This is a genomic window from Microbacterium oryzae, from assembly GCF_009735645.1.
GTDB lineage: Bacteria > Actinomycetota > Actinomycetes > Actinomycetales > Microbacteriaceae > Microbacterium > Microbacterium oryzae.
In genome coordinates, this window is record NZ_CP032550.1 from 2,828,410 (window position 1) to 2,883,776 (window position 55,367).

A 55,367-nucleotide genomic window follows, 5' to 3' on the forward strand; every position below is an offset into this window, starting at 1 on the left:
CATCATGAGCGACTACGCCGTCGTCGACCCCGCCACGGGGGAGACCGTCGCCGAGTACGACACGTTCACCGACGAGCAGATCCAGGACGCGATCGCGCGCGCAGCGGAGGGCCACCGCACGTGGTCGGCGCTGCCGGTCGCGGAGCGGGCCGAGGCGGTCCGCCGCGCCGCGCAGCTGCACCGCGATCGCCGCGACGACCTCGCCGCCATCGCCGTGCGCGAGATGGGCAAGCCCCTGGAGGCCGCGCTCGGAGAGGTCGACTTCGCCGCCGACATCATCGAGTACTACGCCGACAACGCCGAGGCGATCACGGGCGACCAGCCGATCGACATCCTCGGCGAGGGGAGCGCGGTCATCCGCCGCTCGTCGCTCGGCGTGCTGTTCGGGATCATGCCGTGGAACTTCCCGACCTACCAGGTCGCGCGGTTCGCGGGCCCGAACCTGATCGTCGGCAACACGATCATCCTGAAGCACGCGCCGCAGTGCCCCGAGTCCGCGGCCGCCATCGAGCAGATCTTCCGCGACGCGGGTCTGCCCGAGGGTGCGTATGTGAACGTGTACGCCACGAACGAGCAGTCGGCGACGATCATCGCCGACCCGCGCGTGCAGGGCGTCTCGGTCACGGGCTCGGAGCGCGCGGGTTCCGCCGTCGCCGCGCTGGCCGGGCAGCACCTCAAGAAGGTCGCGCTCGAGCTCGGCGGGTCGGACCCGTTCATCGTGCTCTCGGCGGACGACCTCGACCAGGTCGTGCAGGCCGCCGTGGACGCGCGCCTCGACAACAACGGCCAGGCGTGCAACGGCGCCAAGCGCTTCATCGTCGTGGACGGGCTGTACGAGGAGTTCCTCACGAAGTTCGCCGCCGCGATGGACGCCGCCAAGGTGGGCCACCCTCTCGAAGAGGACACCGTGCTCGGGCCGCTGTCGTCGCTCGCCGCCGCGGAGCGCCTGCAGGAGCAGGTCGACCGCGCCGTCGAGCAGGGCGCCCGCCTGGTCGTCGGCGGCACGCGCGACGGCGCGTACTTCCCCGGCACCGTGCTCACCGACGTGACGCCCGAGATGGACGTCTACCGCGAGGAGCTGTTCGGCCCCGCCGGCGTCGTCTACCGCGTCGCCGACGAGGAGGAGGCCGTGCGCCTCGCCAACGACACCCCGTTCGGCCTCGGCTCGTACGTCTTCACGACGGACGCGGAGCAGGCGCAGCGCGTGGCCGATCGCATCGAGGCCGGCATGGTCTACGTCAACGTCGTCCTCGCCGACAGCCCCGAGCTGCCCTTCGGCGGCGTCAAGCGCAGCGGCACCTCCCGCGAGCTCGGCCTGCTGGCCGCCGACGAGTTCGTCAACAAGAAGCTCATCCGCATCGGCTGAGCCCTGCGAGAGGCCCCTCGTCCGCACCGCGGGCGAGGGGCCTCTCGCATGTCCGGATGGCGCTGGCCGGGCGCCCAGGTCGCGTCCCCACTCCGAGACTGCGCGTTCGCTCACGCCGCCCGCGTCGCTGCTCCGAGATTGCGCGTGGTGCGCGCGGTGCCGGAGCGTGCGCGCGCTCGGCGAGCGATGACGCGGTCTCGGCGCGCTCCGGTGTTGGCGCTCCGAGACTGCGCGTTCGCTCATCTACCGCGTGGCCGCTCCGAGACCGCACGTGGTGCACGCGGCCAGGGAGCGATGACCCGGCGCCCGAGCGATCACGCGGTCTCGGAGCGATGATGCAGTCACGGCGTGGCGCTCCGAGACTGCATCATCGCTCGCGTCCACAGCACGGTCGCTCCGAAACCGCACGTGGTGCACGCGGCTTCGGAGCGATGCCCCGGCGCCGGAGCGACGGCGCGACCGGGGAGCGAAGGCTCAGCCGGCGAGGGATGGTCACGCACGCGAGCGAGGACGCTGTCCGAGAGCCGCGGCGCGCGGCCCGACCCGTGCCGCCCGGAGCCGCCCTCCCCGCCTACAGCGCGGGCGTGCGGGGCGGCACCGTGCGACGCACGCCGGTCGCCTCGAACGCCGCGCCGAGGCCGAGCAGGGCGGCGTCGTCGTACGCGCGGCCGGCGAACGTGAGCCCGACCGGCATGCCGATGTCGGACATCGTCCCCATCGGCACGGTCACCGTCGGCACGCCGAGGTGCCGGATCGCCAGGTTGCCGTTCGCGACCCACACGCCGTTCCGCCAGCCGAGGTCTGCGGAGGTGGAGTTGACGTCCATGTCTGCCGGCCCGACGTCGGCCATCGCGGGGAAGATCACGGCGTCGAGGCCGAGCTCGTCCATCCACTGCTCGAGATCGACGCGACGGGTCTCCTCCAGCCCGCGCACGCCATCCGCGAGCTCGGGGATCTCGGCGATGTCCGTCACCGGGTGCTCGCGCACCTGCGCGGGATACGCCGCGATGTCGTCGTCGAAGCCCGTGTACCGGTCGGGAAGCGCGCCCTCGGGCTGCGGGAAGATCCGCGCGCCGTCGACCACGTCGAGCGAGGGGATGGCCGGATCCCCGTTCGCGCGCAGGAAGTCGTCCCACGCCCAGGCCGAGAGGTCGAGGATCTCGCGCTGCAGGTACTCCGGCATGACGAGCCCGCGCGTGAAGATCGTCGGTGCGCCGGGCCGGTCGCCCTCGTAGTTCGACACGAGCGGGAAGTCGACCTCGACGACGGTCGCGCCGGCCGCCTCGAGGTCTGCGCGGGCGGCCTGCCACAGGGCGATGACCGAGTCGCGCGTCTCGACGCGCTGCCCGGTCGGCCCGCCGATGCCGGGAGCCTCGGCCGTGCCGGCCTCGGGGTCGGCGTTGATGTACATGCGCGGCACGCCCAGGCGCTTGCCCTGCAGCGACGCGCCCTCGGCGAGCGCGGGGTACGAGGCGGGGCGGATGGCGGTGGCCGCGGGGATCTCGACCCACGGCTGCACGCGCCAGAAGTCTCCGCGCGGCTCATCGTCGTCTGCCACGACGACATCGAGCACGGCGAGGAGGTCGGCCATGGTGCGGGTGTGCGGGACGACGACGTCCATGGTGGGGACGAGCGGCCAGTTGCCGCGCACGGAGATCACGCCGCGCGAGGGCGTGTACGCGCACAGCGCGTTGCACGACGCCGGCGCACGCCCGCTCGACCACGTCTCCTCGCCGAGCCCGAACGCGGCGAAGCTCGCAGCCGTGGCGGTGCCCGAGCCGTTCGACGAGCCGGACGCGAACGCCGACGTCAGGTACTCGGCGCTGTAGGGGCTCTCCGCCCGACCGTAGAGGCCGCGCTGCATGCCGCCGTTGGCCATGGGCGGCATGTTCGTGAGGCCGAGGCAGATGGCCCCCGCGCCCCGCAGCCGCTCGATCGTGAAGGCGTCGCGCTGGGCGACGAGGTCGGCGAACGCGGGGCTGCCGGACGCGGCTGTCAGCCCGCGCACCAGGTAGCTGTCCTTCGCGGTGTAGGGGATGCCGTCGAGCGGGCCGAGGGCGTTGCCGCCGGCGCGGCGTGCGTCGGATGCCTCAGCCTCCGCGAGGGCGTCGGGGTTCCGCACCACGACCGCGTTGAGCGCGGTCGCGGTGTCCGCGGCGTCGTACGCATCGATGCGCGCGAGGTACGACGTGACCAGCTCGACGGCCGTCGTGCGGCCATCCGCCAGCGCCCGCTGCAGATCGGCGATCGACGCCTCGACCACGTCGAACATCAGCGCACCTCCGGCTGCTGCTGCGTGATGCAGTGGATGCCGCCGCCGCGGGCGAAGATCTCGCGCGCGTCGACGGTCTTCACCGTGCGACCCGGGTACACCTCGGCGAGGATCTCCCGGGCACGGCCATCCGCCTCGGGCTCGCCGAAGCCGCACGCGATCACGCCATCGTTCACGACGAGGTGGTTGACGTAGCTCCAGTCGACGAAGCCCTCCTCGTCGCGCAGCGCGGCGGGCGCGGGCAGGTCGACGATCTCGAAGGGGCGGCCGGCGGCATCGGTCTCCTGTGCGAGATGCGCGCGCAGCTCGCGGGTGACGGCGTGGTCGGGATGGCCGGGGTCGCGCTGCTCGTGGAGCAGGAGGACCCCGGGGGAGGGGATCGTCGCGACGATGTCGACGTGGCCGTTCGTGCCGAACTCGTCGTAGTCGCGCGTGAGGCCGCGCGGCAGCCAGACCACGCGCGTCGCGCCGATCGTGCGGGCGAACTCGGCCTCGATCCGCTCCTTGTCGGCGTACGGGTTGCGGCGGGGGTCGAGCTGCACGGTCTCCGTGGCGAGCACGGTGCCCAGACCGTCGACGTGGATGCCGCCGCCCTCGTTCACGAGCGCGGAGCTCACGATCTCGGCGCCGACGGCGCGGCCGACGATGCGCCCGAGCTCGGCGGAGAGGCGCCACTCCGCCCAGGCGGGCGCACCCCAGCCGTTGAAGGTCCAGTCCACCGCGCCCAGCGCGCCGGGGCGGTCGTCGTCGACGACGAACGTCGGGCCCGCGTCGCGCATCCAGAACTCGTCGAGCGGCGCCTCGAGGATGTCGACGTGCGAGCCGAGCATGCGACGTGCGCGGTCGGTCTCGCTGGGATCGACGACCATCGTGACCGGCTCGAACTCCGCGACCGCGTGCGCGACCTCGGTCCAGGCGGCGTATCCGGCCGCGCGCTCGGCGTCGGTGTCGCCGAGGGTGAAGCCCTCGCGCGGGAACGCCATCCAGGTGCGCTCGTGCCGGTCGGTCTCCGCGGGCATCCGCCAGGTCATCGTCGATCCTCACTTCTATTGATCATTCGATCAATAACACGATTGTCCGGCTAGGGTGAGGACATGTCAAGCGAAGCCGCCGTCCCGCGCCGTCGCGCGGCGCGGCTCGCGCCCGCCGAGCGTCGCGCGGCCATCCGCCGCGCGGCTCGGGCGGCGGCGCTCGCCGACGGGCTCGGAGCCGTGACGCTGCGCGCGGTGGCCGCGAAGGCGGGTGTGGCTCCCGCGCTGGTGGCGCACTACGCGCCGTCGATGGAGGAGCTCGTCGCCGAGACGTTCGCGGCCATCGTGCGCGAGGAGCTCGACGAGGTGACCGCGCTCGTCGCCGACCGCGAGCCCCGGGCGGCGCTGACCGGGCTCATCCAGACCCTGCTCGCCGGCACGCGGGACGACGTGACCGCCGTGTGGGTCGAGGCCTGGGCGCTGGGGCGCCGCAATGAGTCGCTCGCCGCCGCCGTGCGCGACGAGATGGACGCCTGGGCGGGCCTTCTCGCGGCCATCATCGAGGCGGGCGTCCGGACCGGGGCCTTCCGCGTCGACGACCCGGCGGCCGCCGCGTGGCAGCTGCTGGGCATGATCGACGGCCTCAACGCGCAGGCCCTCGTGCGCTGGGGTGAGGCGTCGGAGCGCTCGGCGCTCATGCTGCGCGCCGCCGAGGGGATGCTCGGCGGCGCGCGCTGAGGGTCAGCCCTTGTGCTGCGTGCGTCCCGCCCGGCTCGGCCATCCTGCTCGAGTCGCTGGCGCGCGTCTCGCGACCCGCCCCTGACCCGCTCGGTGCGCGACTCGCCCGGCCCCGGCCGCTCGCGGAGATACGGTGAGGGGATGAGCTGTCTCACCATCTCCGCGGAGTCGCCCTCGTGATCGAGGAGCGCCCGACGGGCTACCGCGCGATCGGGTCGTTCGTCCTCATCGGGGCGCTGTCGGGATTCCTGTCCGGGCTGTTCGGCGTCGGCGGCGGCACCGTCATCGTGCCGCTCCTGGTCCTCCTGGTGTCGTTCTCGCAGCGGCTGAGCGCCGGAACGTCCTCGGCCTCGATCATCCCCACGGCCGCGGTCGGGGTGATCACCTACGCGCTGCACGGTGATGTCGACTGGGTCGCGGCGCTCCTCATCGCCGCGGGAGCGGTCGTCGGAGCGCAGATCGGCGTGCGGCTGTTGCACGCGCTGTCGGAGCCGGTGCTCCGCTGGATCTTCGTGGGCTTCCTCGTCGTCGTGATGATCAGCCTCTTCCTCATCGTCCCCTCGCGGGATGCCGAGCTCCAGCTGCACCTCCTCAGCGGCATCGGGCTCGTCGTCCTCGGGCTCGTCACGGGCATTGCATCGGGGCTCATCGGCGTCGGTGGCGGCATCGTCGTCGTGCCGGTGCTCATGCTGCTGTTCGGCATGAGCGACCTCGTCGCCAAGGGCACGTCGCTGCTCATGATGATCCCCACGTCGCTGTCCGGCACGGTGGCGAACATCCGCAAGCGCAACGTCGACATCCCCGCGGCGATCGGCGTCGGCCTCACGGCGTGCGTCACCGCCCCGCTCGGGGCCTGGGTCGCCAACCTCGTCGACCCGCGGCTGGGGAACATCCTCTTCGCGGTGTTCCTCGTCGTGATCATCGCCCAGATGACCCAGCGGGCCATCCGCGCCTCGCGTCGCGGGCGCTGAGGCGGCGCCGCCGACACCGGGGGCGCGGGGGGCATCCGGCCGGGCCGTGTCTCACCCCTGGTGGGTTCGGACGTGGGCTGGCCGCGCGGAGTGAGACACGGCGGCACGCGACCGACCGCACGCAGCGCAGCCCTCGCCCCGCCGTGTCGGCTCACGCGCCCAGCTCGCGCACGAACGCGCGCACGTGCTCGCCGAGCCGCCGGATGCGCTCGTCGCGCGCGGCCTCGCGGTCGAAACCCTCGTAGGCGAGGGGCGGGAGCTTCCGCACCGCCGCCGAGCAGCCGAAGTTCGCGCACACGAGGGTTCCGATGGTGTCGCCCTTGCGACCGGCGGGCCCGGCCTTGCGCGCGGAGAAGAACTGCACGTCGTTGGCGAGGGTCACGTCGTCGCACCACGAGCACATGGCGCGAGCGCCGACGCGCTGCTCGGCCTGGCGCAGGAGGACCGCCACCGGGCGGTCGTCGATCTCGACCACGACGTACGCGCGACGCGGCAGCTTGGGGTCGGCCCAGCCGAGGTAGTCGAGGCGGTCGAAGTCGCGCTCGGCGAAGTCGACGGGCAGGGTGAGGTCGGCGACCTCCTTGCGGGAGGCGTTGACGAAGGCAGCGCGGATGTCGCGCTCGGTGATCGGGGTCATGATGTCCGTTCGGATGGCCCGGGCTCTGCCGGCAGGGGGAAGCGGCCGCGCGGGCGGTCGCGGAGGAGGCGTCGAGGACGCACGAGAAGACGGCGCGCGGCGCGCCGGGCACGGGGCTCGCGAGAGGCGAGCGCGCTCAGCCTCTGCCGCCGACGCGGATGGCGTCGGCGACCTCCTCACGCCCGCGAGGCGGGCTCACCGGAAGGGACATGCGCGCCAGTCTAACTTCGGCCCGCCGTCGTTCAGGCCGCCCTCGTTAGGATGGCCCGGTGCCTGTGAACCCCGAACTGGTCGGCCGCGAGTTCCCGCCGACGCCCCCGTACCTGGTGGGTCGCGAGAAGGTGCGCGAGTTCGCGCGCGCCGTCTTCGCCGACGCGCCGCAGCACTCCGACCCCGAGGCCGCACGCGCCCTCGGCTACACCGACGTTGTAGCGCCGCCGACCTTCGCGATGGTCGTCCAGGACCACACCCTGCAGCAGCTGCTCGGCGAGCCCGACAGCGGCATCGCGCTCGAGCGCACGATCCACGCCGAGCAGCGGTTCCGCTACACGCGTCCGATCGTCGCGGGCGACGAGCTCACCGCTCGCCTGACCGTCACGGGCATCCGCTCGGTCGGCGCGAACGCCATGATCACGAGCGACGCCGAGATCGTCGACAGCACCGGAGCCCACGTCGTGACCGCCACGTCCGTGCTGCTCGTCGGGGGAGAGGACGCTGCGAATGTCTGACCTGACCGTGGGCGACGTCGTCGCCGAGCGCACTGTGCACCTCACGCGCGAGTCCCTCGTGCGCTACGCCGGTGCATCCGGCGACTTCAACCCGATCCACTACCGCGACGACGTGGCGGTCTCGGTCGGTCTCCCCGGCGTCCTCGCGCACGGGATGCTCACCATGGGGCTTGCCGTCGGCACGATCGCCGAGTGGCTCGGCGACACCGGCCGCATCCTCGAGTACGGCGTCCGCTTCACGCGCCCGGTCGTCGTCGATCCCGAGACCGGCGCCGACGTCTCCGTCGTCGCCAAGGTCGGGCAGCTGACCGACGACGTCGCCCGCATCGACCTCACCGTCTCACACGCCGACACCACGGTGCTCGGCAAGGCGCAGGTGCGCGTGCGGGTCGCATGAGCGAGGTCGCTCCGATCCCGTTCTCGCAGCTCACGACGCTGCGCGTCGGCGCCGCCCCCGAGCGGATGGTCGAGGCCCGCACCCGAGAGGAGCTCGTCTCCGCGCTTCGCGACGTCTGGAGCGACGACGACGAGTGGATGGTGCTGGGCGGCGGATCCAATCTGCTCGTCGGCGACGAGCCCTTCCCCGGGACCGTGATCCGCATCCTCACCAGCGGCTTCCAGCTCGTCGACGGGGCGCGCGAGGGCTTCGTGCGGCTGCGCGTCGAGGCGGGGCAGAACTGGGACGAGCTCGTCGCGTACGCCGTCGCCCACGGGCTCGCCGGCATCGAGGCGATGTCGGGCATCCCCGGCACGACCGGCGCTGCGCCCATCCAGAACGTCGGCGCGTACGGTCAGGAGATCGTGCAGACGCTCGTCGAGGTCGAGCTCATCGACGAGGCGACCGGCGAGATCTCGACCGTCCCCGCCGCCGACCTCGGACTCGGCCCGCGGACATCCGTGCTGAAGCGCCACTACGGCTCGGCGCCCGAGCGCGAGGCGGTCATCCTCTCGCTGACCCTCGAGCTCGAGAGCGTGGGCACCGGCCCGAGGCCGCTTCACGACGCACGGCTCCGTGGCGCCCTCGGTGTCGCGGACGGCGCCGAGGTGTCGCTCTCGTGGATCCGCGAGCATGTGCTGGCCATCCGCGCCGCCAAGGGCATGGTGCTCGACGACCCCGACCCCGACACGCACAGCGCGGGATCGTTCTTCCAGAACCCGATCCTGCCGGAGGCCGTCGCCCGCACGCTGCCGCCCGAGTGCCCGCGGTGGCCGGTCGAGCCCGACCTCGACCCGGTCGTCGTCATCCCGCTCGCCGCGTACGACGGCGCGCTGCCGCCCATCGTGTCGTCGCGCACCGACGTGAAGGTGCCGGCCGCGTGGCTCATCGAGCACGCGGGGATCGAGAAGGGCTTCCGACTGCCGCGCTCGCGCGCCGGCGTCTCCACGAAGCACGCCCTGGCCCTGACCAATCGCGGCGGTGCCACGGGCGGCGAGGTGGGGGAGCTCGCGCGCTTCATCCAGAGTCGCGTCGCCGCCGAATTCGGCATCGTGCTGCAGCCGGAGCCCGTGCTCGTCGGCGTCGAGCTGTAGCGGCTGACGCGGAAGGGGCCGCCGTCCGAGGACGGCGGCCGCTTTCTGCACCCGGGCTCAGGCGAAGAGCTCCTGCATGCGCTGGATGCCCTCGAGCAGCTGGTCATCGCCGAGCGCGTATGAGAGCCGAAGGTAGCCGCTCGGGCCGAAGGCCTCGCCCGGAACGACCGCGACCTCGACCTCGTCGAGGATGAGGTCGGCGAGCTCCAGCGACGTCTCGACGCGGCGGCCGCGCCATTCGCGGCCGAGGAGACCCCGGACATCCGGGTAGGCGTAGAACGCGCCGAGCGGGTTCGGCACCGTCACGCCCTCGATCTTCGACAGCTCGGCCACGATGAGGCGCCGGCGCCGGTCGAACGCCGTGCGGAACTCCTCGACCTCGGTCTGCGGGCCGCTCAGGGCGGCGATCGCCGCGCGCTGCGCGATGTTGTTGACGTTGCTCGTCAGGTGCGACTGCAGATTCGCGGCGAGCTTGATCGCATCGGCGGGCCCGACCATCCAGCCCACGCGCCAGCCGGTCATGGCGTACGTCTTGGCGACGCCGTTGAGGAGCAGCGCCTGGTTCGCGAGCTCCGGGACGGCCTCCACGATCGACACCGCGCGGGCGCCCTCGTAGACGAGGTTCTGGTAGATCTCGTCGGTGATCACCCAGATGCCGTGCTCGAGGGCCCACCGGCCGATGGCCTCGGTCTCCTCGAACGTGTACACGGCGCCGGTCGGGTTCGACGGCGACACGAAGACGAGCACGGTGGTGCGCTCGGTGCGGGCGGCCTCGAGCTGCTCGACGGTGACCTTGTACTCCTGGTCGGCGCCGGCGAAGACCTCCACCGGCACGCCGTCGGCCAGGCGGATGGCCTCGGGATACGTCGTCCAGTACGGCGCGGGCAGGAGCACCTCGTCGCCGGGGTTCACCACGGCCTGGAACGCCTGGTACACGGCCTGCTTGCCGCCGTTGGTGACGACGATCTGGGCGGGGGAGACCTCGAGGCCGGAGTCGCGCAGCGTCTTCGCGGCGATCGCCTCGCGCAGCGGGAGGAGGCCGGCTGCCGGGGTGTAGCGGAAGTTCGCCGGGTCGGTCAACGCGGCGGCGGCGGCGTCGACGACGAACTGCGGGGTCGAGAAGTCCGGCTCGCCGGCGGCGTAGGAGATGACGGGCTTCCCCTCCGCCTTGAGGGACTTCGCCTTGGCGTCGACCTTGAGGGTCGCCGATTCGGCGATGGCGGAGAGCTTGCGAGAGAGCGGGGCGCGGTCGGTCACGCTCTCAGCGTAGTGGGAGCGCCACCGCGCGACCACGGCGACGTCATGGACCGTGACGCGGCCGGCCACCCAGGGTCAGCCGTGCACGTGCGCGGGCGACTCGCCGCCCTCCGTGAAGCTCGGGCGGCGCCCGATCATCCGTCCGACGAGGAGGACCACGCCGACGATCACGAGGCCGACCGCGAGCCCGGCGATCGCCGACGCGAGGGTGTCGCCGAACCAGACGACGACCGCGCCGAGCGGCTCCAGCACGTGCTCGATCCCGTGCAGCACGTCCATGGGCGCGTGCAGGCCGACCTCGCCGAGGTTCGCCAGCACGAGGTGCCCGCCGACCCACAGCATCGCGACGGTGCCGATGACGCTGATGACGCGGAACACCGCGGGCATGGCGCGGACGATCCCGGTGCCCGTGCCGCGCACGCGCGCGTTGCCGCTCGTGGCCATCCGCAGGCCGACGTCGTCGATCTTCACGAGGAGGGCGACCACCCCGTAGACGACGCCGGTCATGATGAGCGCGATCACCGCGAGCGTGCCCAGCGTCATCCAGATGCCGATGTCGGGGTCGAGGTTCGACAGCGAGATGAGCATGATCTCCGCCGACAGGATGAGGTCGGTGCGGATGGCTCCGAGTACGAGGCGCTTCTCGTCGCGGGCGCCCTCGTCGGCCTGGCCGTGCTCGATGCCGAACCACTCCAGCACCTTCTCCGCGCCCTCGAAGCAGAGGAAGGCCCCGCCCGCGATGAGGAGGTACGGCAGCGCCCACGGCGCGAACGCCGTCAGCAGCAGCGCGACCGGGATGATCACGATGAACTTGTTCGCGATCGACCCGAGGGCGATCTTCCCGACGACCGGCAGCTCGCGGGCGGGCGTGATGCCCTGCACGTACTGCGGCGTCACGGCGGCGTCGTCGATGACGACGCCGGCCGCCTTCGAGGAGGCCTTCAGAGCCGCGCTGAGGATGTCGTCGACGACGGCGAGCAATCCGACGGACATGAGGTGCCTCCTGGAGGGTACGGGGTGGCAACACTACCGGGCCGAGGCGGCCATCCGCCGTCGTCGTCGACACGCCTCGGTTCGCGGTGCCGAGCGGCATGCCCTATGCTGGAGAGCGCAGTGCTCGTCTGCATTCTTCCGCTGTGCCTCGTGCGGGGCGGATGGTCGGAAGGGCATTCCTGAGGTCGCGAGACCTCTAGGGCGGTAGCTCAATTGGCAGAGCAGCGGTCTCCAAAACCGCAGGTTGCAGGTTCGATTCCTGTCCGCCCTGCGCGTCAGCGACAGCTGGCTCACGAAAGGTAACCCATGGCCCACGACGCTTCCGGCGGCGAGATCGTCGCGGCGAATGGCGCGGCTGACGGCAAGAAGGCAGGGTTCTTCGCCCGGATCGCCCTCTTCGTCCGTCAGGTGATCGCCGAGCTCCGCAAGGTCGTCACGCCCACGCGCAAGGAGCTGCTGAAGTTCACCTCCGTCGTGCTGGGGTTCGTGGTGGTCATGATGGCCCTGGTCTACGGGCTGGACTACCTGTTCTCGTGGGTCACGACGGTGGTGTTCGGCGTTCCGAGCTGATCCAGCCGGTCGGATGACGGCCGTGCCCTCTCCGCGTCACAATGGGGAGAGCAAGTCTGCGCGACGCCTCCCGGCGTCCGGAACGGAAGAGAAACCACGTGTCTGAGAAGTACGCCGACGACGTCGACCTCGCGACGGCTGCTGAGCAGTCGAGCGAAGAGGACGAGGCCCAGGAGGGCAGCGTGCTCACCGCCGAGGAGCGCGCGAGCGCTTCCGCCGAGCACGCCGCCATGCACATCGATGGCGAGGATGAGGGCTCGAACGAGGACATCGCCCTCGACATCGACGACCCGGAGGCCGACGCGGTCGTCAACGACGCCCTGAACCTCGACGAGACCGCAGAGGTCGAGGCCGCGGCGGAGGTCCTCACGGACGCCGCCGAGGAGGAGGCCGACGAGGCCGAGGCCGCAGCCGCCGACGAGATCGCTCCCTACGACGGCCCCGAGCTGGGCGACGGCACCGAGGGCGACGAGGAAGAGGGCGACGACGACGACCCGTACGAGGCCTTCCGTCGCGAGCTCCGCTCGCTCGAGGGCAAGTGGTACGTCATCCACTCCTACGCCGGATTCGAGCGCAAGGTGAAGGCCAACATCGAGCAGCGCAAGTCGACGCTCGAGGTCGAGGACGACATCTACCAGGTCGAGGTCCCCATGGAGGACGTCGTCGAGATCAAGAACGGCCAGCGCAAGATGGTCACGCGCGTGCGCATCCCGGGCTACGTGCTCGTGCGCATGGAGCTCAACGAGGACACCTGGTCGGTCGTGCGCCACACTCCGGGCGTCACCGGCTTCGTGGGCAATGCCCACAACCCGACGCCGCTGCGCTTCGAAGAGGCCTTCAACATGCTGAAGCCCCTCGCGGAGCTCAAGGAGGCGCAGGCGCAGGCATCCGGCAAGGGCACCGCGAAGAAGGGCCAGCAGGCCCCCGCGCGCGTCATCGCCGCCGAAGTCGACTTCGAGATCGGCGAGACGATCACCATCAAGGAGGGCTCGTTCGCCGGTCTTCCCGGGTCGATCAGCGAGATCAAGCCGGAGAGCGGCAAGCTCACCGTGCTCGTGTCGCTCTTCGAGCGCGAGACGCCGGTCGAGCTCTCGTTCGACCAGGTCACCAAGCTCTGACGCGACGCGACTCCTCGCAGCGCTTCTGAACGACGAGCGGCCGTCCCATCGGGGGCGGCCGCTTCGTCGTGCTCGGTCAGGAGACATGCGGTAGACTCTTGTGGTTTGCGTCTTGCGACGTGGATCCCACCGCACCCGGGCCATCCGAGGTGCGGGAGAGCGGATGCAACCGGCATCCGTTCGATGAAAGGAAGAGGAAATGGCACCGAAGAAGAAGGTGACCGGCCTGATCAAGCTTCAGATCAACGCCGGTGCAGCCAACCCGGCGCCGCCGATCGGACCCGCTCTGGGTCAGCACGGCGTCAACATCATGGAGTTCTGCAAGGCGTACAACGCGGCGACCGAGTCGCAGCGCGGCAACGTCATCCCCGTGGAGATCACCGTCTACGAGGACCGCAGCTTCACGTTCATCCTGAAGACCCCGCCGGCCGCTGAGCTGATCAAGAAGGCCGCGGGCGTCGCGAAGGGCTCGTCCACGCCGCACACGGTCAAGGTCGCGAAGCTCACCAAGGACCAGGTCGTCGAGATCGCCAAGACGAAGCAGCCCGACCTGAACGCGAACGACCTCGAGGCCGCCTCGAAGATCATCGCCGGCACCGCCCGCTCCATGGGCATCACGGTCGAGGACTGAGGGGGATAACGGATATGACTACCAAGTCCAAGGCATACGCCGCCGCGGTCGAGAAGATCGAGGCCGGCAAGTTCTACACTCCCGCCGAGGCCGTCGCCCTCGCGAAGGAGACCGGCTCGAAGAAGTTCGACTCGACCGTCGAGGTCGCGCTGAAGCTCTCGGTCGACCCCCGCAAGGCGGACCAGATGGTGCGCGGCACCGTCATCCTGCCCCACGGCACCGGCAAGACCGCCCGCGTCATCGTGTTCGCCAACGGCGCTGCGGCTGAGGCCGCCATCGCCGCGGGCGCCGACGAGGTCGGCGGCGCCGAGCTCATCGAGAAGGTCGCCGCCGGCTGGACCGACTTCGACGCGGCCGTGGCCGTGCCGGAGCTCATGGGCCAGGTCGGTCGTCTGGGCAAGGTCCTCGGTCCCCGCGGCCTGATGCCGAACCCCAAGACGGGCACCGTCACCCCCAACACGGCGAAGGCCGTCGAGGAGATCAAGGGCGGCAAGATCGAGTTCCGCGTCGACAAGCACGCCAACGTGCACTTCGTCGTCGGCAAGGCCTCGTTCTCGACCGAGCAGCTCAACGAGAACATCGACGCCGCGCTCGAGGAGATCGTGCGCCTCAAGCCGTCGAGCTCGAAGGGCCGCTACATCCAGAAGGGCGCCGTCTCGACCACCTTCGGTCCCGGCATCCCGCTGGACGTCAACGCGATCGTCTGACACGCGCTGCAGCAGGAAGGCCCCGTCCATCGGACGGGGCCTTCCTCGTACCCGGGGGATGACGCGGCGTGGGTGCCGGCCCCGGTGCGGTCAGCGCGGGTCGGGCGCGGTCCCGTTCGTGAGCGCGCGCAGCAGGGTGGCGAGGTCGCGAACGCGATCGACGTCCCATGCGAGGAGACTGTTGTGCAGCAGCGTCTGATTGCCCGAGCGGGCGGCCGTCAGGCGCTCGACGCCGAAGGGCGTCGCCTCGAGCAGACTCGCCCGCCGGTCGCCGGGATCCGGCGTGCGGGCGATGAGCCCCAGATCCTGCAGCTCTCGCAACGTGCGGCTCAGCTGCCCCTTGTCCAGGGCCATCCGCTCGGTCATGTCGGACGCCTTGATCGGGCCATCGCGGACGATGGTGGTGAACACCTTGTAGGCACCGGGGTTGAGCCCGGGGGAGACGCGCTCGGCCATCTCGTTCGTGATGCGGCGCACCTTCGTCATCAGCTCGCCGAACTCCGCTTCGACGGCCAGGATGGCCTCGGCCTGCTCGGAGGAGGTGGCGCGCGCCTCCCCGGAGGCCGCCGGCCCGGAGTGCTCGAAGGCGCTCGGTGCGAGATCCGCAGTCATGAGCCCATTCTCCCGGATTGGGCTCGGCGCTTCTTGGCAGGCGGCTGCGCGCAGCTCAGTCGGAGAGGGCGAGTGCGCGGTAGGCCGAGCGCTGGAGGGCCCGCTCGCGCGGCGTGAGCGCGGGAGCGGCCTCGATCGGGCGCTGCGGCAGCTCCTTGCCGGTGGTGCGGCGGTAGAGCTCGTCGATGAGCGCCGTCGCCAGCTTCACGAGCTTGCCGATCTCCACGTCGTCGCGATCGATCCACATGGACTTGGGCTCGTCGTGCAGGGGCTGGAAGTCGCGGTGCTCCTCCCAGGCGAACAGCGTGCGCTCGGCGCCGAGCACATGCTGCTGCCACCACACCTGGCGCAGGTAGGTGCGGGGGATCGACCGCCACGTCTTGTTCGTGGTCTTGATCTCCGCGAGGAGGACGCGGCCGCTCGTGTCGACGGTGATGCCATCCGGTGTGGCGAGGTGGCGGCGCTCGACGGTCGCGTGGAAGAGGGCGCTCGAGGGATGGATGCCGTGCGTCGCCGCGACCCAGGCGGCGATCTCAGGCTCCCGGCGCCGACCGTGGTCGGTGTAGGCGTTGCCGCCGAAGGACGACCCGCGCAGCTTCTGCTCCGCCGCGCGGGGGATGACGCGCTCGCTGGTGATCGTCGCGATGTCGGTGGCGGTGATCCCCTGCGAGCGTGCTCGCAGCCAGGCGACCCGATCGCGGGAGTCCGCGACGATCCGGGCGGCGATTTCGGGGGTCACGAATAGACCCTAACGCCGACCCCTGACGGCATCCCGGACACCGCCCGCGCGTCGCGCTCACGCCGGCACGTGGGGCCTCCCGCGCGTCGCGCTCACGCCGGCGGGTGGGCCGCGCGCGGGTCGCGCTCACGCCAGCGGGTGGAGCCGCCAGACGATGTCGTCTCACCGCCGCGACACCGAATGCCCGCAATTCTCGTGTGCGCTCGATGAGACGACATCGTCTGGTCGCCCTGCGCCCGCCGTCGCGCCCGCAGTATGCGCCACAGAGGGCCATCGCCGTGTGCACAGCCCGCCTGCTGGCGGCGCGTCGCAGGTCGGTTTTCCTCGAGCGGGATCGGCCAGCGTCTGGACGGGAGCATCGGGGGATGGCTGACCTGCGAGTGAACGACGTGCTCCGCCATCTGTGGTCGCGGGAGCGGCTGCGGATCGAGGGTTGGCGCCCCTCGCGCATCCAGCAGGCGCTGCGGCGGGGCGACCTCAGGCGGGTTCGCCACGGCTGGTACGTGGTGACGGACTTCTGGGATGGTCTCCACCCGCGCCAGCAGCACCTCGTCGAGATCGTCGCGGCCGCGTGCGAGATGCGCGGCGGCGGCGTGGTCGTCTCGCACCTCTCGGCGGCCGTCTTGCACGGGTTCCCGCTCGTCGGCGCGCGCCCGGAGCGCGTGCACGTCACGCTCCCCGGCGAGGTCGGCGCGTCCGGCACCGGCGACGTCGCTCGCCACCGACTGGCTCTCGACGAGGAGGACATCACTGTGGTCGACGGCATCCGCTGCACGGGAGTGGAGCGGACTCTCTTCGACGTCGCCCGCAGCGAGCCCGCGGAACGGGCCATCGCCATCCTCGACGCGGGTCTCGCCGCTGCGGCGCTCGATCATCGCGCGATCGATGAGGAGAAGGAGACCGCCTGGCGCTCGGCGCTCCTTCGGCGGGTGGTCGATGCACGCGGCGCGCGCGGGCTGCGCCGGGGAGCGTGGCTCATCGGCTTCGCGGACGGCCGGGCGCAGCTTCCCGGGGAGTCACTGAGCCGACTGCAGCTGCACCGCCTGGGCTACGCGCCGCGTCTGCAGGTTCCGGTGGCGAATCCCGCGGGCGGGTGGTGGTGGATGGACTTCGCGCTCGACGAGGCGAAGGTCTTCGGCGAGTTCGACGGACGGGGGAAGTACCTCGACTCGGAGATGCGGGCCGGGCGCACAGCCGAGGAGGTGGTGCTCGACGAGAAGAGGCGCGAGGACGGCGTGCGCGGCGTGACCGGCTGGCGCATCGTCCGGTGGGGGATGGCCGAGGTGCGCAGCCCGGACGCGCTCGCCAAGCATCTGGCCGCGTTCCACGTGCCCCTCCCGCCGTCAAACGATGTCGTCTCGTCGCGCGCACACGGTATTCAGCGGAAACCCGTGTCCTTTCGGTGAGACGACATCGTCTGGTCGCCGGGCCCTGGCCGCTGGGCCCCGGCTCCCGCGAAGCCCGGGCGATTTGGCACCCCGCCTCGCGTGGGGTACTCTGGTTCAAGCCGAAGACCGCCGGTCATCGTCGTGTGCGCAAGTGCATGGTGATCGAAGCTCTGCGAAGCAGGGGCCCGCGCAGGTGTCACGAACGAATCCCGTGAGAACGGGAATCCAGCTCCGTGCGCTTGCGCCGGAGCTTTTTTCTTTGTCGGGGCGGGCGGTGCGGCCGGGGCCCCACTTCCGTGGAGCTCCTCAGGACAATCAAGGAGTGGCCATGGCGCAGAAGGAAGCATCGGTCGCCGAGCTCACGAAGCAGTTCGAGAGCTCGACCGCCGTTCTGCTCACCGAGTACCGCGGTCTGACGGTTGCCGAGCTCAAGGAGCTCCGCAGCGCGATCCGTCAGGACGCGGAGTACGCCGTGGTGAAGAACACGCTGACCAAGATCGCCGCGAACAACGCGGGGATCACGGCGCTGGACGACGACCTCAAGGGTCCGTCGGCCGTCGCCTTCGTGCACGGCGACCCCGTCGCCGTCGCCAAGGGTCTGCGCGCCTTCGCCAAGGCACACCCTCTTCTCGTGGTGAAGGGCGGCTACTTCGATGGCGCCGCTCTCAGCCCTGAGGAGGTCAGCAAGCTCGCTGACCTCGAGAGCCGTGAAGTCCTGCTCGCCAAGGTCGCGGGCATGATGAAGGCATCGATGTCGAAGGCTGCCGCCCTCTTCCAGGCGCCGCTGTCGAAGACCGTTCGCACGGTCGAGGCGCTGCGCGAGAAGCAGGAGAACGCGGCCTGATCAGGCTGCGTATCAGCAACCCCACAAACCCCGAACAGTAGGAGATACATCATGGCGAAGCTCAGCACCGAAGAGCTGCTCGACCAGTTCAAGGAGCTCACGCTCATCGAGCTCAGCGAGTTCGTGAAGGCGTTCGAGGAGACCTTCGACGTCACCGCTGCTGCCCCGGTCGCCGTCGCGGCTGCTGGTGGCCCCGCCGCCCCGGCCGAAGAGGCCGAGGAGAAGGACTCGTTCGACGTGGTCCTCGAGGCCGCTGGCGACAAGAAGATCCAGGTCATCAAGGTCGTCCGCGAGCTCACCTCGCTCGGCCTCGGCGAGGCCAAGGCTGTCGTCGACGGCGCTCCCAAGGCCGTCCTCGAGGGCGCCAACAAGGAGACGGCCGAGAAGGCCAAGGAGGCCCTCGAGGGCGCCGGCGCCACCGTCACCCTCAAGTAAGTCTCTTCCTCGCGAAGAACTCGCTTCTCGAAGGCCCCGGGCTTCTGCCCGGGGCCTTCGTGCGTCCGCCATCGGACGGAAGTTACCCGTCCGTGACTGTCGAGACATTGTGGAAGCGCTCCTATCGCTCATAGCTTGGGATCCATAGCATTCCTACACATGCCCTGGAGATAGGAGCAGACGATGAAGACTGCAGGACGCAAGCGCATCCTCCTCGCCGCAAGCGGGCTGGGGATCGCCAGCCTCGCTCTGGCGGGATGTACCAGCGGACCGGGCGCCTCCTCGGGCGGCGGCGGTGGCGGCGGAGACGAGGGGGGGGACGGCGGCTCCGCGAAGGTGACCGTCTACGGCACGATCGTCGACGCCGAGGCGGAACTCCTCGAGCAGTCCTGGGCGGACTGGGAGGAGGAGAACGGCATCGACATCGTGTACGAGGGCTCGCAGGAGTTCGAGGCGCAGATCGCCGTTCGCGCGCAGGGCGGCAACCCGCCCGACCTCGCGATCTTCCCGCAGCCCGGCCTCCTCTCCGACATGGCGAGCCGCGGCTACATCATGGAGGCGCCCGAGGGTGTCGTGTCCAACCTCCGCGAGTACTGGGCCGAGGACTGGGAGACGTACGCGTCGCACGACGGCACGGTCTACGGCGCGCCCCTCATGGCCAACGCCAAGGGCTGGATCTGGTACCCGCCCCAGACGTTCGAGGAGAACGGCTGGGAGATCCCGAGCGACTGGCAGGGGCTCCTCGACCTCACTCAGCAGATCCGAGACGACACCGGCAAGGCGCCCTGGTGCGCGGGCTTCGGCTCCGACGCGGCGACCGGATGGCCGGGCACCGACTGGATCGAGGACCTCGTCCTCCGTCAGGCCGGCCCCGACGTGTACGACCAGTGGGTCGCCAACGAGGTCCCGTTCACCGACCCGCAGATCAAGTCGGCCTTCGACGCGACCGGCGAGATCCTGCTGAACCCGGACTACGTCAACGCCGGGTTCGGCGATGTCGCGTCGATCGGCTCCACGCCCTTCGGCGACGTGGCCAACGCGCTCGTGTCCGGCGACTGCCTCCTCACGCACCAGGCGTCGTTCCTCGACGGCTTCATCGTCGAGGCCGGCGGCGAGGTGGGCGAGGATGGCGATGTCTGGGCCTTCATGCTGCCTCCCGTCGAGGCCGGCTCGGGCGACGTCATCACCGGCGGCGGCGAGATCGTCGGCGCGTTCAGCGACGACGAGAATGTCGTGAAGGTGCAGGAGTACCTCTCCAGCCCGGAGTGGGCGAACTCCCGCGTCTCGCTCGGCGGCGTGATCAGCGCGAACAACGGGCTCGACCCGGAGAACGCGCAGAGCCCCATCCTGAAGGCGGCCATCGAGATCCTGCAGGACGAGAACACGACGTTCCGCTTCGACGGCTCCGACCTGATGCCCTCCGCCGTCGGCGCTGGCACGTTCTGGACGGGCATGCGCGACTGGGTGAACGGCGCCTCGACCGACGACGTGCTGGAGCAGATCGAATCGGGCTGGCCGGAAGAGTAACGACCAGCCATGAAAGCGTTCCTCGACTGGCTGAGCACGCTCTCACCCTGGCTGGAGATCCCGATCATCATCGGGGTGTTCCTGGTCGCGGTGGGCATCCTGCTCTTCTTCATCGAGATCGCGCCGCGAGCGGGCCGGGTGTACACGTACATCCGGCTCGCCGCGTGCGTGCTCTTGCCCCTGGGGATCATGTGGATCCTCCAGTCGTACTGGTGGGCGATCATCGCCGCCGGTGCGCTCGGACTGCTGTTCTTCTGGCTCGACTACCGCGGGAAGGAGGGCGCGGGATACCTGTTCCAGCTGGTCGGGTTCCTCGCACCGGCGCTGCTGCTGCTCGTCGTCGGCCTGATCTTCCCGGTGATCCAGACGTTCGGACAGTCGCTGTTCAACGCCAGCGGGACGCGCTTCATCGGGCTCGACAACTTCATCTGGATCTTCACGCAGCCGCAGGGCATCCGCACGGTCGTGAACACGATCGTCTGGGTGCTCGTCGCGCCCGTGCTCTCCACGGTGATCGGGCTCGTGTACGCGTACTTCATCGACAAGACGCGCGGGGAGAAGGTCTACAAGATCCTCGTGTTCCTGCCGATGGCGATCTCGTTCGTGGGCGCGTCCATCATCTGGCGGTTCATGTACACCGCGCGCCCGGCCGACGCGGATCAGATCGGCTTCGTCAACCAGATCATCGTCTGGCTCGGCGGCAGCCCGGTGTCGTTCCTCCAGGTCGAGCCGTGGAACACGCTGTTCCTCATCGTGGTGTTCGTCTGGATCTACACCGGATTCGCGATGGTGGTGCTCTCCGCCGCCATCAAGGGCGTCCCGGCGGAGCAGCTGGAAGCGGCTGAGCTCGACGGGGCGAACGCCTACGAGCGGTTCATGAACGTCGTGGTGCCGGGCATCCGGCCATCCATCGTGGTGGTGCTCACGACGATCGCCATCGCGTCGATGAAGATCTTCGACATCGTCCGCACCATGACCGCCGGCGCCAACAACACCTCGGTGCTCGCGAACGAGATGTACTCGCAGTTCCGCAGCTTCGAGGGGGGACGAGCCGCGGCGTACGCCGTGGTCCTGTTCGTGCTCGTGCTGCCGCTGGTCATCTACAACGCGCGTCAGCTCAAGGCGCAGAGGGAGGTGCGGTGATGACCACGACCGCAGCAGTGACCACGGGCAAGCCGTCGCGCGCCCGGGCGCTGAACGACACCAAGCGCCGTCTGACGTCGCCGTGGGCGACCATCGCGGCTCTCGTGATCGCGGTGCTCTGGACGATCCCCACCTTCGGCATCTTCATCTCCTCGTTCCGTCCGCGGGTGGAGATCCAGACGACCGGATGGTGGACGGTCTTCCAGAACTGGGGCTGGACGATCGACAACTACGTCGAGGCGCTCAACACCTCGACGGGTGGTCTGACGCTGCTGGGCTCGTTCGTGAACTCGTTCGCGATCACGCTCCCGGCCGCGATCATCCCGCTCATCCTCGCGACGCTCGCTGCGTACGGGTTCGCCTGGATGGACTTCAAGGGCAAGAACGTGCTGTTCGTGCTCGTCTTCGCGCTGCAGATCGTGCCGATCCAGATGGCGTTCATCCCGCTTCTGCAGCTGTTCTCGCAGGGCACGCTGTTCGGCGTCCCGGTGATCCAGGCGGTGGGGTCGTCGGGCTACGCGCAGGTGTGGCTCGCGCACACGATCTTCGGCCTGCCGCTGGCGATCTTCCTGCTGCACAACTTCATCGCGCAGATCCCCGGTGACGTCATCGAGGCCGCGCGCGTGGATGGTGCAGGGCACGGGCAGATCTTCTTCCGCATCGTGCTGCCGCTCAGCATGCCCGCCATCGCGTCGTTCGCGATCTTCCAGTTCCTGTGGGTCTGGAACGACCTGCTGGTGGCGCTGATCTTCGCCGACGGCAACGTGGCGCCGATCACGAAGCTGCTCGCGCAGATGACGGGCTCGCGCGGTCAGGACTGGCACCTGCTCACCGCGGGCGCGTTCATCGCGATCATCGTGCCGCTGCTGGTGTTCCTGTTCCTCCAGCGGTACTTCGTGCGCGGCCTGCTGGCCGGCTCCGCCAAGGGCTGACGACACCCGCCTCCACCCCGCACCGGCATGTCCCGGTCATGCACCTCACAGCACTCGCTTGGCGCGCATGACCGGGACATGCCGCGTCAGGGGGCGGATGGTCCGGGGCGTGGCAGGGGGGATGGTCCGGCAGCGCGGGTGGGACGCCGCGCACCCGGGCGCAGTGCGTCAGGAGCAGCCGAGACGCCGTTGCGCGGACTCCATCGCCGCGATCTCCGCGGTCTGCGCCTGGCCCATGTTCCGCGCCGTCTCGAGCACGCGCGGCACGCTGCCGAGCCGGACGACGGCATCCGTCATGTCGATCGCGCCGGTGTGATGGCGGATCATGAGGTCGAGGAAGAGGCAGTCCTGCCCGGCGCCGTCGAGCTGCGCGAGCCGCGTGAGCTCCGCGTCCGTCGCCATGCCCATCTGCGCCTCGAGCTCCGCCGTCGTCGCCGCGCCCGAGCCGTGCGCATGGCCCGCGTCGGCCATCCACGACATCAGCGGGTCGCCCGCCTGCGGCAGATCCCACTCCACGAGCCATCCGAACATCTCGCCGCGCTGCGCGGACTGCGCGGTGGCGATGTCGTACGCGAGCGAGCGCAGCTCGTCGTCGTCGGTGCCGCGATACTCGATCATCGCCATCTCCACCGCCTGAGCATGATGGACCTGCATGTCGCGAGCGAAGCCGGCGTCGGCGGCGTTCGGCCCGCCGTCCGCCCCGCTCGCGTCGGCGAGCGCCCCGAACGTCGTGAACCGCCCGCCCGCGAAGGCGAGCCCCGCCACGAGCACGACGCCGACGGCGACCGCGATCCAGGTGCCGCGCCGCCGGGACTGCGCCATGCCGCTCAGCCGACCTTCCCGGGGCCGTCGATCGCGCCCGTGCACATCGCGCCCGGCTCGGGCACGCTGTCGTTCCGCCAGTACTCCTCGAAGAAGTCGGCGATCCGCTCGTCGTCGGCGGAGTCGACCTTGAGCTGCGCGTTCCATGCGCTCACCGCGATGGGCGTGCCCATGTCGGGGTAGGGGGAGAGGAGCGCATAGCTCGACGGGAGGTACCCCTCGAGCGTCTCGACGTCGTCGTCGCTCACGAGCTCCGGGTCGTAGGTCACCCACACCGAACCGTGCTCGAGGGAGTGCACGGCGTTCTCGTTCTGCTGCGGCTCCGTGTAGACGCCGCAGTTCAGCCAGTAGGCGTTGTGCGGTCCGCCCGCCGGCGGCGTCTGCTCGTAGTCGACCGTGCCCTCGACGTGGGTGTTCGTGTTCGAGAACGTCTCGACGCCCTCGATCTCGGCGCCGGTTCCGCCGATGTCGTACGACGCCTGCTTCGAGGCCGGCGCGAAGACGAACGAGGCCACCACGGCCGCGACGACGGCGACCGCGGCGACGGATCCGACCGTCCACCAGAGGACCCTGCCCCGCTGACGGCGCTTCAGCTGGCGCTGGTACTCGGCGAGCTTCTCCTGCCGCTGCGCCTCGCGCTGCTGCTTGAGGGACTGCGCGATCTGAGCCTGCTTCGCGGGGTTGCCACTGGACTGCTGAGGGCGCTTCTGCGTCGACACGCTCCGATCCTATGCGCGCGAATGGGGCGGCCGGCTGAGAGTGCGCGGCGAGACCAGCCGATGATCAGGCAAACCCATAGGATGGCCGTCGTCCCCTTCGCGCGGATTCCTCCGCCGTCGTCAGGGACATTCTTCATTTCCCCGCACCTCTCGTCAGCGAAAGCAGCGCCCACGCCCACGATGACTCACGAATCCCGCTCCTCCCGCGACCCGCGCACCGGCATCATCCCGACCGCCACCGGCATCCTCCCGGTGCCCACGGGGACGATCGCGCTGCCCGACTACGCGCGGGCGGCGGCGGGCGAGATGCCCACCACGCACCGCGGCGACGCCCTCTCGAGCCGACGCCGGCTGGCGTACGTGCTGCTGCTGGGTGCGCTCACCGCGCTCGGCCCGTTCACGATCGACCTGTACCTGCCGGCGTTCCCGCTGCTGGAGCGGGATTTCGCGACGACGAGCGCGGCCATCCAGCTCACCCTCACGGGCACGATGATCGGGTTCGCGCTGGGGCAGCTCGTGGTGGGGCCGCTGAGCGACAAGGTCGGGCGACGGCGTCCCCTGCTCATCGTCACGGGGCTGCACGTGCTGGCCAGCGTCGCGGCGGCTCTCGCCCCGTCGCTCGAGCTGCTGGGCGCCGCGCGCGTGCTCATGGGAATGGGCGCGGCGGCCGGCGGCGTGGTCGCCATGGCGATGGTGCGCGATCTCTTCGGCGGGCGACGGCTGGTCGTCATGCTCTCGCGGCTGGCGCTCGTCACGGGCGTCGCCCCGGTCATCGCGCCGCTCATCGGCTCGGCGCTGCTGTCGGTGTTCCCGTGGCGCGGGCTGTTCATCGTGCTCGCGTCCTACGGCGTGATCATGCTGCTGTGCGCGATCTTCGCCCTGCCGGAGACCCGCCCCGCCGCCGACCGCGTCGCGCATCAGACCGTGTCGGTGTGGCACCGCTACCGCGTCGTCCTGACCGACCGCGTGTTCCTCGGCGTGCTGCTCATCGCGGCGATGACGTTCTCGGGACTGTTCTCGTACCTCTCGTCATCGTCGTTCCTGTTCCAGCAGACGTACGGCTTCTCCCAGCTGCAGTACGGGGCGCTGTTCGCGACGAACTCGATCGGCCTCGTCATCGGCAATCAGATCGCCGCGCGCCTCGCGGCCCGCTTCGGGCCGCAGTGGGTGCTCGCCTTCTCGACGGCGGTCCTGCTTCTCGCCGGCGCCGCGATCGTCGTGTGCGACCAGCTCGAGCTCGGCGTGTGGGGCATCATGGTGCCGCTGTTCGTCTTCATGTCGATGTGCGGCTTCACCTTCCCGTGCGGTCAGGTGCTCGCGCTCGACCGTCACCCCGAGGCGGCGGGCACCGCGGCGTCGATCCTCGGCGCGACGAACAACGGCGTCGCCGGTCTCGTCTCGCCGCTCGTGGGCGTCATCTCCGCCGGATCGGGCATCACCGGCACGACGATGGCCAGCGTCATGGTCGGCTGCTCGGCGATCGCCGTCGTGTCGCTCTGGCTCATAGTCCGTCCGCGCACGCTTGGCAAGCTCGCCGACTGATCCCGCACGCTCGGGCACAATGGCCCGATGACGACGTGGCGGCGGAGCATGGTGTGGTGGGGGATCGCCCTCATCGCGGTGGCGGCGGTGCTGGGATGGGCCACCGTGCTGCACCGCGACCCGTTCGACATCGACACCTGGTGGTCCGATGTGCTCTCGCAGCCGCCATCCGGTGGGCAGCTGTGGTTCTCGCTCCTGCTCGACGACGTCGGCGGCGGGTGGTGGGCCATCCTCATCCTGCCGCTCGCGATCGCGGCCATCCTGTTCGCGACGCGTCGCCGATGGGGTGCGCTGTACTTCCTCGTCGCGACGGCGGTCAGTGCGGGATTCGTGCAGCTGCTCAAGCAGCTCTTCAGCCGTCAGCGCCCCGAGGACATCCTCGTCGTCGTGGACGCCGGCTCATTCCCCTCGGGGCATGTGGCGAACGCGGCGACGGTCGTGTTCGCGCTGTGGGTGCTCTTCCCGAGCTGGTGGATGGCCGTGGTCGCGGTGGTCTGGACGGTCGCCATGGCGTTCGCCCGCACCTACCTCTCCGCGCACTGGGCGAGTGACACGGCGGGCGGCGCGCTGATCGGGGTCGGTGTCGCACTGCTCGTCGCGGGGATCATGAACGCCCGGCTCCTGCGCGAGCAGGACCGACGCGTGAAGCTGCGGGAGGACCGCGGCGGCGGGGCCGTCGGCGCGTAGCGGCGCCAGCCGATCTCGTCGCTAGGGTGAGGCCATGTGCCCCGAAGACCACTCGTCCGCCGAGCTCGAGCGTCTGCGTGCGGAGGCCGCGCTCGCCGAGGCGGAGCTCCGCGCGGCGGAGGCGCGGGCGCGACTCGCGGCGGCGGAGGCGGCGGCCGCGAGAGCCGCCGCTCCCTCGAACGCGGCCGAGTCGGACGCGAGCGAGCCGCCCCCGGACGCGGGGCCGCGCGGCGACGCAGCCGCGGCCATCCCGCCGGTCGTCGCCCCTGACGGGCAGGCGAGTGTCGCCCCGGCCATCCTGTCGCCGGAGGAGGTGCAGCGCATCGCGACGGCATATGCCTTCCCGGGCGCCGCGCTCGACCTCGGTGCGCTCGTGAACGGCGAGCCGCGCGCCGATGTCCAGGTGCGCATCCCGCTGGCGATGCTGAACCGGCATGGTCTGATCGCCGGCGCCACCGGCACCGGGAAGACCCGCACGCTCCAGGTCCTGGCCGAGCAGCTCGCCGCGCACGGCGTTCCGGTCTTCGCCGCCGATATCAAGGGCGACCTCTCGGGGATGGCCGTGCCGGGCGAGGCGAGCGAGAAGCTCACCCGCCGCACGGTCGGGATCGGGCAGGACTGGCAGCCGACGGCCACGCCCGTGGAGCACCTCGCTCTCGGCGGGCAGGGCACCGGCGTTCCCGTCCGCGCGACGGTCACGGGCTTCGGGCCGCTGCTGCTGTCGAAGGTGCTCGGGCTCAATCGCACGCAGGAGTCCAGCCTCGCCCTCGTCTTCCACTACGCGGACGAGGCCGGCCTGCCGCTGGTCGACCTCGCCGACCTTCGAGCGGTGCTCATGCACCTCACGAGCGATGAGGGCAAGGACGAGCTGCGCGCCATCGGCGGCATCTCCTCGGCGACGGCGGGCGTCATCCTCCGCGAGCTCGTCGCGTTCGCCGAGAGCGGCGCGGATGCGTTCTTCGGCGAGCCCGAGTTCGACGTCCTCGACCTCCTGCGCAGGGCGGCGGATGGCCGCGGCATCGTGTCGCTGCTGGAGGTCGCGGGCGTCGCCGAGCGGCCGGCGCTGTTCTCCACCTTCCTCATGTACCTGCTCGCGGAGCTCTTCGAGGCGCTGCCCGAGGTCGGCGACCTCGACAAGCCGAAGCTCGTGTTCTTCCTCGACGAGGCGCACCTGCTCTTCCGCGACGCGTCGAAGCCCTTCCTCGCCGCGATCACCCAGACCGTTCGCCTCATCCGCTCGAAGGGCGTCGGGGTCTTCTTCGTGACGCAGACGCCGAAGGACATCGACGCCGACGTGCTCGCTCAGCTCGGCTCCCGCGTGCAGCACCAGCTGCGCGCGTTCACGCCCGACGATGCGAAGGCGCTCCGCGCCACGGTGCGCACGTACCCCCGATCGCAGTACGCGCTCGAGCGGGTGCTCCAGGAGCTCGGGACGGGGGAGGCGATCGTCACCGTGCTGAGCGAGGACGGTGCGCCCACCCCGGTCGCCTGGACCCGGCTGCGTGCGCCGCAGGGGCTGATGGACGCCGCGCCGGCCGCGGAGGTCGAGCGCGCGGTCGCCGGCTCCCCGCTGCTGCCGCGCTACGGCGAGAGCGTGGATCGGGAGTCGGCGTACGAGATCCTCACCGTCAAGATGAACGCGGCGGCCGAAGCCGCAGCCGCCGAAGACGCGGCGCTCGAGCAGGCGCGGATCGATGCGGAGTACGAGCGGCAGCAGGCCGCGATCGAGAAGCGCGCGCAGCGCGAGTACGACCGCCTGCTGAAGAGCACGGCGGGGCGCACGAGCACCCGGCGGAGAACGCGGTCGAGCACCGACCGCATCGTCGAGCGCGTGGTGGGCTCCGCCGCGACGACGCTCGTCAACGGCGTCATCCGCGGGATGTTCGGCACCGCCCGCCGCCGCTGATCGCGTCGGCGCTACGTCGCGCTCGCCGCGGGGTCGGCTGGCCGCTGCGGGCGCCGCAGGAAGCGGTCGGCGATCTGCAGACCCAGGCCGCCGTCGAGCACGACGCCGTGACGCGCGTCCTTGACGACCGTGAGGCGCGACCGGGGGATGGCCGCTGCCAGGATCCGCGCGTGATCGACCGGGGTCAGCTCGTCGTGTTCCCCGTGCAGCACGAGCGCGGGCGTCGTGGCGCCCGCCAGCGCCGCGAGCGCGTCGTGCTTCCGGCTTGCGCGGTGGTGGCGGGCCAGAGCGGTGCGGTCCCGCCCGACCGCGAGCAGCCGGACCAGGTCCTGGCGGTCCGCATCCCAGAAGACGGAGGCCACCTGCCGGGGGTCGGATGAGCGGATGGCGCGGTCGGCGGCATCGGACCGCCGGGACCCGTGCGCGTCGCCGGCGGAGGTCGAGACGAGGGCGAGTCGCCGCAGCCGGTCGCGGTGATCCACCGCCAGCCACTGCGCGACCCGGCCGCCCATGGAGTGCCCGAGCACATCCGCCCGCTCCACTCCGGCGGCATCGAGGATGCGGACGGCGTCGTCGGCGAACAGCCGCGTCGTGAAGCGCTCGGCCTCTCCGGACTCGCTCTCGCCGATGCCCCGGTGGTCGAAGACGATCACCCGCCGTCCGGGCAGGAGCGCCGGCCCGACGATCTGCCACGACCCGTGGTCGACGGCCTGCCCTGCGATGAGCAGAAGCGGGTCGCCGTCTCCCGCGCTCCAGTACGCGAGCCGCGAGCCGTCCGCCGCGGTCGCGTCGTGCCGCGCCCACTCGGGCCCGTATGCGGGCGTCACGCGCGTGGTCGGGCCGCGGCGGACTCCGGGCGTGCGGGGACGGCGAGAGCCGGCGCGGGTGCGGCGAGGTCCTCGTCCGGGGTCGACTGCTCGGCGTCGTTCTCGGGCGTCTCGGCACCGCCGTCCTCCTCGGAAGCGGCGGCATCGTCGTGCTCGGGGGCGATCGTGTCCTCGGGGGCCGCGTCCGGTGCCGGTGCTGGCGCCGTGGTGTGCTCCGGCTCCGGCGCTGCAGTCGGCAGCGGTGCAGGGGGTGTCGTGGACTCCGGCAGCGGAGCGAGCGTGGGGGCGGGATGCGGATGGGGCGCGAGTGTCGGACTCGGCTGCGGCTGCGGCTGCGGCTGCGGGTCCGGCTCGGGCGCGGGTGTCGCCTCCGGCTCTGGCTCGGGCGCGGGTGTCGCCTCCGGCTCTGGCCCGGGTGTCGCCTCCGGCTCCGGCCCCGGTGTCGCTCCCAGCTCCGGCGCGTCATCCGGCTCCGGCGCGTCATCCGGCTCCGGCGCGTCGTCGGGCTCCGGGGTGGCCTCCGGCAGCGGCTCGGGAGCGACCTCGGGGGCGGGCTCGAGCGTGACCTCCGGCGCGGGCGTCGCCCTCGGCAGCGGCGTCGGGTCCGGCTGCGGCGTCGCCTCGGGCTCTGCGGTGGCCTTCGGACGGGGCGCCGCGGTCGGCGTGGGCTCGGCCTTCGGGGCGGGCTGCACCGCCCGGCGATGGGACGGATCGCGGTCGCCGTCGGCGGGCGGAGGCGTCGGCTCGGCGGGCGGCGTCTCGGGGCCGGGGGTCGGGCCGGGGAGCAGCTCGTCGGACGCTTCGATCGATGCGCTCGCGGCGCCATCCACGAAGGGCGACCGGCCGTCGCCGCTCGGGCTGAACCCGCCGCCGAGCGACACGGCGAGCGCGGCGCCCGCGACGGCCGCCGCCGAGAGGCCCGCTCCCACGAGGCCGCCGATCGTCCGCACACGCGTTCGAGGATGGACGGCGGCGCGGCCCGGGTCGTTCGCAGAGGCGCCGGCGGGTACCGGAGCCTCGGTGTCGCGGGAGCGGTCGTCGTCTGTCGTCATAGGTGCGGTTCGTGCTCGTCGCAGCGGACGCCGGGTGAGGCGACGCGCGATCGGATCGGCCGGTGCGGGTTCTGGGCCTCGTTCATCCTCCACCCGTTCGGCTCATCGCGCCACCCGAGGAGCGAGCTCAGCGCTCCGCGACGCCCGCCGTCCACACGCGCGCCACCTCGAGATCGCGCGTCCAGAGCACCGCGTCGGCGGCGGCCGCGACGCGCAGCGACCCGAGGTCGTCGCGCCCGAGCGCCCGGGCGGGCACGCCGGTCGCGGCCTCGACGGCATCGGGAAGGTCCACTCCCAGCGCGACGATGCGGCGCACGGCGGCATCCTGCGTGAGCGTGGAGCCGGCGATGGTCTCGGTGCCCCGCACGGTCGCGACGCCGTCCGCGACCACGACCTGCAGCGAGCCGAGCGCGTAGTCGCCGTCGGCCATCCCCGTCGCCGCCATGGCGTCGGTGACGAGCGCGATGCGGCCGGGCGCTGCGCGCAGCAGCAGGAGCATGACGGCGTCGTCGACGTGGACGCCGTCGGCGATGAGCTCGAGGACGACGCGCTCGTCCCGCGCGGCGACCGGGATCGGTCCCGGTCGGCGATGGTGGATGGCCGGCATCGCGTTGAACGCGTGCGTCACGAGGGTCGCCCCCGCGTCGATGGCCGCCGCGGTCGCGGTCGCATCGGCGTCGGTGTGCCCGATCGCGGCGATCGCCCCCGATGCGACGATCTGCCGGATCGCCGCCAGCGCTCCGGGGAGCTCGGGCGCGATCGTCACCTGCCGGATGGTCTGGGCTCCGTCGACCACGCCGGCCGCGAGCAGGCGCGTGACGGCGTCCGCGTCGGGCGCGCGGAGGAGGGAGAGCTCGTGCGCACCGTGGTGCCCGGGGTCGAGGAACGGACCCTCGAGGTGGCTGCCGAGGATGTCGTCGTCCTGCTGAGCGAGTTGCGCGATCTCCGCGACGCGGGCCTCGAGATCCGCCAGGCTCGCGGTGACGAGCGAGACCACCGCGCGAGTCGTGCCGTGCTGTCGGTGGTGCGCTCGCGCACGTCGGATCGCATCGGCCCCGTCGTCGTAGGAGGCACCGGCCGCGCCGTGCCCGTGCAGGTCGATGAGCCCGGGGGTCAGCACGGCGCCCTCGCCGGCGATCGCGACGGCGTCCTGCACGTCGTCGCCCGCCTGCGCGGCGGCGCGCCATCCCTCGCCGTCGCCCCGCGCGACGATCCGCCCGCCCTCGATGCGGAGCCATCCGTCGCGCATCGCACGGCCGTCGGAGACGAGCAGCGCGGAATGGATCACCATGCTCATGCCCTGACCCTCCCACATCGCGCATCCCTCCCTCATGACGCGGGCAGGGCCATCCGACGCTCTTCGGCTATGCTGTTCGCGTCGCGACTGGCGTTGAGGTGGTGAACCACCGGGAAGCGACCGAGACGGCATTCGACCGCACGCCTGGGCCGGAGCGAACACCCCTGTTGTCTGTCGTCTGGAGATCGCCATGACCGATCCGCTGTTCAACGCCCCTCTCACCGAGGTCGACCCCGAGATCGCGGAGGTGCTGCAGCGCGAGCTGAACCGCCAGCGCGGCTTCCTCGAGATGATCGCCTCGGAGAACTTCGTGCCCGTCTCGGTGCTGCAGTCGCAGGGCTCGGTGCTCACGAACAAGTACGCCGAGGGCTACCCGGGTCGCCGCTACTACGGCGGCTGCGAGGAGGTCGACGTCGCCGAGGAGCTCGCGATCGCGCGCGCCAAGGAGCTGTTCGGCGCCGAGTTCGCCAACGTGCAGCCCCACTCCGGCGCGACCGCGAACGCGGCCGTGCTGCACGCGATCGCGCGCCCCGGCGACACGATCCTCGGCCTCTCGCTCGACCACGGCGGGCACCTCACGCACGGCATGAAGATCAACTTCTCCGGCCGTCTCTACGACATCGTCGCGTACGGCGTCGACCCCGAGACGTCGCTCGTCGACATGGACGAGGTCCGTCGTCTCGCCCTCGAGCACAAGCCGAAGGTCATCATCGCGGGCTGGTCGGCGTACCCCCGCCAGCTCGACTTCGCGGCCTTCCGCGCCATCGCCGACGAGGTCGGGGCGTACCTGTGGGTCGACATGGCGCACTTCGCCGGGCTTGTCGCCGCGGGCGTCCACCCGAGCCCCGTGCCGCACGCGCACGTCGTCTCCTCGACGGTGCACAAGACGATCGGCGGCCCGCGCTCGGGCTTCATCCTCACGAACGACGCCGACCTCGCGAAGAAGATCAACACGGCGGTGTTCCCCGGGCAGCAGGGCGGCCCTCTCATGCACGTGATCGCCGCGAAGGCGACCGCGTTCAAGCTCGCGGCCACCGACGCCTTCAAGGACCGCCAGGAGCGCACCGTCCGCGGCGCGGCCATCCTCGCCGACCGCCTCATGCAGCAGGACGTCACGGACGCCGGCATCTCGGTCCGCTCCGGCGGCACCGACGTGCACCTCGTGCTCGTCGACCTCCGCGACGCCGCCATCAACGGCAAGGAGGCGGAGGACCTCCTGCACGAGATCCAGATCACGGTGAACCGCAACGCGGTGCCGAACGACCCGCGCCCGCCGATGGTCACCTCGGGCCTGCGCATCGGCACGCCGGCGCTCGCGACGCGCGGGTTCGGCGACGCCGAGTTCACCGAGGTCGCGGACATCATCGCGCTCGCGCTGCTCCCCGGCGCCGACGTCACGGCGCTCCGCGCGCGTGTGGCGAAGCTCGCCGACGCCTTCCCGCTCTACCCCGAGCTGGAGCAGGTCGGCCAGGGCTACGCGGGCTAAGCCCCACCCTCCACCCCGCGACTCTGCAGACAAGGGAAGACGGATGACCGCACAGATTCTGGACGGCAAGGCTGCGTCGGCGGCGATCAAGGCCGAGCTCACCGAGCGGGTGGCGGCGCTCAAGGAGCGCGGCGTCACACCGGGCATCGCGACGGTGCTCGTCGGCGCCGACCCCGCCTCGCAGCTGTACGTCGGCATGAAGCACAAGCAGTCGGTCGCGATCGGCATGAACTCGATCCAGCGCGAGCTGCCGGCGGAGGCCACGCAGGCCGACGTCGAGGCGCTCATCGACGAGCTGAACGCCGACCCGTCGTGCCACGGCTACATCGTGCAGCTGCCGCTGCCGAAGCACATCGACACGGATGCGATCCTCGAGCGCATCGATCCCGCCAAGGACGCGGATGGCCTCCATCCGACGAATCTCGGACGCCTCGTCCTCAACGTGAACAGCCCGATCGACACCCCGCTGCCCTGCACGCCGCGCGGCGTCATCGAGCTGCTGCTGCGCAACGGGTACGACCTGAAGGGCAAGCACGTCGTCGTCGTCGGCCGCGGCGTCACCATCGGCCGCTCGATCGGCCTGCTGCTCACACGCCGCGACCTGAACGCCACGGTGACGCTCACCCACACCGGCACCGTCGACATGGCGCATCACCTGCGCCAGGCCGACGTGATCGTCGCCGCCGCCGGCGTGAAGCACCTCGTGCGCGCGGAGGACGTCAAGCCCGGCGCCGCCGTGCTCGACGTCGGCGTGACGCGCGAGACCGACCCGGAGACCGGCAAGCAGAAGGTGCACGGCGACGTGGCGCCCGACGTCGCCGAGGTCGCCGGCTTCGTGTCGCCGAACCCCGGCGGCGTGGGGCCCATGACGGTCGCCCTGCTCATGACGAACGTGGTGGAGGCCGCCGAGCGCTCGCTCGCCTGACCCCCACGACGACGAAGACCGCGGCCCGGTGGCCGCGGTCTTCGTCGTCTCGGTCAGTGCTCGGTGTGCCGATCGAGGAACTCGTACACCTCGAGGTCGTCCACGCCGGGGAACGCGCCGCGGGGGAGCGGCGAGAAGATGTGCGTGTGCACGCGGGCGCTCGGCCAGGCCTTGCCGCGCCAGGGCGACTCGGTGACGCTCTGCGGCCGCCGGCAGCACGACTCGTCGGGGCACGTCGACACCGCGCGCGCCGGGGTCTCCCGCCCGCGCCACCACTTCGCGTCGTCGAACGGCACGCCCACGGTGATGGAGAACTCGCCGGAGCTGCGCGCGCCGGTCTGCGTGGCGCACCAGAACGTGCCGGCGGGGGTGTCGGTGTACTGGTAGTGCTCGGTGGTGCGGTTCTGCTGCTCGAACGCGTTCCGCGCGGAGAACTTGCGGCAGACGATCTGCCCCTCCACGGCGCCCGTCACGTCCTCGGGAAGGGGGAGCCCGTCGTTCTCGTACACGCGCTCCACCTGCCCCTGGCCGCCCACACGGAGGAAGTGCAGCGGCATCCCGAAGTGCTTGGTGAGCAGGTTCGTCATCCGCATCCCGGCGGCCTCGTGCGTGACGCCGAACGCGTCGCGGAGGTCCTCCACCGCCAGGTTCCGGTCCTTGCGCGCGCGGTCGAGGAACGCGACGGCCGCGGTCTGCGGGACGAGGCAGCAGGCGGCGAAGTAGTTGATCTCGAGGCGCTGCTGCAGGAAGTCGGCGTAGTCGGTGGGGCGCTCGTGGCCGAGCAGCCGGTGCGCCATGGCCTGCAGCGCCATCGACCGCAGGCCGTGGCCGCCGGGGATGGACGCCGGCGGCAGGTAGATGCGGCCGTTCTCGATGTCGGTGATCGATCGCGTCGACGAGGGGAGGTCGTTGACGTAGATGAGCTCGAAGCCCAGCTGCTCGGCCATGACGCTCACGGTGCGGTGCTTGAGCGCGCCGCCGGTGTGCCCGGCCGCCCGCAGCTGGCGCTCCGCGAGCTCCTCGATCTCGGGGAGGTAGTTGTCCGCCGCGCGCTGCCGCAGGCGCAGCTCGGTGTTGGCGCGGCGCGCCTCCTCGGGCGTCGCGCTCGCCTCGTTCTCGCGCCGCTGCAGCTCGCGGTGCAGGCCGATGATCGACTCGATGGTCTCGTCGCTGAGGCCCTTCGTCACCTTGATCGGCGGGATGGCCAGCTGGCGGAACACCTGGCTGGACTGCACGCGCTCCAGCTCGATCTCGAGAGCGGCGCGCCGGTTCGGCGGCTCGCCCGAGATGAGGTCGGTGACGTGGGTGCCGAGCGCATCCGCGAGTGCCTGCAGGAGCGACAGCTTCGGCTCCCGCTTGCCGTTCTCGATGAGGCTGAGCTGGCTGCCGGCGACCCCGACGAGCGCGCCCAGCTCATCGAGGGTGAGCCCGCGCAGCACGCGGTGGTGGCGGATGCGGTGGCCGAGCGTCTTCAACTCGATCCCGGACTTGTGCTCGGTGGTCGGCGGCATTCCTTGAGCATAGCGAAAGATCACAGCTTCTTTCAGCCCGAAGTGGCGTAAAAGAGTCGCAGAACCGCGAGAACCTGGCAGAGCGACACCGCATCACATCGAAGGAGCTCTGATGGCCATCGCCGAATCCCTCGCCCCTCACGCGGCACACGACCTCGCCGCGCTGGGCGCGCGGCCCGCTTTCGACGGACCCGGCATGGCGGCCCTCATCGCGTGGGTCGACGAGATCGCGACGCTCACGCAGCCCGACCGGATCCACTGGGTCTCGGGCAGCGAGGAGGAGCGCACCGCGCTCCTCGACGGAATGGTCGCCGCGGGCACACTGATCCGGCTCGACCCCGAGAAGCGCCCGAACTCGTTCCTCGCCCGCTCCGACGCCGGCGACGTCGCCCGCCTCGAGTCGCGCACGTTCATCTGCTCCGAGCGCGAGGAGGATGCCGGCCCGACGAACAACTGGGCGGAGCCCGCCCACATGCGCGAGACGATCCAGCCGCTCTTCCGCGGCTCGATGCGCGGCCGCACCCTGTTCGTCGTCCCGTTCTCGATGGGCAAGGTCGGCGGCCCGCTGTCGAAGCTGGGCGTGCAGATCACCGACAGCCCCTACGCCGTGGCCTCGATCCAGATCATGACCCGCGTCGACGAGGAGGTCACGCGCCTCATCGCCGAGGGAGCGGAGTGGGTGCGCACGGTGCACTCCGTCGGCGCCCCGCTCCATCCCGACGAGGCCGACGTGCTCTGGCCCTGCAACGACGAGAAGTACATCGTCCACTTCCCCGATTCGCTCGAGGTCTGGTCGTTCGGCTCCGGCTACGGGGGCAACGCCATCCTCGCGAAGAAGTGCTACGCGCTGCGCATCGCCTCGGTTCTCGGGCGCGACCAGGGGTGGATGGCCGAGCACATGCTCCTCATCCGCGTGGTCGACCCGCAGGGCCGGGAGTACCACGTCGCCGCCGCGTTCCCGTCGGCCTGCGGCAAGACGAACCTCGCGATGCTGCGTCCGACCATCCCGGGCTGGAGCGTGCAGACGCTCGGCGACGACATCACCTGGATCCGTCCGGGGGAAGACGGGCGCTTCCACGCGATCAATCCGGAGGCCGGCTTCTTCGGTGTCGCCCCCGGCACGGGCGTGACGACCAACATCACGGCCGTCGAGACCCTGCGCGAGAACGTGCTCTTCACGAACGTCGCGCTGACCGACGACGGCGACGTGTGGTGGGAGGGGCTGACCGAGGAGACGCCCGCGCACCTCATCGACTGGCAGGGGCAGGACTGGACGCCCGACTCCGGGCGCCCGGCCGCGCACCCGAACTCGCGCTTCACGGTGAGCGCCGCGCAGGCGCCGTCGATCTCGGACGACTGGGAGGACGCGGTCCCGCTCGACGCCATCCTGTTCGGCGGCCGCCGCGCGACGAACGTGCCGCTCGTCGTCGAGGCGCTCGACTGGGAGCACGGCGTGTTCCTCGGGTCGACGATCTCCTCGGAGCGCACCGCCGCCGCGGAGGGGACCCTCGGCGAGCTGCGCCGCGATCCGTTCGCCATGATGCCCTTCTGCGGCTACAACATGGCCGACTACTTCGCCCACTGGCTGGAGATGGGCGGCACCGCCGCGCAGCTGCCGCGGATCTTCCAGGTCAACTGGTTCCGTCGCGGTGCGGATGGCCGCTTCCTCTGGCCCGGGTTCGGCGAGAACTCGCGGGTCGTCGACTGGATCATCCGCCGCCTTCAGGGCGAGGCCGAGGCCATCCCCTCGCCGATCGGGCTGCTGCCGGTCGTCGACGAGCTGAACCTCGACGGGCTCGACCTGCCGGCCGCCGACCTCGAGGAGCTCTTCGAGGTCGACCCGGACTCCTGGCTCGCCGAGGCGCAGCTGACCGAGGAGTTCTACGACACGTTCGGCGACCGCCTGCCGGCGGCGCTGCGCTCCCAGCTCGCGGCCCTGCGCGGCCGCCTCCAGAACGCGAAGGCCTGATCCGCACAGACGGCCTTCCGCCGCGTCGCCCGGACCGCACGCCGAGCGCGCACGGCCCGCCCCTTTCCGATCAGGGGCGGGCCGTTCCATGTCTTCCGGCCGTCAGCTGCGCAGGATGGCCAGGGCCCGATCGACCGCGGACGTCGCCTCGTCGTGACCGAGGGGAGCGCCGTCGAAGACCGTGAGGGCGGGCGCGCCGTCTGCCCGCACGGACGGTGCCGGCGGCTTCCAGACGCCGACGATCTCGCCCTCGTGCACGATGATCGGGCGGACCATCCCGTTCCGCCCCGGCCCGACCGCCGCGTGCGCGGCGGGGCTCCCCGTCGCCGAGCGGTCGGCGTAGGAGATGCAGTACTCCTCGAACGTCGGCAGCGCGAGCGTCGCGGGAGCGTTCGCGCGCGCCCGCGGCGGGGCCGGAGCGGCGTAGTGCGGTTCGGGCTCCTCGTCGACGACGCGGAGCCGGTGCGCGGCTGCCCCCGCTGCCGCGCGGCTGGCGCCGAGCGGCAGGCCGGCCCACCACGCGAAGTCGCGCACGGTCGCCGGGCCGTGCCCCGCGATGTACCGCGCGAAGAGCTCGGCGGCCGGGTCCGCGGGCGTCGCCCGGCTCCGGATCCACTCGTCGGCCAGCACCAGGTGCTGCTCCCGCGGCTCGAGGCCTTCGCGCCGCACGACCGGCCCCCATACGAGCAGTCCGCGGATGGCGAGGGTCGCGATCAGGTGATACCCGCGCTGGCCGGCGGTGGAGAGTCCGTCCGCCTCCCACACCGCGAGCAGCTCGGCTCGGGTGAGACGTCCGCCGCCGAGGAGCGCTCGGGTGGCGAGGGTCTCCGCCCGCGCGACGTCGGCTCCGCCGAGGCCGAGGTCGGCGATCCGCTTGGCGTCACCGCGCAGCATGCGCGCGCCGGTGACGGAGAGCATCCACCCGAGGTCCTCCGCCGCGACGGTGTGGAGGGTGCCGCGCTGCGTCCACGCGCGCACCAGCGCGCCGTCGTCGAAGGCCCGGTCGACGGCGGAGACGCCCGCGTCGCGGGTGCGCGCGGCCAGCGCCAGGCGACCGCCCCACAGATCCTGGGACTGCGTGGCGGCGAGGTGCCGGGCGGCCTCGACGACCGTGGCCGCCGGTGCGATGAGGCGGTGGTGGCGCAGGCGCGCTCGCCGCAGCTCCGTGACGTGCATGGGCTCATCCTGCCGCGTGCGCTCCGAGACCGCATGCTCCACGTGCGGTGCACGAGCGGCGAGGCAGGGCGGGAGCGTTCGCGCGGTCTCAGAGCTGCTGCGCGAGCGTCCGTGCGGTCTCGGAGCGGGAGTGCGGTCTCGGAGCGTGCCCGCCGAGCTCAGCGGCGCGGCCGCCGAGCGCCGGCCGGGTCTCGGAGCGCGGGCGCGGTCTCGGAGCGCGGGCGCGGTCTCGGAGCGCGGGCGCGGTCTCGGAGCGGGAGCGCGGAGGCTCAGACGAGCAGCTGGTGCTTGGCGAGGTCGCGGTAGAGCGGCACGGTCTGCACGAGCTCCGAGTGCGTCCCCTGGCCCACCACGCGGCCGTGCTCCAGCACGACGATGAGGTCGCTGTCGACGACGGTGGAGAGGCGGTGCGCGATGACGATCAGGGTCCGTCCTTCGGCGACCGCGTCGATGGCCTCACGCATGCGCTGCTCGTTCACGCCGTCGAGCGACGATGTCGACTCGTCGAGCAGCAGGATGGGCGGCGCGGCGAGCAGCGCCCGCGCGATTGCGAGGCGCTGGCGCTCGCCGCCGGACAGCATGATGCCGTCTTCGCCCACGGAGGTGTCGATCCCGAGCGGGCTGCGATCCACGACGTCGCCGAGGTTCACCGCGCGCAGCACCCGGTCGCAGGCGGCATCGTCGGCGTCGGGCGACGCGAGGCGCAGGTTGTCGGCGAGCGTGCCGGCGAGGGTCGGCGCGTCCTGCTCGACATAGCCGAAGTGCGCTCGGAGCTGCGCGCGCGGCAGATCGCGGATGTCCACGCCGTCGAGGAGGACGGCGCCGCCGGTCGGGTCGTAGAAGCGCTCGATGAGCGAGAGGATGGTCGACTTCCCGGCTCCCGAGGGGCCGACGAGCGCGACGCGCGCACCGCGGGGGACGTCGAAGGACACGCCGCGCAGCACCTCGCGGTCGACGCTCGAGTCGCTCGGCGCGGCCGTCGTCGCCTCGTCGAGGGGCTCGAGCGGCTCGAGCGTCGCGGGCTCGAGGTGCGCGCGCTCGATGGCGCGCTGCGCCTCACGGGCGGCCTCCTCGCGCGCGGCCACCGCGGCCGCGGGGTAGGCGAAGCGGACGTCGCGGAACGCGATGGCGGGCGAGGTCGTCCGCGCGGGCGCGGTCACCGAGGCGGGCTCGCCGGCGCGCACGCGGTCGTCGGCGTCCTCGGTGGGCAGATCCAGCACCTCCTGGATGCGGCCGAGCGCGCCGAGCGCCTGGCCGACGCTCGCGATGGCGCCGAAGGCGGATCCGAGCGGCATCACCAGGAGGAAGAGGAACATCACGAACGTCACGAGGCTCGCGATCGAGAGCGCCCCGGAGGCGACGCGCATGCCGCCGACCCCTAGCACCACGAGCAGCGACACCTGCAGGGCGACCCCGGCGACGGGCACCACGAGCGCCGACGCGCGGGCGACGCGGAGTCCGGCCCGGTAGGCGGCGGCCGCCATCGTGCTCACGGCGTCCGCCTCGCGTTCTGTCGCTCCGGCCGCGCGGATGGTCCGGATGGACCCGATCGCGCGCTCGACGCCGCTGGAGAGCTCGCCCACCCGCTCCTGCTGCTCTGCGGAGGCGGAGCGGATGCGGGACGAGAGCAGGCCCACACCGACTGCGGAGACGCCGATGACCGCGACGATGGTGAGGAGCAGCACGGGGTCGATGAAGACCATGGCGATGAGCGCGCCGACGAACAGCAGCGCATTGCCGATGCTGTCGGCGAGGCCCTGGGTGAGCACGGCATACAGCAGGGTCGTGTCGGTGCCGACGCGCGAGACGAGGTCGCCGGTGCGCCGGGTGTCGAACTCGCGGATGGGCAGGTGCAGGATGCGCGCGATGAGCTGACGCCGGCTCGAGTGGACGACGGCCGTTCCCGTGCGCTGGAGGAGGTAGTGCTGGTACGCGCCCACCGCGCTGGAGACGACGACGAGCAGGACGAGGGCCCACAGCAGCCATTCGAGCGGGGTGCTGGACTGCACGCGCTCGATGACCTGGCCGATGAGGAGGGGCTGGACGAGCGTCGCGACGGCCTCGATCACGCTGAGCACGGCGACGACCACGAGCACGCCGCGGTGCTCGAGCAGGAACGGCAGCAGCTGGCGGAATGAGGCGCGAGGACCGTCGTCGGCGCTCCTGCGCGCGAAGGGCGAGCGGCGGGTGCGCGGAGCGGTCTGACTCACGTCTCCAGCCTAGGCACCGCGGTCGGGGGTTGGCCGGGAGCCGGGGGTGTACCGGGATGGCCGTGCCGCGTAGCGTCGGGACCATGAGTGTGCGCGAGACGGATGTCGTGGTGATCGGAGCAGGCCCCGTGGGCGAGAACGTCGCCGACCGGGTCGTGAGAGGCGGCCTTCGTGCCGTGATCGTGGAGGCGGAGCTCGTCGGCGGCGAGTGCTCGTACTGGGCGTGCATGCCGTCGAAGGCGCTGCTGCGCACCGGCGCCGCACACCGGGCGGCGCAGGCGGCGGGGGTCGAGGACGGGCGCGTGGACCGGGATGTCGTGCTGCGTCGTCGCGATTCCTTCACGAGCGGATGGGACGACTCCGGCCAGGTGCAGTGGCTCCAGTCGGCGGGCATCGACCTCGTGCGCGGGCACGCCCGCCTGGCCGGCGAGAGGCGGGTGGTCGTCTCCGGCGGCGATGAGGAGGTCGAGATCGTCGCCCGCCATGCGGTGGTGGTGACCGTGGGATCCGCGGCGCGCCTGCCGGGCATCCCCGGCCTCGCCGAGGCCGAGCCGTGGACCAGCCGCGAGGCGACCGCGCTGCAGACGGTGCCCGGGAGCATCGCGATCATCGGCGGCGGGGTCGTGGCGACGGAGGCGGCGACCTTCCTCGCCGACCTCGGCAGCAGGGTGACCGTGCTCGCGCGCAGCGGGCTGCTCACCGCGTTCGAGCCGGTCGCGGGAGAGCAGGTCGCCGGCGCGCTGCGCGAGCGCGGCGTCGACATCCGCGAGGGCATCGCGCCCGCTCGCGTGACCCGCGACGAAGCCGGCGTGCAGATCGAGTTCGGCGACGGGGAGCCGCTCCGGGTCGACGAGGTGCTCGTCGCCACCGGGCGGGTGCCGCGCACCGAGGACCTCGGGCTCGAGACGGTGGGCCTCGAGCCGGGGGAGTGGATCGCCGTCGACGACACCCTGCGGGTGGCCGGATCGGACTGGCTCTACGCGGCCGGCGACGTCACGCACCGGGCGCTGCTCACGCACCAGGGAAAGTACCAGGCGCGGGCGGCGGGTGACGTGATTGTCGCGCGCGCGACCGGCGGCGAGGTCCGCGACCGGCCGTGGGGTGCTCACGTCGCGACCGCCGACCACGCCGCCGTGCCCCAGGTGGTCTTCACGGATCCGGAGGTCGCCGCCGTCGGGCTCACCGCCGCACAAGCGCAGGACGCGGGGATGCGCGTCCGCGTGGTCGACTACGACCTCGGCTCGGTCGCGGGGGCGTCGCTCACCGCGGACGGGTACGCGGGCGCCGCGCGCGCCGTCGTGGACGAGGACCGGCGCGTGCTGGTGGGCGTGACCTTCGTCGGCGCGGGAGTGGCGGAGCTGCTGCACGCGGCGACCATCGCGGTCGTCGGCGAGGTTCCGCTCGAGCGCCTGTGGCACGCGGTGCCGGCCTACCCGACCATCAGCGAGGTGTGGCTGCGCCTGCTGGAGACGTACGGCCTCTGACTCCCCCCGATCCACTTCGCCAGTGCGGGCGAGCCGGTTCCGCCCCGGATCGCGTGTCGCCCGCACTGGCGAGCCGGGCCATCCGCGATCGTCATCCGCACAGCGGAAGGCCCGCGTGATCCCGCCGGAGCGGGACCACGCGGGCCGGGAAAACTCGACTCAGCGGCGTGCGGCGGCGGCCACGGCGGCGTCGTCGTCGAGGTCGACGTCCTTGGTCTCCTTGCCGATGATGAGCGCGATGAGGGTCAGCACGCCGGCGAGCGCGAGGTAGACGCCCACCAGCCACGGGTTGCCCTTGCCGACGCTCCACAGCCACAGGGCGATGGAGGGCGCCACGGCCGCGCCGAGGATCGACGCGACGTTGTACGAGATCGCCGACCCGGTGTACCGGACGTTCGTCGGGAACAGCTCGGGCAGCAGCGCCCCCATCGGGCCGAAGGTCATGCCCATGAGCAGGAAGCCGAACACGAGGAACGCCTGCACGAGGGCGCCGGTGAACTTCTCATCGCCCTGCGGCAGGAGGAAGACGACGAACAGCAGACCGAAGACGATGATCGCGGACGTCACGCCGATGAGCAGCTTCCGGCGGCCGATCGCGTCGGCGAGCGGACCCGACAGCAGCGTGCAGAGGCCGAAGAACACCACGCCGATGATCTGCATGAGCACGAAGTCGACGTAGGCGAAGCCGAGACCGGGGACGAAGGATCCGGCGTCCGCGCCCTCGGGCGCCGTCATCGGCCGGGTGCCGTACGCGAGCGTGAAGCTCGTCATCAGGTAGAAGAGCACGTACGTCGCGAGCATGTAGAACGTGCCGAGGATGAGCGGACGCCAGTGGTTGCGCACCGTGGCGCCGAGAGGGAACTTCTTGATCGCTCCGCTCTTCTCGACCTTCGCGAACGCGTCGGACTCCACGAGCTTCAGGCGGACCCAGAGGCCGATGATGACCATCACGGCGGAGAAGAGGAACGGGATGCGCCATCCCCAGGCGAGGAACGCCTCCGAGGCGGTGCCGCCCTCGCCGGGCATCGTGAAGTTGATGATGAGGAACAGCGTGTTGGCGATGATGAAGCCGATGGGCGCGCCCAGCTGCGGGAACGTCCCGTAGAGCGCGCGCTTGCCGGCCGGCGCGTTCTCGGTGGCGACGAGCGCGGCGCCTGACCACTCGCCGCCCAGCGCGAAGCCCTGGGCGAGACGGAGGACGAGCAGGAGGAGCGCGGCCAGCCATCCGATCGACTGGTACGTCGGCAGCACGCCGATGAGGAAGGTCGCGATGCCCATGGTGAGCAGCGACGCCACCAGCGTCGCCTTGCGCCCGAACTTGTCGCCGAAGTGGCCGAACACGACCGCCCCGACGGGGCGAGCGAGCATGGCCGCGCCGAAGGTGGCGAACGAGGCCAGCAGCGCCGTCGTCTCGTTGCCCGTCGGGAAGAACAGCGCGGGGAAGACGAGGACGGCCGCGGTGGCGTACGCGTAGAAGTCGTAGAACTCGATCGTGGTGCCGACGAGGCTCGCGGTGATGACGCGGCCGCGCGAGTTCGCGGGCTTCGCCGCCGAGGAAACAGGGGTGGTGGATGTCATGAGGGCCTGTCAGAGGAAGGGCCGCGCTCCCGAGGAGGCGCGGCGCGGAATCACGCCGTGTCGGAGGGGGAGCAGCGCCGCCGCCCTCCGGACACAGCGAGCCATCCTACTCCTCGTGAGCAGAACGACCGCGACGGGCGCCGCCCGCGCGTGAAGTGCGCAGGGCGGCGCCCGTCGTGGAGTGAGTGCTTGAGCGGAGTGCTCAGCGGTCGAGATTTACCAGATCACTGCGATGGCGGCGTTGGCGAGCGTCATAATGCCCACCGCCCAGAACATCGCGGGTGCGATCTGCGCACCGCGCTTCTGTCGGGCGCCGAGAACGCCGAGGAGGCCGCCGATGACGAGCAGGATCACGAGCTTGATCCCGATCTTCAGGTAGTTGAAGTCGGCGTCGGTACCCCAGGGCGCCGAGAGCGCCAGGCCCGCGATCAGCGAGAGCGCGAGCCCCCATTGCATGAGGCGGGTCACCTGGACGCGGCGGTTCGCCACCTCCACGAGCCATGAGCCGAAGATCGTGGCGAAGCCGACGAGGTGGACGAGAAGGACGATGCTGCGCAGGGTCTCCATGCGCACAGCATACGAGACTTCTACATATCGTAGAAGCCGGTGCTCCTCGGCTCAGTCGCTCGTCTGCTCCGGCGCGCTCAGCTCCGCAGCGCGCGGAGTGCGAGCACGGTGCGCAGGGCGGCGTCGGCCGCCTCGGCGCCCTTGTCCTCCTTCGATCCCGGCAGGCCGGCGCGGTCGATGCCCTGCTGCTCGTCATCGAGGGTGAGCACGCCGAAGCCCACCGGCTTGCCCGTGTCCAGCGCGACGCGCGTGAGGCCATCCGTCGCCGCGCTGGAGACGAAGTCGAAGTGCGGGGTGCCGCCGCGGATGATCACGCCGAGCGCCACCACCGCGTCCGCGCCCGCGTCGAGGGCCGCCTTCGCGACGACCGGGAGCTCGAAGGATCCCGGCACGCGCACGAGCGCCCACTCGGCACCGGCGGCATCGAGGGTGCGCTGCGCCCCGGCGATGAGGCCGTCGGTGATCTGCTCGTGCCAGGTGCCGGCGACGACCGTCACGCGGACGCCCTCCGCCGCGACCTCGCCCTGCTGGGGTGCTCCCTTGCCGCTCACTTGCCTGCTCCTTCGTGCATCTGGGCGACGGCGGCGGCGAGCGCCTCCTCGCCGATGATGTGACCCATCCGGTCGCGCTTGGTCTCGAGGTACTGGTGGTTGTTGGGCCCGACGCCGACGATGAGGGGCACCTGCTCGACGACCTCGATGCCGAGGGCGCGCAGCTGGCTCACCTTGTCGGTGTTGTTGGTCAGCAGGCGCAGCTTCTCCACGCCCAGGTCGGCGAGGATGCCTGCCGCGGCGGCGTAGTCGCGCGCGTCGGCGGGCAGGCCGAGCGCCGTGTTCGCGTCGACGGTGTCGTATCCGCGCTCCTGCAGGGCGTACGCGCGCAGCTTGTTGATGAGGCCGATGCCGCGGCCCTCGTGCCCGCGCATGTAGATGACGACGCCGCCGTCCTGCTCGATGGCGTCGAGCGCCGCGTCGAGCTGCGGGCCGCACTCGCACTTCAGGGAGCCAAAGGCCTCGCCGGTCAGGCACTCCGAGTGCACGCGCACGAGCGGGGCGCCGTCGGAGAGGTCGCCCTTCACGATCGCGAGGTGGTCGGTACCGGTGATGCGGTCCTTGTACGCCAGGAAGCGGAAGACGCCGTGCGAGGTGGGGACGGTGGAGTCCGCGCGGAGGCTGACCTGGCGCCGGAAGGGCGCGGCCGACGCCGCGGACGGCTCGTGCTCCTCGAGGTAGGCGATGAGCTGCTCGATCGTGATGACGGGGACGCCCTCGCGCTCGCCCATCTCGAGGAGGGCGGGCAGGCGCATCATGTCGCCGTCGTCCTCGACGATCTCGCCGATGACGCCGACCGGCGCGACGCCCGCGAGGCGCATGAGGTCGACGGCCGCCTCGGTGTGGCCCGAGCGCTCGCGGACGCCGCCGGGCACCGCGCGCAGCGGGAGGATGTGGCCGGGCCGGATGAGGCTCGTCGGCGTCGAGTCCGGGTTCGCGAGGACGTTGACCGTCCGCGCGCGGTCGTGCGCGCTGATGCCGGTGGTCACGCCATCGGCGGCGTCGACGCTCACGGTGTAGGCGGTCGAGCGCGCGTCCTCGTTCACGGCGACCATCGGGGGGAGGTCGAGCCGGTCGGCCCATTCCTGCGGCATGGGCGCGCAGAGGAAGCCCGACGAGTAGCGCACCGCCCACGCGATGACCTCGGGCGTCGCGAGCTGCGCCGACAGGATGACGTCGCCCTCGTTCTCGCGGTTCTCATCGTCGGCGACGATCACCGGGCGCCCGGCGCGGATCGCGTCGAGGGCCTCGGGGATGGTCGACAGCTTGCTGGCAAGGCTCATCGGGAGCCCCCTTCGGGAGTGGAACGGAGGATGACGAAATCGGCGGCGGGGACGTCGTAGGTGGCGAACGAGGATTCGGCGCCCGTGCCGGCCTCGCGCTGGGCGCGCGCGATCGGATGGTCGCCCGCGAGATCCACAGGACGGCTCGCGCCGAAGGAGAGCAGCCGCTGCACGTGGCGAGCGAGGATGTCGGTCTCGAGATTGACCGCGTCGCCCACGCGGCGCTCGCCGAGGGTCGTGGCCTCGAGCGTCTCGGGGATGAGCGACACCTCGAACCACGGCGTCGGCTCGTGCGCGGGGCTGACCGCGCTGACGGTGAGCGAGACGCCGTCGACCGCGATCGACCCCTTGTCGACGACGAGCGGCGCGAGGGCAGGAGCCAGCGCGATGCGCACGACCCGCCACTGCTCGCCGGGGCGGACGTCGACGACCGTTCCGGTGCCGTCGATGTGACCCTGCACGATGTGCCCGCCCAGCCGCCCGCCCGACGCGGTCGCCCGCTCGAGGTTGACCGGCCATCCGACGCGCGCCGCGTCGAGCGTGGACATGTCGAGCGTCTGCTTCATGACGTCGGCGGTGAAGCCGTCGGCGGTCCAGCCGACGACGGTGAGGCAGACGCCGCTGACGGCGATCGAGTCGCCGTGGTGCACGTCCTCGATCACGCGGGGGGCGTGGAGCGTCAGGCGCACGCCGTCTCCCGAGGGCTCGATCGCCGTGATGCGGCCGATCTCCTCGATGATGCCGGTGAACATGTCAGCTGCCTCCTTCGGGGGCGGATGGGGCGGGGCGGGCCACGACGAGGAGGTCGTCGCCGAGGCGGTCGATCTGCTCGATGGCGAGCCGCCGCTGCTGGGAGATGGTGGCGACGCCGATGTCGGCGAGGGCGGTGCGGCTTCCGCCGAGGAGGGTCGGCGCCAGGTAGACGAGGACGCGGTCGGCGAGACCCGCCGCGAGGAAGGCGCTCGCGAGGGTCGGCCCGCCCTCGACGAACACGCGGTGCAGGCCGCGGTCGTGGAGATCGGCGAGCACAGCTGCGAGATCGCGCGTGGGGTAGTGGAGGACGTCGTGGGGGTGGCGGCGGATGGCTGCGCCCGCAGGGATCTGAGCGCGTCCGATGACGACGGGGACGGGCTGGGTCGGGCGGAGTCCCGCGTCATCGCGCGCCGTGAGGGCGGGGTCGTCGGCGAGGAGCGTGCCCGTGCCGACGACGATCGCGTCGGCCTGTGCCCGGCGTGCGTGGACGTCCGCGCGGGCGAGCGGCCCCGTGATCCACTGGCTCGTGCCGTCGGCAGCCGCAGCTCTGCCATCCAGGCTCTGCGCCCACTTCACCGTCACGTGCGGGCGTCCGAGGGTGCGCGCGGTCAGCCACGGCTCGAGGAGCGCGCGCGCCTCGTCCGCGAGGAGGCCGCTCTCGACGTCGACGCCGGCGGCGTGAAGGCGCTCGCCGCCCCCGCCCTCGACGTCGCCCGGATCGGGCAGCGCGAAGACGACGCGCGCGACGCCGGCCGCGATGAGAGCCTCGGCGCACGGACCGGTGCGTCCGGTGTGATTGCAGGGCTCGAGCGTGACGACGGCGGTCGCGCCGCGCGCGGCGTCGCCCTCGAGGTGCGACAGGGCGTCGACCTCGGCGTGCGGGGTGCCCGCACCGCGATGCCAGCCCTCCGCGAGGACCTCGCCGGAGGGCGAGAGGAGGACCGCCCCGACCTGCGGGTTGCGGCTGCGGGGCCCGCGGCGCGCGAGCTCGAGCGCGCGGGCCATCGCCCGCTGCTCCGCCTCGCTGAACGCCATTCGAACCTCCTGGTCGTGGCACCGGGGATCGCGAACGGCGCCCGCAGCGGGCGTCGTCACGTGCTGCCTCTCATCCGGACTCGCAGGCTGCGCCTGCATCACCGTCGGTCCCGGAATCCCACCGGATCGGCCGCCGTCATCATGACGGCGGTTCGCGGACTGTCACCGCCGGTTCGGATTCTCACCGACCCCGGAGCACGTTCTTCGCACTCAGCATAATCAACCGCGCGCGAGAGGCGTTATTCCCGAGTGCATGCGTCCGTATATTTCACGTCGCTCACTTCAGCAGTCGCGAGAGCCGCCGGTCCGCGAGGATCTTCCCGCCCGTCTGACAGGTGGGGCAGTACTGGAAGTCGGTATCGGCGAAGAACACGCTGCGGATGGTGTCGCCGCAGACGGGACAGGGTTCGCCCGCTCGCGCATGCACGGCCATCCCGCGCCGCTTGGCGTCCTTGAGGTCGGCCGGGGGCTTGCCCGATGCCGCGTCGATCGCCTCGGCGAGCGTCGTGCGCATCGCGTCGTAGAGCCGATCGACCTCGGCCTCGTCGAGCTTCGCCGCCAGCGCATACGGCGACATGCGGGCGGCGTGGAGGATCTCGTCGGAGTAGGCGTTGCCGATCCCGGCGATCACCGACTGATCGCGCAGGAGCCCCTTGATCTGCGTGCGCCGCCCCTCGAGCAGTGCGCCGAACGTCGCTCTGTCGAAGCCCTCCGCCAGGGGGTCGGGGCCGAGGCGAGCGATTCCCGGGACCTCGGCCGGGTCGCGCACGACGGAGACGGCGAGCGACTTCTTCGTGCCGGCCTCGGTGAGGTCGAAGCCCGAGCCGTCGTCGAAGCCGATGCGCAGGGCGATGGGCGAGCGGCCGGGCTTGATCACGGTCGCGGGCAGCGTCTCGTGCCAGCGCAGCCACCCTGCCTTCGCGAGGTGGAAGACCAGGTGCGCACCGCCATCCGTCGCGATGTCGACGAACTTGCCGTGCCGTTCGACCCCGGTCACCCGCGAGCCCTCGAGGGAGTCCAGCGGTGGGTCGTACGTCTTCAGCGCGGCGATGGCGGTGAGCCGCGCCTTCGCGATGACGAGCCCCTCGGCGCGTGCGCGCAGGTAGCGCACGAGCCCCTCCACCTCCGGCATCTCTGGCATGCGGCCATCCTCGCACCGGCCGCGGACATCGGGGCGGGGGTTGCGCAGGGCGGACGCGGCCCTACGGCTCCGCGGCCTCAGCGCGCGGCGGCTCCCGCGCGGAGGGCGCGGCCGCCGCGGGCGCGGCGCCGCATCACCGGCAGAGCGGACGTGAGCGGAGCGAGCACCGGCCAGTCCACGGGGGAGCGGTCGTCGCCCGACACGAGTCCGGCAAGCCACGCGTCTTCACGGCGTCCCGCGGTACGGGTGCCCTGACGGCGGACGCCCTCGAAGCGGAAGCCGAGCGAGCGGGCGAGCCGCGCCGAGGCGACGTTCCCCGCGACCGCGTGCCACTCCAGGCGCTCGAGGCGCATCGGGCCCAGTGCGAAGTCGACGACCGCGCAGCCGGCCTCGGCGCCGTAGCCGCGTCCCCGCGCGGCGGCGGAGACCCAGTACCCGATCTCGGCGGCGCCGTCGGCGATGCGGTGCAGGCCGACCATGCCGACGAGGCCGGTGGCGTCGTGGATGGCCCAGGTCAGCTCCTCGCCGCTCTGCCACCGCTCGGCGGTCAGCTCGACGAACTGCTCGGCGTCCTGTCGCGTGTACGGCGACGGCACGGTGGTCCAGCGCTGCACCTCGGGGTCCTGGCAGGCCAGGTGGATCGCGTCGATGTCGGCCTCGGTCGGCGGCGTGAGGACGAGGCGACCGGTGCGCAGGGTCAGCAGATCATGCACGGCGCAGCAGGCCCATCCGGTCGTAGGCGGCGTTCAGCGTCTCGTCGGCGACGGCCGTGGCCTTCTCGGCGTTGACCGCGAGCACGCGGTCGAGCTCTGCGGGGTCGTCGAGCAGCTCGAGCGCGCGGGCGCGCACCGGCTCGAACTCCGACACCACGACGTCGCGGAGGCCCTTCTTGAAGTCGCCGTAGCCGCGACCGGCGTACTCGTCCTCGATCGCCGGGATCTGCCTGCCCGTGAGCGCGGCGTAGATCGTCAGCAGGTTCGAGACGCCCGGCTTCCCCTCGCGGTCATAGCGCACGACGCCGTCGTTGTCGGTGACCGCGCGCATGATCTTCTTCGCCGTGACGTCGACGTCGTCGAGCAGCCAGATGACGCCCGCGTGCGACTCGGCCGACTTCGACATCTTCGCCGCCGGGTTTTGCAGGTCGTAGATCCGTGCCGTGTCGGCCTGGATGACCGGCTGCGGCACGCGGAACGTGTCGCCGTAGCGGGAGTTGAAGCGCTCGGCCAGGTCGCGCGTGAGCTCCACGTGCTGCTTCTGGTCGTCGCCGACCGGCACGACCTGCGTCTGGTACAGCAGGATGTCCGCGGCCATGAGGATCGGGTAGGTGAACAGACCGACGTTGGTCGCGTCGGCACCGTAGCGCTGCGACTTGTCCTTGAACTGCGTCATGCGCCCGGCCTCGCCGAAGCCGGTGATCGTCGAGAGCACCCACGCCAGCTCGGCGTGCGCGCGCACGTGCGACTGCACATAGAGGGTCGAGCGCGAGGGCTCGATCCCCGCGGCGATGTACTGCGCGGCGGTGCGGCGCGTCTTCTCGCGCAGCTCGGCGGGGTCGTTCGGCTGAGTGAGGGCGTGCAGGTCGACGACGCTGAAGAACGCGTCGTACGTGTCCTGCATGTCGCGCCACTGCAGGAGCGCCCCGATGTAGTTGCCGATCTGAAGAGAGTCGGCCGAGGGCTGCATTCCCGAGTAGAGGCGAGCTTTCTGAGTCACCTGACGATTGTAGGCGGCGTTCCCGCGCACCCCTGCACGAGCCTCACGCCCCGGGCTTGTGCGTCTCGATCGCGACGATCCCGGCTCCCGGGTGCTCGACCGACACGTGCACGACCGCGAACGCGCCGGGGTCGAGGGTCGACGCGCTCTCGAGCTCGGGGCCGCTGACGGTACCGGTGGCCAGGGCCAGCTCCCGGAGGATGGCGGGGATCACCGGACGATGGCTGCAGAGAACGGATGGCCGCCCCGCCCGCACGCGCCGGCCCACGACCTCGCGGACGTCCGCCGTGCCATCCGACCACGCGTCCTGGCTGATGAGCGAGGTCTTCGTGACGCGGCGACGCAGCGCCTTCGACAGGGGTGCGACGGTCTTCACGCAGCGCTCGGCGGGGCTCGAGATGATCTTGCGCACGCCGAACGCGCTCACCGCGCCGACCACGGCCTTCGCCTGCTCCTTGCCGCGCGGATGCAGCGGCCGGTCGGTGTCCTCGCCGTCCCAGTCGTCGCGGGAGACGGCCTTGCCGTGCCGCAGCACCACGATGGGGAAGGTGCGGAGGCTCGCCGAGCGCCGCAGCCGCTCGAAGCGGTCCAGGATGTCCTGGTCGACCGGGTAGCTCAGCCGTTCGCGGGCGGCGGCGACGGTCACCCACTCCAGCCCCGCGATCTCCTTGTTGGGGACGAACGTGCTGGCCTGGATGGCCTCGGTCGTCGCCTCCGCGGCCCAGTAGTGCACGATCTTCTCGCGTCCGGACGGCTGGATGTAGACGGACTGGCCGACGGATGGCCCGAGGGCGACGCGCAGGCCCGTCTCCTCGTGGATCTCCCGCACCGCGGTCTGCGGGAGCATCTCGCCCGGGTCCAGCTTCCCCTTCGGCAGGGAGACGTCGCGGTACTTGCCTCGGTGCACGAGCAGGACGAGGAGCTCGCCGTCCAGCTCGCGCCAGACCACGCACCCCGCCGCGTACACGGGCCGACGGCTCGAGCTCATCGAGCCGCGCGCGGACGGCGGCGACGCTGGATCGCGGCCATGGTCCGGTCCTGCACATCGGCGAGCGGGCGGCCCTTGTCGTCGCGGTGGTGCCGCGTCCACACGCCCTCCGCCCCGAGGTGCCACGTCGCGCTCGCGTCGTCCATCCCGAGGTCGAAGAACGACTGCAGCTCCTTGATGTGCTCGGGGCTCGTCACGCGCACGAGCGCCTCGACGCGGCGGTCGAGGTTGCGGTGCATCATGTCGGCGCTGCCGATGTAGACCTCGGGGTCGCCGTCGTTCGCGAACGCGAAGATGCGCGCGTGCTCGAGGTAGCGCCCCAGCACGCTGCGCACGCGGATGTTGTCGCTCACGCCCGGCAGGTCGACGCGCAGACTGCAGATGCCGCGGACCCACACGTCGACCTGCACGCCGGCCAGCGATGCGCGGTAGAGCGCGTCGATGATCTGCTCGTCGACCATGGAGTTGACCTTGATGCGCACATGTGCGGGCTTGCCCGCGGCGGCGTGACGGCGCTCGCGGTCGATGAGGCGCAGGAGCCCCTTCCGCAGGTGCAGGGGGGCGACGAGCAGGCGCTTGAACTTCTTCTCGATCGCGTACCCGCTCAGCTCGTTGAACAGGCGGGTGACGTCGCGGCCCACCTCGGGGCTGCAGGTGAAGAGCCCGAGATCCTCGTAGATGCGGCTGGTCTTCGGGTTGTAGTTGCCCGTGCCGACGTGCGTGTAGTGCCGCAGCACGCCCTTCTCCTCGCGGATGACGAGCGCGAGCTTGCAGTGCGTCTTCAGCCCGACGAGGCCGTAGACGACGTGCACGCCGGCCTTCTCGAGCTTGCGCGCCCACTCGATGTTGTTGGCCTCGTCGAAGCGCGCCTTCACCTCGACCAGGGCGAGCACCTGCTTGCCCGACTCCGCGGCGTCGATGAGCGCCTGCACGATGGGGCTGTCGCCCGAGGTCCGGTAGAGGGTCTGCTTGATGGCGAGCACGTGCGGGTCGCGCGCGGCCTGCTCGAGGAACGCCTGCACGCTCGTCGCGAACGACTCGTACGGGTGGTGCACGAGCACGTCGCCCTTGCGGATGGCGCGGAAGATGTCGCCGCGCGCGTGCTTGGAGTCGGCATCCGCGGCCTGGAACGCCAGCGGCGTCACCGGCAGGTGCGGGGTGTACTTCAGCTCGGGACGGTCGATGCGGCTGAGCCCGAACAGCGAGCGCAGGTCGAGCGGCGACGGCAGGCGGTAGACCTCCTGCTCGGAGATGTCGAGCTCCCGGATGAGGAGGTCGAGCGTGACGTCGTCCATGTCCTCGGTGATCTCCAGGCGGATGGGCGGGCCGAAGCGCCGCCGCAGCAGCTCGGCCTCCAGCGCCTGGATGAGGTTCTCCGACTCGTCCTCCTCGATCGTCACGTCCTCGTTGCGCGTGAGGCGGAACGCGTGGTGATCGAGGATCTCCATGCCGGGGAAGAGGTCGGCGAGGTTCTCGGCGATGAGGTCCTCGAGCGCGATGAACCGGATGCTGTCGGGGGCGTCGTCCTTCGCCGGCACCGGAACGAGACGCGGCAGCATCGGCGGCACCTTGAGGCGCGCGAACTCCTCGCGGCCCGTGCGCGCGTTGCGAATCCGGATGGCCAGGTTCAGCGAGAGGCCGGAGATGTACGGGAACGGGTGGGCCGGGTCGACCGCGAGCGGCATGAGCACCGGGAAGACCTGGGTCTGGAAGTAGTCGTAGAGGTACTCGCGCTCGCCGTCGTCGAGCTCGTCCCATCGCGCGAAGTCGATGCCCGCCTCCGAGAGGGCGGGCTTCACCTCCTCGTTCCACACCTCGGCGTGACGGGCCTGGAGCTCGTGCGCGAGGTCGGAGATGTTGGAGAGCACCTTGGCGGGGGCCGTGCCGATGTTGCTCGGCACGGCGAGGCCGGTGACGATGCGGCGCTTGAGGCCCGCCACGCGCACCATGAAGAACTCGTCGAGATTGCTGGCGAAGATCGCCAGGAAGTTCGCGCGCTCCAGGAGCGGCAGCGTGGGGTCCTCGGCGAGCTCCAGCACGCGGTTGTTGAACGCGAGCCAGCTGAGCTCGCGGTCCATGAAGCGGTGCTCGGGGAGGTCCGCGTCGGGCGCCTCCACCATCTCGTCGAAGTCGTCGTCCTCCGTGTCGAAGCCGGGGTCGACCAGCGGCGCATCCGTCATGTGCCTATCCTGGCACCCGCCGGAGACGCTCGCGAGAACGGATCGCGGCTCAGCCTCTTCCGCGCGACGTCTCGTCCTCGTCGGCCGTGAACCGGTAGCCGACATTGCGGACGGTGCCGATGAGCTGCTCCAGGTCCCCGAGCTTGGCGCGCAGACGCCGCACATGCACGTCGACGGTGCGCGTGCCGCCGAAGTAGTCGTAGCCCCAGACCTCGCTGAGCAGCTGCTCGCGCGTGAACACGCGGGAGGGGTGCAGCGCGAGGAAGTGCAGGAGCTGGAACTCCTTGTAGGTGAGATCGAGCGGCTTGCCGTTGACCTTCGCCGAGTAGGCGGACTCGTCGATCGTGATCCCCGACGTCTGGATGCGCCCCGAGGTCTCCTCCGGCGTGCGCCTCCCGAGCGCCAGCCGCACCCGTGCGTCCGCCTCGGCGGGGCCGGCCGTGGTGAGGATGACGTCGTCCACACCCCATTCCGGGGAGATGGCGGCCAGCCCGCCTTCCGTGACGATGAGCACCACCGGCGCGGAGACGCCCGCGGTCGCCAGCAGCTTGCACAGCGACTTGGCGCCGACGAGGTCCACGCGCGCATCGAGGAGCACCGCGTCGGCGTCGGCCGCCTCCACCAGATGGGCGGCGTCGGCGGGAGCCGTCCGCACGCGGTGGCTCAGGAGCTCGAGCGCGGGCAGGGGGGCTTCTCCGCCGGGGGCGGAGCTGAGCACGAGGAGCTGAGCCAAGCGAAGTCCTTTCGCGGCGGTGGGGTCCGCCCCGTGTCTCCGATGATAGGGGGCGCCGGCGTCGGCCTCTGACGGGGCGTCATCGCCGCACGCGCAGGGTCATCCGCGACAATGGACGGCATGACCGATCCCGACGTCGCTCCGCGCAGGTTCCCCCTCGGCTTCGTCGTGACGTGGGGATTCGCGTTCCTCGCGGCGATCGCGATCGGGGCCTTCGCGCCGGCCGCCGATCAGGCGGGCTGGTTCGCCGTGGGCGCCGGGGCCACGCTGCTCGTCGCGTTCGCGGCGGAGCTGCGGGTCGGGCAGGCGCGCGGCTTCATCTTCCGCGTCGCGGCGGCGGCGGTCGGCGGCGTGGTGCTGCTCGGCGCGCTGTCGGCCCTGTTCAGCCTCGCCGCGATCGTCCCCGACTGAGTCCGCCCGGCGGTCGCCGCGCCTCGCCGGAGCGGACTAGACTGAGCCCATGGATCTCGTCGCCCTCGAACTGTTCTTCGTCGGCCTGCTGGGCCTCGCGAGTCTCGCGATCGCCTTCTGCTCCGGCGCAGTGATCGTCAACCTCTTCCGCGGCCAGCGCTGAGTCAGGGCGGAGCCTCGTGATCGAGATTCCGACCGACCTCCCCGCCGACCTCGTTCCGCTGTCCTGGCTGATCGGCGTGTGGGAGGGAACCGGCGTCGTCGACTACCGGGTCGGCGACACGCACTTCGAGGGTGAGTTCACCCATCGCGTGAGCTTCAGCCACGATGGCGGCCCGTACCTGAACTACGCCGCGACCGCGTGGCTCGCCGCCGACGGGGAGCGTCCTGCGCAGCAGCTCGTCGCCGAGACGGGCTTCTGGCGCCTCTCGCGACCCGCCACCGCCGCCACCCCCGGGCCCGGCCTGCTGCCCGCCCTCGAGACCGCGCCCATCCGCACCGCCGACGATGTCGAGCAGCTGCGCACGGACGGCGGCGGATTCGAGATCGAGGTCAACCTCGTCCACGCCGACGGCGTCAGCGAGCTGTACCTGGGCGAGGTGAAGGGCCCGCGCATCGACATCGCCACGGACGCCGTCGTGCGCACCGCGGGCGCGAAGCCGTATGCGGCCGCGACCCGCATGTACGGCCTCGTCGACGGGCACCTGCTGTG

52 protein-coding genes, 1 tRNA gene and 2 riboswitches (1 of these 55 running past the window's edge) are annotated in these 55,367 nt (G+C 71.5%); of the genes, 26 read left to right on the forward strand and 27 right to left on the reverse strand.

Annotation, left to right across the window (positions count from 1 at the left end):
- Positions 1-4: 4 nt before the first annotated feature.
- Positions 5-1,366 (forward strand): NAD-dependent succinate-semialdehyde dehydrogenase, encoded by a 1,362-nt coding sequence (locus tag D7D94_RS13170; protein ID WP_156243048.1) that lies wholly within the window; start codon positions 5-7, stop codon positions 1,364-1,366.
- Positions 1,367-1,937: 571 nt separating this feature from the next.
- Here the strand turns inward: D7D94_RS13170 and D7D94_RS13175 are convergent.
- Both D7D94_RS13175 and D7D94_RS13180 read right to left on the reverse strand, forming a co-directional pair.
- Positions 1,938-3,638 (reverse strand): amidase, encoded by a 1,701-nt coding sequence (locus D7D94_RS13175; protein ID WP_156243049.1) that lies wholly within the window; start codon positions 3,636-3,638, stop codon positions 1,938-1,940.
- Positions 3,638-4,669, reverse strand: a complete 1,032-nt coding sequence (locus D7D94_RS13180; protein WP_156243050.1) for an agmatine deiminase family protein — start codon at positions 4,667-4,669, stop codon at positions 3,638-3,640. Before D7D94_RS13180 ends, D7D94_RS13175 begins: the two co-directional genes overlap by 1 nt.
- 63 nt (positions 4,670-4,732) lie before the next feature.
- Between D7D94_RS13180 and D7D94_RS13185 the strand changes: the two genes are divergently transcribed.
- Both D7D94_RS13185 and D7D94_RS13190 read left to right on the forward strand, forming a co-directional pair.
- On the forward strand, positions 4,733-5,347 hold the full coding sequence (locus D7D94_RS13185) for a TetR/AcrR family transcriptional regulator (RefSeq protein WP_156243051.1): 615 nt from the start codon (positions 4,733-4,735) through the stop codon (positions 5,345-5,347).
- A 179-nt stretch (positions 5,348-5,526) separates the two neighbouring features.
- Positions 5,527-6,318: a sulfite exporter TauE/SafE family protein gene (locus D7D94_RS13190; protein WP_246171948.1), complete on the forward strand. Its 792-nt coding sequence runs from the start codon at positions 5,527-5,529 to the stop codon at positions 6,316-6,318.
- Positions 6,319-6,469: 151 nt separating this feature from the next.
- On the opposite strand, the gene D7D94_RS13195 is transcribed toward D7D94_RS13190, so the two are convergent.
- Positions 6,470-6,955: an FBP domain-containing protein gene (locus D7D94_RS13195; protein WP_156243053.1), complete on the reverse strand. Its 486-nt coding sequence runs from the start codon at positions 6,953-6,955 to the stop codon at positions 6,470-6,472.
- 269 nt (positions 6,956-7,224) lie between these two features.
- On the opposite strand from D7D94_RS13195, the gene D7D94_RS13200 reads away from it, so the two are divergent.
- The 3 genes from D7D94_RS13200 to D7D94_RS13210 are packed head-to-tail and all read left to right on the forward strand — an operon-like array spanning position 7,225 to position 9,213.
- Positions 7,225-7,683, forward strand: a complete 459-nt coding sequence (locus D7D94_RS13200; protein ID WP_156243054.1) for an FAS1-like dehydratase domain-containing protein — start codon at positions 7,225-7,227, stop codon at positions 7,681-7,683.
- On the forward strand, positions 7,676-8,080 hold the full coding sequence (locus D7D94_RS13205; protein WP_156243055.1) for a MaoC/PaaZ C-terminal domain-containing protein: 405 nt from the start codon (positions 7,676-7,678) through the stop codon (positions 8,078-8,080). The genes D7D94_RS13200 and D7D94_RS13205 overlap by 8 nt, the downstream gene beginning before the upstream one ends.
- Positions 8,077-9,213, forward strand: coding sequence for a UDP-N-acetylmuramate dehydrogenase (locus tag D7D94_RS13210; RefSeq protein ID WP_156243056.1), 1,137 nt, complete (start codon positions 8,077-8,079; stop codon positions 9,211-9,213). Before D7D94_RS13205 ends, D7D94_RS13210 begins: the two co-directional genes overlap by 4 nt.
- A gap of 57 nt (positions 9,214-9,270) precedes the next feature.
- On the opposite strand, the gene D7D94_RS13215 is transcribed toward D7D94_RS13210, so the two are convergent.
- Together D7D94_RS13215 and D7D94_RS13220 are read right to left on the reverse strand one after the other, a co-directional pair.
- Positions 9,271-10,470 carry a pyridoxal phosphate-dependent aminotransferase gene (locus D7D94_RS13215; protein WP_156243057.1) on the reverse strand — a complete coding sequence of 400 codons (1,200 nt, stop codon included), beginning with the start codon at positions 10,468-10,470 and terminating at the stop codon, positions 9,271-9,273.
- A gap of 75 nt (positions 10,471-10,545) precedes the next feature.
- Complete coding sequence (locus D7D94_RS13220; RefSeq protein WP_156243058.1) at positions 10,546-11,463, reverse strand: DUF808 domain-containing protein; 918 nt, start codon at positions 11,461-11,463, stop codon at positions 10,546-10,548.
- A 198-nt stretch (positions 11,464-11,661) separates the two neighbouring features.
- Here D7D94_RS13220 and D7D94_RS13225 point away from each other — a divergent pair.
- The 5 genes from D7D94_RS13225 to rplA all read left to right on the forward strand — a co-directional run bounded on the left by D7D94_RS13225 (position 11,662) and on the right by rplA (position 14,489).
- A tRNA-Trp gene (locus D7D94_RS13225) sits at positions 11,662-11,734 on the forward strand.
- Between the two features lie 35 nt (positions 11,735-11,769).
- Complete coding sequence (gene secE, locus D7D94_RS13230) at positions 11,770-12,033, forward strand: preprotein translocase subunit SecE (protein ID WP_156243059.1); 264 nt, start codon at positions 11,770-11,772, stop codon at positions 12,031-12,033.
- A gap of 98 nt (positions 12,034-12,131) precedes the next feature.
- Positions 12,132-13,151 (forward strand): transcription termination/antitermination protein NusG, encoded by a 1,020-nt coding sequence (gene nusG / locus D7D94_RS13235; RefSeq protein ID WP_173024342.1) that lies wholly within the window; start codon positions 12,132-12,134, stop codon positions 13,149-13,151.
- Between the two features lie 199 nt (positions 13,152-13,350).
- A complete protein-coding gene (gene rplK / locus D7D94_RS13240; RefSeq protein ID WP_156243061.1) occupies positions 13,351-13,782 on the forward strand; it encodes a 50S ribosomal protein L11 in 432 nt (143 codons plus the stop codon).
- A 14-nt stretch (positions 13,783-13,796) separates the two neighbouring features.
- Positions 13,797-14,489 (forward strand): 50S ribosomal protein L1, encoded by a 693-nt coding sequence (rplA, locus tag D7D94_RS13245; protein ID WP_156243062.1) that lies wholly within the window; start codon positions 13,797-13,799, stop codon positions 14,487-14,489.
- Between the two features lie 90 nt (positions 14,490-14,579).
- Here rplA and D7D94_RS13250 read toward each other — a convergent pair whose 3' ends face one another.
- Both D7D94_RS13250 and D7D94_RS13255 read right to left on the reverse strand, forming a co-directional pair.
- Positions 14,580-15,101, reverse strand: a complete 522-nt coding sequence (locus D7D94_RS13250; protein WP_156243063.1) for a MarR family winged helix-turn-helix transcriptional regulator — start codon at positions 15,099-15,101, stop codon at positions 14,580-14,582.
- 55 nt (positions 15,102-15,156) lie between these two features.
- Positions 15,157-15,840: a YqaJ viral recombinase family protein gene (locus tag D7D94_RS13255; RefSeq protein ID WP_156243064.1), complete on the reverse strand. Its 684-nt coding sequence runs from the start codon at positions 15,838-15,840 to the stop codon at positions 15,157-15,159.
- Positions 15,841-16,205: 365 nt separating this feature from the next.
- Here D7D94_RS13255 and D7D94_RS13260 point away from each other — a divergent pair, with 365 nt between their 5' ends.
- The 6 genes from D7D94_RS13260 to D7D94_RS13285 all read left to right on the forward strand — a co-directional run bounded on the left by D7D94_RS13260 (position 16,206) and on the right by D7D94_RS13285 (position 22,109).
- On the forward strand, positions 16,206-17,246 hold the full coding sequence (locus tag D7D94_RS13260) for a hypothetical protein (protein ID WP_156243065.1): 1,041 nt from the start codon (positions 16,206-16,208) through the stop codon (positions 17,244-17,246).
- A gap of 310 nt (positions 17,247-17,556) precedes the next feature.
- Positions 17,557-18,072, forward strand: a complete 516-nt coding sequence (gene rplJ, locus D7D94_RS13265; protein ID WP_156243066.1) for a 50S ribosomal protein L10 — start codon at positions 17,557-17,559, stop codon at positions 18,070-18,072.
- A gap of 51 nt (positions 18,073-18,123) precedes the next feature.
- On the forward strand, positions 18,124-18,507 hold the full coding sequence (gene rplL, locus D7D94_RS13270; protein WP_156243067.1) for a 50S ribosomal protein L7/L12: 384 nt from the start codon (positions 18,124-18,126) through the stop codon (positions 18,505-18,507).
- Between the two features lie 183 nt (positions 18,508-18,690).
- Positions 18,691-20,034, forward strand: coding sequence for an ABC transporter substrate-binding protein (locus D7D94_RS13275; protein WP_156243068.1), 1,344 nt, complete (start codon positions 18,691-18,693; stop codon positions 20,032-20,034).
- Between the two features lie 9 nt (positions 20,035-20,043).
- On the forward strand, positions 20,044-21,177 hold the full coding sequence (locus D7D94_RS13280) for a carbohydrate ABC transporter permease (RefSeq protein ID WP_156243069.1): 1,134 nt from the start codon (positions 20,044-20,046) through the stop codon (positions 21,175-21,177).
- Complete coding sequence (locus tag D7D94_RS13285; protein WP_156243070.1) at positions 21,177-22,109, forward strand: carbohydrate ABC transporter permease; 933 nt, start codon at positions 21,177-21,179, stop codon at positions 22,107-22,109. Before D7D94_RS13280 ends, D7D94_RS13285 begins: the two co-directional genes overlap by 1 nt.
- Positions 22,110-22,277: 168 nt before the next feature.
- Here D7D94_RS13285 and D7D94_RS13290 read toward each other — a convergent pair whose 3' ends face one another.
- Positions 22,278-22,931 (reverse strand): DUF305 domain-containing protein, encoded by a 654-nt coding sequence (locus D7D94_RS13290; RefSeq protein WP_156243071.1) that lies wholly within the window; start codon positions 22,929-22,931, stop codon positions 22,278-22,280.
- Positions 22,932-22,936: 5 nt separating this feature from the next.
- Entirely contained in the window at positions 22,937-23,650 is a 714-nt protein-coding gene (locus D7D94_RS13295; protein WP_156243072.1) for a thioredoxin-like domain-containing protein, read from the reverse strand.
- A gap of 306 nt (positions 23,651-23,956) precedes the next feature.
- Between D7D94_RS13295 and D7D94_RS13300 the strand changes: the two genes are divergently transcribed.
- The 3 genes from D7D94_RS13300 to D7D94_RS13310 are packed head-to-tail and all read left to right on the forward strand — an operon-like array spanning position 23,957 to position 27,785.
- A complete protein-coding gene (locus D7D94_RS13300) occupies positions 23,957-25,192 on the forward strand; it encodes a multidrug effflux MFS transporter (RefSeq protein ID WP_246171949.1) in 1,236 nt (411 codons plus the stop codon).
- A 27-nt stretch (positions 25,193-25,219) separates the two neighbouring features.
- On the forward strand, positions 25,220-25,879 hold the full coding sequence (locus D7D94_RS13305) for a phosphatase PAP2 family protein (RefSeq protein WP_156243074.1): 660 nt from the start codon (positions 25,220-25,222) through the stop codon (positions 25,877-25,879).
- Between the two features lie 34 nt (positions 25,880-25,913).
- Positions 25,914-27,785 (forward strand): helicase HerA-like domain-containing protein, encoded by a 1,872-nt coding sequence (locus D7D94_RS13310; protein ID WP_156243075.1) that lies wholly within the window; start codon positions 25,914-25,916, stop codon positions 27,783-27,785.
- An 11-nt stretch (positions 27,786-27,796) separates the two neighbouring features.
- Here the strand turns inward: D7D94_RS13310 and D7D94_RS13315 are convergent, their stop codons facing one another.
- The 3 genes from D7D94_RS13315 to D7D94_RS13325 all read right to left on the reverse strand — a co-directional run bounded on the left by D7D94_RS13315 (position 27,797) and on the right by D7D94_RS13325 (position 30,961).
- Complete coding sequence (locus tag D7D94_RS13315; protein WP_156243076.1) at positions 27,797-28,612, reverse strand: alpha/beta fold hydrolase; 816 nt, start codon at positions 28,610-28,612, stop codon at positions 27,797-27,799.
- Positions 28,609-29,664: an MSCRAMM family adhesin gene (locus D7D94_RS13320; RefSeq protein WP_156243077.1), complete on the reverse strand. Its 1,056-nt coding sequence runs from the start codon at positions 29,662-29,664 to the stop codon at positions 28,609-28,611. Before D7D94_RS13320 ends, D7D94_RS13315 begins: the two co-directional genes overlap by 4 nt.
- A 127-nt stretch (positions 29,665-29,791) precedes the next feature.
- The gene (locus D7D94_RS13325; RefSeq protein WP_156243078.1) at positions 29,792-30,961 is read right to left on the reverse strand and encodes an N-acetylglucosamine-6-phosphate deacetylase; all 1,170 of its coding nucleotides are present in this window, start codon (positions 30,959-30,961) and stop codon (positions 29,792-29,794) included.
- Positions 30,962-31,034: 73 nt separating this feature from the next.
- Positions 31,035-31,118, forward strand: a riboswitch (ZMP/ZTP riboswitch).
- A 33-nt stretch (positions 31,119-31,151) separates the two neighbouring features.
- Here D7D94_RS13325 and glyA point away from each other — a divergent pair.
- Together glyA and D7D94_RS13335 are read left to right on the forward strand one after the other, a co-directional pair.
- The gene (gene glyA, locus D7D94_RS13330; protein ID WP_156243079.1) at positions 31,152-32,447 is read left to right on the forward strand and encodes a serine hydroxymethyltransferase; all 1,296 of its coding nucleotides are present in this window, start codon (positions 31,152-31,154) and stop codon (positions 32,445-32,447) included.
- 43 nt (positions 32,448-32,490) lie between these two features.
- The gene (locus tag D7D94_RS13335; RefSeq protein WP_156243080.1) at positions 32,491-33,372 is read left to right on the forward strand and encodes a bifunctional methylenetetrahydrofolate dehydrogenase/methenyltetrahydrofolate cyclohydrolase; all 882 of its coding nucleotides are present in this window, start codon (positions 32,491-32,493) and stop codon (positions 33,370-33,372) included.
- Between the two features lie 53 nt (positions 33,373-33,425).
- On the opposite strand, the gene D7D94_RS13340 is transcribed toward D7D94_RS13335, so the two are convergent.
- Positions 33,426-34,883 (reverse strand): XRE family transcriptional regulator, encoded by a 1,458-nt coding sequence (locus D7D94_RS13340; protein WP_156243081.1) that lies wholly within the window; start codon positions 34,881-34,883, stop codon positions 33,426-33,428.
- Between the two features lie 112 nt (positions 34,884-34,995).
- Here D7D94_RS13340 and D7D94_RS13345 point away from each other — a divergent pair, with 112 nt between their 5' ends.
- On the forward strand, positions 34,996-36,852 hold the full coding sequence (locus D7D94_RS13345; protein WP_156243082.1) for a phosphoenolpyruvate carboxykinase (GTP): 1,857 nt from the start codon (positions 34,996-34,998) through the stop codon (positions 36,850-36,852).
- A gap of 102 nt (positions 36,853-36,954) precedes the next feature.
- On the opposite strand, the gene D7D94_RS13350 is transcribed toward D7D94_RS13345, so the two are convergent.
- Together D7D94_RS13350 and D7D94_RS13355 are read right to left on the reverse strand one after the other, a co-directional pair.
- Positions 36,955-38,028: a winged helix DNA-binding domain-containing protein gene (locus D7D94_RS13350; RefSeq protein WP_156243083.1), complete on the reverse strand. Its 1,074-nt coding sequence runs from the start codon at positions 38,026-38,028 to the stop codon at positions 36,955-36,957.
- Positions 38,029-38,297: 269 nt separating this feature from the next.
- Complete coding sequence (locus D7D94_RS13355) at positions 38,298-40,238, reverse strand: ABC transporter ATP-binding protein (RefSeq protein ID WP_156243084.1); 1,941 nt, start codon at positions 40,236-40,238, stop codon at positions 38,298-38,300.
- Positions 40,239-40,321: 83 nt separating this feature from the next.
- Here D7D94_RS13355 and D7D94_RS13360 point away from each other — a divergent pair, with 83 nt between their 5' ends.
- The gene (locus D7D94_RS13360; RefSeq protein WP_173024344.1) at positions 40,322-41,722 is read left to right on the forward strand and encodes a dihydrolipoyl dehydrogenase family protein; all 1,401 of its coding nucleotides are present in this window, start codon (positions 40,322-40,324) and stop codon (positions 41,720-41,722) included.
- A gap of 159 nt (positions 41,723-41,881) precedes the next feature.
- On the opposite strand, the gene D7D94_RS13365 is transcribed toward D7D94_RS13360, so the two are convergent.
- From D7D94_RS13365 to D7D94_RS13420, 12 genes are all read right to left on the reverse strand, one after another.
- The gene (locus tag D7D94_RS13365; protein ID WP_156243085.1) at positions 41,882-43,300 is read right to left on the reverse strand and encodes an MFS transporter; all 1,419 of its coding nucleotides are present in this window, start codon (positions 43,298-43,300) and stop codon (positions 41,882-41,884) included.
- A gap of 216 nt (positions 43,301-43,516) precedes the next feature.
- Positions 43,517-43,867, reverse strand: a complete 351-nt coding sequence (locus tag D7D94_RS13370; RefSeq protein ID WP_156243086.1) for a Fe-S protein — start codon at positions 43,865-43,867, stop codon at positions 43,517-43,519.
- Positions 43,868-43,944: 77 nt separating this feature from the next.
- Complete coding sequence (gene ribH, locus D7D94_RS13375; protein ID WP_156243087.1) at positions 43,945-44,418, reverse strand: 6,7-dimethyl-8-ribityllumazine synthase; 474 nt, start codon at positions 44,416-44,418, stop codon at positions 43,945-43,947.
- A complete protein-coding gene (gene ribA / locus D7D94_RS13380; protein WP_156243088.1) occupies positions 44,415-45,701 on the reverse strand; it encodes a GTP cyclohydrolase II in 1,287 nt (428 codons plus the stop codon). The genes ribH and ribA overlap by 4 nt, the downstream gene beginning before the upstream one ends.
- Positions 45,698-46,453 carry a riboflavin synthase gene (locus D7D94_RS13385; protein WP_156243089.1) on the reverse strand — a complete coding sequence of 252 codons (756 nt, stop codon included), beginning with the start codon at positions 46,451-46,453 and terminating at the stop codon, positions 45,698-45,700. Before D7D94_RS13385 ends, ribA begins: the two co-directional genes overlap by 4 nt.
- 1 nt (position 46,454) lies before the next feature.
- Positions 46,455-47,489 carry a bifunctional diaminohydroxyphosphoribosylaminopyrimidine deaminase/5-amino-6-(5-phosphoribosylamino)uracil reductase RibD gene (ribD, locus tag D7D94_RS13390; protein ID WP_156243090.1) on the reverse strand — a complete coding sequence of 345 codons (1,035 nt, stop codon included), beginning with the start codon at positions 47,487-47,489 and terminating at the stop codon, positions 46,455-46,457.
- Positions 47,490-47,545: 56 nt separating this feature from the next.
- Positions 47,546-47,692: riboswitch (FMN riboswitch) on the reverse strand.
- A 74-nt stretch (positions 47,693-47,766) separates the two neighbouring features.
- Complete coding sequence (locus D7D94_RS13395) at positions 47,767-48,630, reverse strand: Fpg/Nei family DNA glycosylase (protein ID WP_156243091.1); 864 nt, start codon at positions 48,628-48,630, stop codon at positions 47,767-47,769.
- Between the two features lie 77 nt (positions 48,631-48,707).
- Positions 48,708-49,343, reverse strand: coding sequence for a GNAT family N-acetyltransferase (locus D7D94_RS13400; protein ID WP_246171808.1), 636 nt, complete (start codon positions 49,341-49,343; stop codon positions 48,708-48,710).
- Positions 49,336-50,343: a tryptophan--tRNA ligase gene (trpS, locus tag D7D94_RS13405; RefSeq protein WP_156243092.1), complete on the reverse strand. Its 1,008-nt coding sequence runs from the start codon at positions 50,341-50,343 to the stop codon at positions 49,336-49,338. Before trpS ends, D7D94_RS13400 begins: the two co-directional genes overlap by 8 nt.
- 43 nt (positions 50,344-50,386) lie before the next feature.
- Positions 50,387-51,331, reverse strand: coding sequence for an NUDIX hydrolase (locus D7D94_RS13410; protein WP_156243093.1), 945 nt, complete (start codon positions 51,329-51,331; stop codon positions 50,387-50,389).
- Entirely contained in the window at positions 51,328-53,511 is a 2,184-nt protein-coding gene (locus tag D7D94_RS13415) for an RNA degradosome polyphosphate kinase (RefSeq protein WP_156243094.1), read from the reverse strand. The genes D7D94_RS13410 and D7D94_RS13415 overlap by 4 nt, the downstream gene beginning before the upstream one ends.
- A gap of 49 nt (positions 53,512-53,560) precedes the next feature.
- Complete coding sequence (locus D7D94_RS13420; RefSeq protein WP_156243095.1) at positions 53,561-54,244, reverse strand: response regulator transcription factor; 684 nt, start codon at positions 54,242-54,244, stop codon at positions 53,561-53,563.
- Positions 54,245-54,364: 120 nt separating this feature from the next.
- Between D7D94_RS13420 and D7D94_RS13425 the strand changes: the two genes are divergently transcribed.
- Together D7D94_RS13425 and D7D94_RS13430 are read left to right on the forward strand one after the other, a co-directional pair.
- Entirely contained in the window at positions 54,365-54,655 is a 291-nt protein-coding gene (locus D7D94_RS13425; RefSeq protein ID WP_156243096.1) for a hypothetical protein, read from the forward strand.
- Positions 54,656-54,834: 179 nt separating this feature from the next.
- On the forward strand, positions 54,835-55,367 hold the 5' portion of the coding sequence (locus D7D94_RS13430; protein WP_156243097.1) for a nitrobindin family protein. It continues 73 nt past the right edge of the window; 533 of the gene's 606 nt are visible here — the first part of the coding sequence; its start codon is at positions 54,835-54,837; its stop codon lies beyond the right edge, outside the window.

Excerpts from the sequence above, each read along its gene's own strand:
- ribA (WP_156243088.1), bottom strand. The coding sequence starts at position 45,701 with ATGAGCCTTGCCAGCAAGCTGTCGACCATCCCCGAGGCCCTCGACGCG.
- D7D94_RS13425 (WP_156243096.1), top strand. The coding sequence starts at position 54,365 with ATGACCGATCCCGACGTCGCTCCGCGCAGGTTCCCCCTCGGCTTCGTC.
- D7D94_RS13195 (WP_156243053.1), bottom strand. The coding sequence starts at position 6,955 with ATGACCCCGATCACCGAGCGCGACATCCGCGCTGCCTTCGTCAACGCC.
- D7D94_RS13260 (WP_156243065.1), top strand. The coding sequence starts at position 16,206 with ATGGCTGACCTGCGAGTGAACGACGTGCTCCGCCATCTGTGGTCGCGG.
- rplJ (WP_156243066.1), top strand. The coding sequence starts at position 17,557 with ATGGCGCAGAAGGAAGCATCGGTCGCCGAGCTCACGAAGCAGTTCGAG.
- D7D94_RS13325 (WP_156243078.1), bottom strand. The coding sequence starts at position 30,961 with ATGAGCATGGTGATCCATTCCGCGCTGCTCGTCTCCGACGGCCGTGCG.
- D7D94_RS13395 (WP_156243091.1), bottom strand. The coding sequence starts at position 48,630 with ATGCCAGAGATGCCGGAGGTGGAGGGGCTCGTGCGCTACCTGCGCGCA.
- D7D94_RS13385 (WP_156243089.1), bottom strand. The coding sequence starts at position 46,453 with ATGTTCACCGGCATCATCGAGGAGATCGGCCGCATCACGGCGATCGAG.
- D7D94_RS13340 (WP_156243081.1), bottom strand. The coding sequence starts at position 34,883 with ATGCCGCCGACCACCGAGCACAAGTCCGGGATCGAGTTGAAGACGCTC.
- D7D94_RS13220 (WP_156243058.1), bottom strand. The coding sequence starts at position 11,463 with ATGTCCGTCGGATTGCTCGCCGTCGTCGACGACATCCTCAGCGCGGCT.
- D7D94_RS13290 (WP_156243071.1), bottom strand. The coding sequence starts at position 22,931 with ATGGCGCAGTCCCGGCGGCGCGGCACCTGGATCGCGGTCGCCGTCGGC.
- D7D94_RS13310 (WP_156243075.1), top strand. The coding sequence starts at position 25,914 with ATGTGCCCCGAAGACCACTCGTCCGCCGAGCTCGAGCGTCTGCGTGCG.
- D7D94_RS13360 (WP_173024344.1), top strand. The coding sequence starts at position 40,322 with ATGAGTGTGCGCGAGACGGATGTCGTGGTGATCGGAGCAGGCCCCGTG.
- D7D94_RS13280 (WP_156243069.1), top strand. The coding sequence starts at position 20,044 with ATGAAAGCGTTCCTCGACTGGCTGAGCACGCTCTCACCCTGGCTGGAG.
- D7D94_RS13305 (WP_156243074.1), top strand. The coding sequence starts at position 25,220 with ATGACGACGTGGCGGCGGAGCATGGTGTGGTGGGGGATCGCCCTCATC.
- D7D94_RS13335 (WP_156243080.1), top strand. The coding sequence starts at position 32,491 with ATGACCGCACAGATTCTGGACGGCAAGGCTGCGTCGGCGGCGATCAAG.
- D7D94_RS13320 (WP_156243077.1), bottom strand. The coding sequence starts at position 29,664 with ATGACGACAGACGACGACCGCTCCCGCGACACCGAGGCTCCGGTACCC.
- D7D94_RS13250 (WP_156243063.1), bottom strand. The coding sequence starts at position 15,101 with ATGACTGCGGATCTCGCACCGAGCGCCTTCGAGCACTCCGGGCCGGCG.
- D7D94_RS13285 (WP_156243070.1), top strand. The coding sequence starts at position 21,177 with ATGACCACGACCGCAGCAGTGACCACGGGCAAGCCGTCGCGCGCCCGG.
- secE (WP_156243059.1), top strand. The coding sequence starts at position 11,770 with ATGGCCCACGACGCTTCCGGCGGCGAGATCGTCGCGGCGAATGGCGCG.
- ribD (WP_156243090.1), bottom strand. The coding sequence starts at position 47,489 with ATGGCGTTCAGCGAGGCGGAGCAGCGGGCGATGGCCCGCGCGCTCGAG.
- D7D94_RS13205 (WP_156243055.1), top strand. The coding sequence starts at position 7,676 with ATGTCTGACCTGACCGTGGGCGACGTCGTCGCCGAGCGCACTGTGCAC.
- D7D94_RS13365 (WP_156243085.1), bottom strand. The coding sequence starts at position 43,300 with ATGACATCCACCACCCCTGTTTCCTCGGCGGCGAAGCCCGCGAACTCG.
- D7D94_RS13345 (WP_156243082.1), top strand. The coding sequence starts at position 34,996 with ATGGCCATCGCCGAATCCCTCGCCCCTCACGCGGCACACGACCTCGCC.
- D7D94_RS13180 (WP_156243050.1), bottom strand. The coding sequence starts at position 4,669 with ATGACCTGGCGGATGCCCGCGGAGACCGACCGGCACGAGCGCACCTGG.
- D7D94_RS13185 (WP_156243051.1), top strand. The coding sequence starts at position 4,733 with ATGTCAAGCGAAGCCGCCGTCCCGCGCCGTCGCGCGGCGCGGCTCGCG.
- D7D94_RS13170 (WP_156243048.1), top strand. The coding sequence starts at position 5 with ATGAGCGACTACGCCGTCGTCGACCCCGCCACGGGGGAGACCGTCGCC.
- D7D94_RS13415 (WP_156243094.1), bottom strand. The coding sequence starts at position 53,511 with ATGACGGATGCGCCGCTGGTCGACCCCGGCTTCGACACGGAGGACGAC.
- rplL (WP_156243067.1), top strand. The coding sequence starts at position 18,124 with ATGGCGAAGCTCAGCACCGAAGAGCTGCTCGACCAGTTCAAGGAGCTC.
- glyA (WP_156243079.1), top strand. The coding sequence starts at position 31,152 with ATGACCGATCCGCTGTTCAACGCCCCTCTCACCGAGGTCGACCCCGAG.
- D7D94_RS13410 (WP_156243093.1), bottom strand. The coding sequence starts at position 51,331 with ATGAGCTCGAGCCGTCGGCCCGTGTACGCGGCGGGGTGCGTGGTCTGG.
- D7D94_RS13210 (WP_156243056.1), top strand. The coding sequence starts at position 8,077 with ATGAGCGAGGTCGCTCCGATCCCGTTCTCGCAGCTCACGACGCTGCGC.
- D7D94_RS13275 (WP_156243068.1), top strand. The coding sequence starts at position 18,691 with ATGAAGACTGCAGGACGCAAGCGCATCCTCCTCGCCGCAAGCGGGCTG.
- rplA (WP_156243062.1), top strand. The coding sequence starts at position 13,797 with ATGACTACCAAGTCCAAGGCATACGCCGCCGCGGTCGAGAAGATCGAG.
- D7D94_RS13350 (WP_156243083.1), bottom strand. The coding sequence starts at position 38,028 with ATGCACGTCACGGAGCTGCGGCGAGCGCGCCTGCGCCACCACCGCCTC.
- D7D94_RS13370 (WP_156243086.1), bottom strand. The coding sequence starts at position 43,867 with ATGGAGACCCTGCGCAGCATCGTCCTTCTCGTCCACCTCGTCGGCTTC.
- D7D94_RS13300 (WP_246171949.1), top strand. The coding sequence starts at position 23,957 with ATGCCCACCACGCACCGCGGCGACGCCCTCTCGAGCCGACGCCGGCTG.
- rplK (WP_156243061.1), top strand. The coding sequence starts at position 13,351 with ATGGCACCGAAGAAGAAGGTGACCGGCCTGATCAAGCTTCAGATCAAC.
- D7D94_RS13175 (WP_156243049.1), bottom strand. The coding sequence starts at position 3,638 with ATGTTCGACGTGGTCGAGGCGTCGATCGCCGATCTGCAGCGGGCGCTG.